We start from the raw sequence: 55535 nt of genomic DNA on the forward strand, positions 1-55535 counted from the left end.
ATCGGCTCCGCGTGTTCCGGGCCGTCCACCCGGTGCTGCAACAACGTCACTTCTCCTCCAGCGCCCGCTTGACCAGGGCGGCGGCGGCGCCGGGCGGTCCGGCGACGGTCAGGGCGGCGCGCATGCGCCCGGGATCGACCCGCAGGCCGGCGACCAGTTCCGCGGCGTCGCGGGCGGCGCCGGCGACCAGGCGCAGCGCCTCGCGCAGCGGCTGCCATTCGGCGTGCCAGGCGCCGGGCGGGCGCTCGTCCTCGGCGGCGAGCGAGGCGTACAGGACGGCGGCCAGGGCGGGCACCTGGCGGGCCGCCGCGGCGATCATCGTGGCCCGCACGGGGTTGTGCTTGTGCGACATCGACGACGAGCCGCCGCCGACGCCCTCGGACACCTCGCCGATCTCGGTCCGCGACATCACCAGCACGTCGGCGGCCGGCTTGCCCAGCGCGCCCGCGGTGAACGCCAGCGCCCCGGCCAGGTCGGCGACGGGGGTGCGCAGCACGTGCCAGGGCAGCGTGGGCGCGGCCAGCCCCAGCTCGGCGGCGAACCGGCCGGCCACCTCCAGCGCCCCTGCACCTCCGTCGTCCGGGTCAGGGGCGGTGAACCGGTCGAGGGTGCCGGCGGGGCCGCCGAGCTGGGCGGGCAGGGCCTCGCGGGCGGCTCGGAGGCGGTCGCGGGCGTCGAGCGCCAGCTTCCGCCAGCCCGCCGCCTTGAGCCCGAACGTGGTGGGCACGGCCTGCTGGGTGAGCGTGCGGGCGGCCATGACGGTGTCGCGATGGTCCCACGCCAGCGTGGCCAGCCCGGCGGCCACCCGGTCGAGGTCGTCCAGGACCGGCCCGAGCGCCCGGCGGGCGACCAGCATGAGCGCGGTGTCGAGGATGTCCTGGCTGGTCGCGCCCGCGTGCACGTGCTCCGCGTACGGCCCGGCGGCCGCGCGCAGGTCGTCCACCAGCGGGATGACCGGATTGCCGCCCGAACGGGCCCGCGCGGCCAGGCCGGCCGGGTCGAACAGCTCGGCGCGGGCCGCGGCGGTCACGGCGTCGGCCGCCTCCCGCGGCGCGCGCCCGAGCGCGGCCAGCACCCGGGTGAGCGCGGCCTCCGCGTCGAGCATGGCCTGCAGGACCGCCACGTCGCCGGTCGCCTCGGCCCCGCCGCGCATGGGCGCGAGCAGCCCGAAGTCGCCCAGGGCGCCCACGGAGGACGCGCCCGGGTTCCCGCCGCCGGGGTCAGCCGAAGTCAAGGAAGACCGTCTCCTTCTCGCCCTGAAGATGGATGTCGAAGCGGTGGACGCCCTCCCGCTCCTCGACCGCGACCAGCGTGCGCGCCCGGTCGGGCGGGAGCGAGTCGAGGAAGGCGTCGGGCCGCAGGTAGATGCGGGTGAACAGGTGGTGGAGCAGGCCGCGGGCGAACACGCACACGCTGATGTACCCGTTGCCCGGCTCGACCGTGCGCAGCGTCCAGTGGCCGTCGGCGTCGGTGGGGACGCGGCCGAACCCGGTGAAGTCGACGCCGTGCCGGCCGATGACCGCGCCGTTGACCGGGTCGCGGCGCAGCGAGCCGGGCGCGCCCGACAGGTCGCCCGTGGGGTCGGCCTGCCAGAACTCCAGCAGCGCGTCGGGGATCGGGTCGCCGGCGCCGTCGTAGACGCGGCCGTGCACGGTGATGCCGCCGGTGGCCAGGTCGCCGCCGCCGGGGAAGGGCAGCGCGTAGCCGTAGAACGGGCCGACCGTCTGCGAGGGGGTGGGGTTCATCGGCCTTCCTCCATCCAGGTCGCGGCGGGCCCGTCGAGCACGATGTCCCACCGGTAGCCCAGCGACCACTCGGGCTTGGACAGGTCGTGCGCGTAGGTGGAGACCAGCCGCTGCCGGGCGCCGTCGTCGGTGACCGACTGCAGGATCGGGTCGTAGGGGAACAGCGGGTCGCCGGGGAAGTACATCTGAGTCACCAGCCGCTGGGCGAAGGCCGTGCCGAACAGCGAGAAGTGGATGTGCGCGGGCCGCCAGGCGTTGACGTGGTTGCGCCAGGGGTAGGGGCCGGGCTTGATCGTGGTGAAGTGGTAGCGGCCGTCGTCGTCGGTCAGGCAGCGGCCGACGCCGGAGAAGTTGGGGTCGAGCGGCGCGGGGTGGTCGTCGCGCTGGTGCAGGTAACGCCCGGCGGAGTTGGCCTGCCAGATCTCCACGAGCTGGCCGCGCACGGGCCGGCCCTGGCGGTCGAGCACCCGGCCGGTCACGGTGATCCGCTCGCCCAGCGGCTCGCCGAGGTGCTGCCGGGTCAGGTCGGAGTCGAGGGCGGTCACGTCCGTGACGCCGAACACCGGGCCGGACAGCTCGCTCGCCTCCGGGTCCTTCAGCGCGACCAGCGGCTGCTTGGGGTGGCGCAGCAGGGTGCTGCGGTAGGGGGCGTAGTCGCGCGCGGGGTGGTCGGCGGGCCGCTCGCCGCGGGACTCGCTCAGCGCGGCGATCTCGCGGTCGATGTCGGCCTGCGTGAGGGGTTCGGACATGGACGCTACCTTTCGAGTACGACGGCCAGCCCCTGGCCGACGCCGATGCAGAGGGAGGCGAGCCCGACGCCCGAGCCGGCCGCGGCCAGCCGGTGGGCCACGGCGCCGGTGACGCGGGCCCCGGAGGCGCCGAGCGGGTGGCCGATCGCGATCGCGCCGCCGTCGGGGTTGACCAGGGCGGGGTCGAGCTCGGGCAGCTCGGCCAGGCAGCCCAGCACCTGCGCGGCGAACGCCTCGTTCAGCTCGACGGTCGACAGGTCGCCGAAGCCCTTGCCGGCCTTGGCCAGCGCCTTGCGCACGGCCTCGACCGGGCCGAGCCCGAAGTAGCGCGGCTCCAGCGCGCTGACGGCGCTCGCGGTGAGGCGGGCCAGCGGCTCGCGGCCGCGCAGCCCCTCCTCGTCGGTCAGCAGCAGCGCCGCCGCGCCGTCGTTCAGCGGGGAGGAGTTGCCGGCCGTAACCGTGCCGCCGTCCCTTCTGAACACCGGCTTGAGCCGGGCCAGCGCCTCGGCCGAGGTGTCGTCGCGGATGCCCTCGTCCCTGGTCAGGCCGGCGATCGGGACGATCTCGCGGTCGAGGGCCGCCTTGGCCGCCTTCCGGTGGCTGCCCAGCGCGTACGCGTCCTGCTCCTCGCGGGTGATGCCGTGCTTGTCGGCGATCAGCTCGGCGCCCTCGCCGAGCGCGACCGTGTGCTCGGCGGGCATCCTCGGGTTGACCAGCCGCCAGCCGAGCGTCGTGGAGACCAGCTCCCCGCCGCCCGCCGGGAAGGCGCGGTCGGGCTTGGGCAGCACCCAGGGCGCGCGGGTCATCGACTCCACGCCGCCCGCGATCACCGCCGAGGCGTCGCCGACCGCGATGGCCCGGTACGCCTGGATGATCGCCTCCATGCCGGAGCCGCACAGCCGGTTGACGGTGGCGCCGGGCGTGGTGACCGGCAGCCCGGCCAGCAGCGCGGCCATGCGGGCGACGTTGCGGTTCTCCTCGCCCGCGCCGTTGGCGTTGCCCAGGAGCACCTCGTCGGCGCTCTCCTGGCCGGTCCGCTCGACCAGCGCCGCGACGACGTGCGCGGCCAGGTCGTCGGGGCGCACCTTGGCCAGCGCGCCGCCGTGGCGGCCGAACGGCGTGCGGACGGCGTCGACGATGTAGACGTCCTTCATGCGGTGACCTCCGCGTCGGTACGGTTGCGCAGCTCGTCCAGGCCCACGCCCGGCGCGCTCTCGACCAGGGCCAGCCCCTGCTCGGTGACGTCGAGGACGCCGAGGTCGGTGATGATCCGGTGCACGCATCGCCGGCCCGTCAGCGGCAGCGAGCACTCCTCGACGATCTTGGGTGAGCCGTCCTTGGCGTTGTGTTCCATGATCACGATGACCTTGCGCGCCCCGTGCACCAGGTCCATGGCCCCGCCCATGCCCTTGACCAGCTTGCCGGGGACCATCCAGTTGGCCAGGTCGCCGCGGGCCGAGACCTGCATCGCGCCGAGCACGGCCACGTCGATGTGACCCCCTCGGATCATGCCGAACGACAGCGAGGAGTCGAAGAACGACGCGCCGGGGAGCACGGTGACCGTCTCCTTGCCCGCGTTGATCAGGTCGGGGTCGACGTCGGCGGGCGCGGGGTACGGGCCGACGCCGAGGATGCCGTTCTCGGAGTGGAGGACCACGTCGACGCCCGGCGGCAGGAACGACGGGATGCGGGTGGGCAGGCCGATGCCGAGGTTGACGTAGTCGCCGTCGCGCAGCTCGGCCGCCGCCCGCGCGACCATCTGGTCACGGGTCCAGCTCATTCGGTGACCGTCCTCTTCTCGATGCCCTTGTCGGCGGCCTGCTCGGGGGTGAGCGGGAGCACGCGTTGCACGAACACGCCGGGCAGGTGGACCTCGTCGGGGTCGATGTGCTCGGCCAGCTCCTCGACCTCGGCGACGGTGACGCGCCCGGCCATGGCGGCCAGCGGGTTGAAGTTCCTGGCGGCGCGGTGGAAGACCAGGTTGCCGGACCGGTCGCCCCTGGCCGCCCGGACCAGCGCGAAGTCGGTGCGGATGCCGTGCTCCAGGACGTACTCCCGGCCGTCGAACTCGCGCACCTCCTTCGGCGGCGAGGCGACGGCGACGGTGCCGTCGGGGTGGTGGCGCAGCGGCAGGCCGCCGTCGGCGACGGGGGTGCCGACCCCGGCCGGGGTGTAGAAGGCGGGGATGCCGCTGCCGCCGGCCCGCAGCCGCTCGGCCAGGCTGCCCTGCGGGGTCAGCTCGACCTCCAGGTCACCGCCGAGGTACTGCCGGGCGAACTCCTTGTTGTCGCCGATGTAGGAGGCGGTCACGCGGGCGATGCGCCCGGCGGCCAGCAGGATGCCGAGGCCGCCGCCGTCGACGCCGCAGTTGTTGGACACGACGCCGATGCCGGTCACGCCGGTGTCGTAGAGGGCCTGGATCAGCACGTTGGGGATGCCGCTGAGCCCGAAGCCGCCGACCGCGAACGACGCGCCGTCCCGCACGCCGGCCAGCGCCTCCGCGGCCGTCGCGACCACCTTGTCTCTCCGCACGACGCTCCGTTCAGCCGAGGATGTCCGCCGAGTGCCCGCCCGAAGGTGTTCGCTCTGCGAACTTTAGTTCACTATTATGGGTTCGAGTATCTGTAACCGGGGCGTTCCTGTCAAAGCCCCCACCTGGACGAGGAGTCGCCGATGGAACCGGCCGGGACCCTGGAGCGCGGCCTGGCCGTGCTGCGCGTGCTGGCCGCCGACCCCGGGCGGCCCATGCGCGCGACCGACCTCGTCCGCGCCACCGGGCTGGCCAGGTCCACGGTCGACCGCGTGCTGGCCACGCTCGTGCACCTCGGCCACCTGCGGGCCGAGGGCCGCGACGTGCTGCTCGCGCCGCCGCTGATGGCGCTGGGCGCGGCCTACCTGGCCTGCGACGGCCTCCAGGAGAGCCTGTCACCCCTGGCCGAGCGGCTGGCCGCCGAGCTGGAGGAGTCGGTCTCGCTGGCCGTGCCCGACGGCGACGGCGTGCGCTTCGTCGGCCAGTTCACCCGGCGGCGGACGATGTCGGTGGCCTTCCGGGTGGGCGACCTGCTGCCCGCCGGGCGGTGCGCGGCCGGGCTGGCCCTGCTCGACCCCGCCGCGCCGTGGGCCGAGGACGACCAGCTCATCGAGCCGGGGCTGATCGCGGTCGCGCTGCCCGTCCGCGACCCCGGCGGCACGGCGGTCTGCGCGGTCAGCGTGGTCAGCCACACCAGCAGGCACACGGTGGCGGGGCTGCGCGAGCACGCCCTCCCCCGGTTGCGCGCGACGGTGGCGGACATGGAGGCCGTCCTGGCGGCCCAGGCCGCCCGCCCCCGGGAGCCGCGCCGCGCGCCCGCCGGGCTGGACGGTTCGCGGGCCGTCAAGGAGGAGCTGGGCATGGGCTATCTGCAGTCGCTCGCCCGCGGCCTGGCCGTGCTGGTCTCGCTCGGGTCGGCGCGCGGCGGCTGCACGCTGGCCGAGTCCGCCAGGGTGACCGGCCTGCCCCGGGCCACCGTCCGGCGCGCGGTGCAGAGCCTGCAGGGCCTCGGCTACGCCGCCGCCGTGGGCGACCGCCACGTGCTGCTGCCCAAGGTGCTCGAACTGGGCTACGCCCACCTGTCGGGGCGTACGTTCGGCGAGGTGGTCCAGCCGCACCTGGCCGACCTGGTGGCGCGCGTCCGCGAGTCGGCGTCGGTCGCGGTGCTGTCCGGCGACGACGTGCTCTACGTGGCCCGGGTGCCCACGGTCAGCATCATGAGCGTGGACATCACGGTCGGCACCCGCTTCCCGGCGTACGCCACGTCCATGGGCCGGGTGCTGCTGGCCGGGCAGCCCGCCGCGCGGGTGGCCGCCATCGAGCCGAAGCCGCTGTCCCGGCACACGATCACCTCGCCGGACGGGCTGGCCGCGGCCGTGCGGCAGGCCGCCGCCGACGGCTACGCGCTGGTGGACCAGGAGCTGGAGGAGGGCGTGCGGTCGATCGCCGTCCCCGTGCGCGGGCCGGACGGACGCGTGGTGGCGGCGGTCAACGTGGCCACGCACGCCGGCCGGGCCAGCCGCGACCACCTGCTGCGCGACGTGCTGCCCGAGCTCAGGCGGACGGCCGCGCGCATGGAGGCCGACCTCGCGCACACCGGCCGGCTCCCCTGACGGGCCTCCCGGCTGCCGGCCGGCTCCCTGGCGGGCCTTCCGGCTACCGGGTGGCCTCGGCGCGGGCCTCGCTCGGGGTCAGGCCGTACCGGGCGCGGAAGAGGCGGGCGAAGTGGGCCTGGCTGGAGAAGCCCCAGCGGTGGGCCACGTCGGCGATCGTGGTCTCCAGCGCGCGCGGCCCGGTCAGCTCGGCGTGCGCCCGGACCAGCCGCCGCTCCACGATGTGCCGGGCGGGCGTGCGGCCGGTGGACTCGAAGATGCGCGCCAGGTGCCGCACGGAGATGCCCATGACCCCGGCCACCTGCGCCGCCCCCAGGCAGGGGTCGTGCAGGTGCCGGTCGATGTAGTCCTCGGCCACGATGAGCTGCGACCGGTAGGCGTCCGGCCCGGGACGCCCGCCCGTGCGCTCCTCGGCGAGCTGCCTGAGCAGGTCGAGCACGGCCCGCTCGGCCTCGGCCGGGTCGGGCGCGGAGCGCAGGGCGGCCAGGCCGCCGATCATCGAGCGCAGCGCGGCCACGAGCACGCCCTCCCGCGCCGTCGCCCTGCCGAACACCATCGGCCCCGGCAGCCCGCCCGCCACGCACGCCTGCGCGAACAGCTCGCGCGGGACGTCCACCAGGATCTGCCGCATCGAGGAGGAGAACCCGAACAGGTACGGCCGGCGCGTGTCGTAGACGACCAGCTCGCCCGCCGTGGCGGCCAGGCAGCCGTTCTCGTGCAGGAACACCGCCTCGCCCTTGAGCAGCAGGGTCGCGAACACCGAGTCCTTCGGCGTGGACCTGACGGTCTGCGGGCTGCGCTCGATCGCGTGGGCGTTCCCGGCGATCTCGGCCAGCCGCAGCCCGGCCAGCTCGATGTTGGTCTGCCTGGCCAGCAGGCCGTGCTCGGAGTACGACGTGCACGACAGGCCCACCAGCGCCCTGCGGTTGTAGTCCTCCCAGAAATGGATGCGCTCGGCGGGTTCGACGTGCTCGGTCGTGGCCTGGGAGATCACGGAGACGGCGGACAAGGCGACCCTCCTCGCGTTCGTGCCGGTCAGGGGACACACAGCTTAGGTGAGATGTCACACAGCCAGATAGCCTCCGTCCACGGGGACGACCGCCCCGGTGACGTACGACGCGGCCGGCGAGCACAGGAACGCCACCACCGAGGCGACCTCGCGCGGCCTGCCCAGCCGCCCGCCGGGGATGCGGGCCAGCACCTGGGCCAGGGCCGGCGGGTCGTCGAGCACGCCCCGGGCCAGCGGGGTGACCACGAAGCCGGGGGCGACGGCGTTGACCCTGATGCCGTCGGCGGCGTACTCGGCCGCCAGCGACTTCGTGAGCTGGGAGACGCCGCCCTTGCTGGCGCTGTAGGCGGGCCGGTCCCGGCTGCCGGAGAAGGCGAACATGGAGGAGACGTTCACGATCGCGCCGCCGTGCTCGGCCAGCGCCGGGCGGGCGGCCTGGCAGGCGACCATGGTGGCGGTCAGGTTGACCTCGATGACGCGCTGCCAGCGGGCCAGGTCGTACTCCTCGCGGTCGTGGCTGACGCCCGCGCAGTTGACCAGCGCGTCGAGCGGGCCGCCGGCCGACAGCAGGCGGGCCAGGCCGCCCCGGTCGAGCACGTCGTGCTCCACCACCCGGACCAGCGGGTGCGCGGGCAGTTCGGCCGGGTCGGCGGGCGGCAGGCCCAGCGCGGTCACGGCGGCGCCCAGCTCGGCGAGGAGCACGGCGGTCGCCGCGCCGATGCCGGACGTGCCGCCGGTCACGAACGCGTGCCGCCCGGCGAACAGCCCTGGGGCGAGTCCGTCGGTCACCGGAGCCGCCCCCCGTCCTGAGCGGGTCGTACCAGCACCTTGACCTGGTCCTCGCCGCGCAGCAGCGCCTCGAACCCGTCGCGGACCACGTGCTCCAGCGGGATGGTCGCGGTGACGATCGCGGCCAGGTCCACGCCCTCCTGGGCGACCATGCGGATCAGCTCCGGGTAGGCGTCGCGGTAGCCGACGCTGGTCACGATCGTCTGCTCGTTGTTGACCAGGGCGAAGGCGTCGAGGGAGACCGTGCCGGTCAGCCCGAGGAACACCACCCGGCCGCCGCGTCTGGTGGCGGCCAGGCAGGCGCGCAGCGTGCCCTCCGAGCCGACGGCCTCGAAGACGACGTCCGCGCCCTCCCCGCCGACCGCCGCGGCCAGCCCGTCGCCCGTCGCCGTCTCGACGCCGAGGCGGCGGGCCAGCTCCAGGCGGGCGGGCGAGCGATCGGCGGCCACCACGCGACCCGCGCCGGCCCGCGCCGCGAAGCGGGCCACGAGCAGCCCGATCGGGCCGAGCCCGAGGACCGCGACGGTGTCCCCGGCGCGGATCCCGGCCCGCCGCACCGCGTGCAGGGCCACGGCCGCGGGCTCGAACACCGCCGCCTGCTCCAGCGGCACCGACTCGGGCAGCCGGTGCAGCATGTATGCGGGGACCGTCGCCCGTTCGGCGAGCCCGCCGTGCCCCATCAGCCCGGCGAACCCGAAATGGCGGCAGATGTTGTACTCCCCCGCCAGGCAGCGCGGGCAGTTCCCGCACCGGTAGTGCGGCTCCACCGCGACCCGGTCGCCCACGGCCAGGCCGGTCACGCCCGCGCCGAGGCCGGTGACCGTGCCGCAGAACTCGTGGCCGAGGACGATCGGCGCGCGCACGCCGGACTCCGGATGCGGCTCGCCCATGGGGATCGCGTGCGGGCCGTCGGCGTACTCGTGCAGGTCGCTGCCGCAGATCCCGCAGTACGCCACCGCGATCGCCGCCTCACCGGGGCCGGGCTCGCGCACGGGGACGTCCTCGACCCGCACGTCCTTCGCCCCGTGCCAGACCGCGGCCCTCACGCGGCCGCCCTGCGCAGCACGGCGGGGGCCGTCTCCTTCAGGGCGAAGGCGAGCCCCAACACGACCAGCGCGCCGCCGGCCGCGATGAACATCGCGGCCTGCAACCCCCACTGGTCGGACGCCCAACCGGCGACCATCGGGCCCAGGAAGCCGCCCGCCAGCTCGCCCACGCCCATGATCACGCCGAGCGCGGTGGCCAGCGCGCCGCGCGGCACGGTCTCGGCCGGGATGGTGGCCATGAACAGCGTGAAGCAGCCGAGCCCGGTGTAGGTGACGATCATGATCGCGCCGAGCAGCACGGGGCTCTCGACGTAGACCACGGCCAGCGGGCAGAACACCGCGAGCGCGGTGAAGCCGATCAGCGCGGGCTTGCGTCCCAGCCGGTCGGAGATGGCCGGGGTGGCGAAGCCCCAGAGCACCCAGGCCACGCCCAGGCACGTCATGACGCCGCTCATCGTGCCCGGCCCGAAGCCCTTCACCTGGGTCAGGTACGTCGGCGTGAAGGTGATGATGGTGACGAACCAGGTCAGGTAACAGCAGGCGATGAGCATGCAGACGACGATGTTGCGCAGCTTCAGCACCTCGCCCAGCGGCACCCGCGGCTCCTTGGCGGGCGCCGCGGCCGCCGCCCGCGGCGACCGCTCGCGGACGAACTTGGCGATCAGCAGCGCCATCACCAGGCCCGGCACGATCGTGACGTAGAAGGCGACCCGCCAGTCGTAGGTCTCGGCGATCCACACCACGACCAGCGGCGCGAGGATGCCGCCGAGCAGCCCGGCCGACGAGCCCTGCAACAGGCCCATGTTGAAGCCCCTGCGGCGTTCCCGGCTGGCCTCGACCATGAGCGACTGCGCCATCGGCAGCACGGCGCCCTCGGCCGTGCCCATCAGCGCGCGGGCGGCCAGCAGCCCGGCGAACCCGCCCATCAGCCCGGACGAGGCCGAGAACAGCGAGAACAGCACCACGGCCACGACCAGGATGGGCTTGCGCCTGCCGAGCGCGTCGGACAGGCGGCCGGCGAACATCCCGGCCAGCGCCCAGGTGAGCGCGAGCACGCCGGACAGCGTGCCCAGCTCGGCGTTGGACAGGCCGAAGTCCTGGTCCATGTACGGCGCCAGGAACGACAGCGCCTGCCGGTCGAAGAAGACGAAGCCGAAGGACAGGAAGAGGATGAGAAGGCGGTTCTCGTACCGGTCGGCGGCCCTGGTGTCCGGCGCGGCCGCGAGGTCGGTCATGACGCTCTCATTTCGGGGGATGCGACGGGGCGGCGATCAGCGGAACAGGGAGTTGACGTAGTCGGCGCCGATGCCGACCTTCTCGTAGTGCTCGCGGCACATCTTGATGTAGTCGTGCACGTCGAAGAAGCCGTCGGGGTCGCCGTTCTCGTCCAGCCAGACGAGCGGGCCCTTGACGATGAAGAACGTCTTCATCGGCTCGCCGCTGTCGTAGGCGACCAGCGTGTGGCCCTCGCCCGGGGCCTCGTAGACGAAGTCGCCCGCGGTGGCCGTCCAGGGGCGTTCCAGGTAGCCCCACTTACCGGAGATCGTGTACGCGAACACCTCGTGCGGGTGGTAGTGCCGGTTGACCAGCCCGGCCTCCTTGGCCCGCAGGATGTCGGCCCAGCTGTTGTCCTTGACGTTGATCCACAGCGGCCGGGAGCCGACGGTCTCGGTGAACGGCACGTAGTACCGGTCGTCGTCGGTGGCCACCTTGGACAGGTACACCTCGGGCAGCGCGTCCGGCCGGAAGGAGTTCTCGATCGGCCGCAGGTCCTTCCAGAACTCGCCGGTGGGGTTGTCGGGCATCTGAACGGCCCCTTTCGTGTCGTGTTCCCGGCAGTGAATCCCGGCCGGGCCGACACCGTCTTTCCCCAGGTGGACGTGGCGGCTTGCAGATTCAGGACATGCGGCCGCGCCCGCGGTCAGGCGCCGAGGTCGCGCACCACGTTGTCCAGCCGCACGGCGAGGTCGTCGAGGGCCTGCCCGTCCGTCGCGGCGCCGTCGGGGAGCTGGGCCATGACGTCCTCGCGGCTGGCTATCACCAGCCCCCGATGGGCGTCGTCGATCTCCGCGGCCCGCAGCACGACGCAGTCGCCCCGGACGAACACGAGCGTCGCGTCGGCGTGCTCCGACTCCAGCAGCCTGCGGACACAGTCACGGTCGATGAGAGACATCTCGGCTCCTCTTCCCCTCAGCGGGCGTGTACCCCCACAGAAGGACCGAAACCCCAGGTGGTCGCCCCGGCGTCGCGCTAGCCGAAGGTGGGCGGGCCGCCGTCGTCGCGGGCGCGCCGCCGCGCGAACATCACCAGGTACGCGGCGGCGGCCACCGCCAGGATCGCCGGCGGCAGCGCCAGCGGCAGGTGTCCGGCCAGCACCGCGAGCACCGCCAGCACGACCCCGGCGAGCAGCAGCAGCGCGGCGGCCAGCAGGCGCAGGCCGAGCGCGTTCGACGGCGGCGGCTTGCGCGGCCAGTGCCCCTCGCCGCCGCCGTGCACGCCGGGCACGCCGGTGTCGCTCACCACGCCTGAGGGGCTGATCTCGTCCGGGGGCGGCGGCTCGCGCAGCACCGGAGCGAAGAACTCGTCCTCGGGATCGTCGTCTCGCCGGTTCATGAGGGTGACCCCTACCCAGGATTCCGGCCGCTCCCACGAGTGAACGGCGGGGCGGCGGGAAGAGCTGTTGCTGGCGGTAGCGAGCCGCTCACCTGCGTGAACGAGGACTGAGGACATGACGACGACGCCGCATCCAGCATCGGGGGACGAGCAGCGCGAGCACACCCTGCGCGATGCCGTGAGGACGGACATCGAGAGCGTCGAGGAGCCCGCCCGGCTGCTCCGCGTGAGCGCGATGGCCCGCAGCCTGCTGGAGGAGGCCAAGGGGGTGCACCTGGAGGAGCGCGCCAGGGAGCGCATGCACCGCATCTACGAGCAGGCCATCCGGGAGGTCGCCGGGGCGGTCGCGCCCGAGCTGCGCGACGAGCTGGAGCGCCTGCGGCCAACCCCGAACGGCGGGACGCCGACGGAGATGGAGATCCGGGTCATGCAGGGGCAGCTCGTGGGCTGGCTGGAGGGCGTCTTCCAGGGCATCCAGGCCGGGCTCCAGCTCCAGCAGGCCGCCGCCCGCCAGCAGCAGCTCGGCCTGCACGCCGGCCGCGCCCTGCCCCGCCCCGACGGCGTCCGCGCCCAGAACGACGGCAACTACATGTAGACACCGGAGCCGGGAGCGGTCAGCGGGAGGGGCTCCATTCGGGCCGCCAGCCGGGGCGCAGGCGGTAGCCGTAGGCCAGGTGGCGCAGCGTCTGGCAGGGAGAGCCGGCGGCCTCGCCGCACACCGGGCAGAGGGCGTCCCCGGTGTCCCCGGCCGACAGCGGCGGGGTGTGCTCGTTCAGCAACGCCAGTTCGGCGCCGCAGCGGGCGATCGCGTCGGCCGGGTCGTGCAGGGCGATGTGGATCGCCTCGACCGGGTGGAGCAGGTCGTCGTCGTGGAAGCCGACGCGGGTGACCGTCCGCCCGCCGCCGAACTCCAGCCGCCGCGCGCCGCCCGCGCCCTGGCGTACCGGGGCGGTGGCCGGGCCGGCGGCCGTGAGGTAGCGCCAGGGCCCGGCGCCGGCCGCCTCCGCGGTGGCCTTGTCGGCCTCGATCTGCGTGCGCAGCCACTGGACCAGCGTGGCGCCGTCGGTGTGGGGGGCGCCCTCGGCGCCTTCCAGCTCGCGCAGGAACGGGGTCACCGCCGCGTTCAGCTCGCCGACGAACGCCTCCAGCGACGCCTGGGCGTCGTCCAGGTTGGGCAGGCCCTCGGCGCGCGGCCGGGTGGGCGTCGGCAGCCGGTCTCCGGACAGGGGGATGCGCAGCTCCAGCGTGCTCAGGGCGGTCGGCGTGCCCTCCGCGCCGGCCGCGTACGGCTGCTCGCCCTGGTGCCGCCAGCTCGACCAGCCGTCCGGCAGCGGGACGGGCGGCGGCGCGGCGAGCTCGACCACGGCCAGCGGGTCGCGGCCGTCCTCGGCCCGGTGGCAGGCCGCGTCCAGGACCCGGGGATGGGTGCGCACGTACGGCGAGTCGGCGACCGGGCGGGTGGCGACCTCCCAGGCGGCCAGCGCGAAGTGCAGCGGGTCCAGCGTGACGCCGCTCGCGCCCGGCTCCCCGCCCGTGGCCGCGAACGCGTGCCGCCATCTGCGTAGCTGTTCGCCGTAGTGCTCCTGCGTCCCGCCGTGCCCGGCGTCGATCCAGAACGCCTGCGTCGCGGTGCGAGCCGTGCTCTTCATGGCAGAACTCCCCTTAAATCCCCTATCGTGCTTTCTGCCCGGTATCGCGGGCGACCAACGCCTCCGGACCGCCCTCCGTTAGCGCTGTGACCTGCGGGGTAGGCCACGGCCAGCGGGAAGTGCGAGCGAGGGGGATTGTGGTCATGCGCACGACTGCTTTTCGGGGCATCAGCTCCTTCAACGGGGAATCGCGGCAACCGGCTCCGCGGCGCATCCAGATCGTGCACACCGAGTCGCGAGGACGGTCGCACCCGTTCGTCGCGGCCGTGCTCGGCGCCTGCGCCGGGGCCGCGGTGACGTACCTGCTGGATCCGGACCGGGGCCGGACGCGCCGCGCCCGCGTGCGGGACAAGGGCTCGCACGCCACCCACGAGGTGCGCGACGGCCTGGGCGTGCTCGGCCGCGACCTGTCCAACAGGGGCCGCGGGTCGGCCGCGGCGGCCAGGTACCGCCTGACCGGCGGCACCGCCGACGACCGCGTCCTGCACGAACGCGTACGCGCCGAACTGGGCCGTCACATCAGCCACCCGCACGCCGTCGAGGTCGAGGTGCGCGAGCGCGTCGTGACGCTCTCCGGCGACGTGCTCGCGGGCGAGGACGAGCGCGCCCGCCAGAAGGTGCGCCGCATCCCGGGCGTCAAGCGGGTGGAGACCACCTGGCACGTGCACAGGGACGGCACCGACGCGCCCCGGCTGCAGGGTCAGGGCCGCCGCCGCAAGGCGGTGCCGGAGCTGCTGCAGCAGCGCTGGTCGCCCTCGGCCAGGCTGGTCGCGGGCGGGGCGGCGGCCTCGATCTGGGCGGTCACCGGCAAGCTGCCGAAGCCGCTGTCCTGGCTGACCCGCTGCGCCGCCTCCGCGCTGGCCGTGCGGGCGGCGACGAACCTGCCGCTGCGCCGCCTCACCGGCGTCAACGCCGGTCGCGAGGCGATCGACGTCAACGCGGCCGTCTCGATCGCGGCGCCGGTGGCGGCCGTGTGGCCGCTGGTGAGCGACTACTCGCTGTTCCCGCGCTTCATGCCGGACGTCGAGGAGGTCCGGCTGTCGGCCGACGAGCTGCGCTCCCACTGGGTGATCAGGGGCCCGGCCGGGACGCGCATCCGCTTCACGGCCACCGAGACCAAGCGCGAGGAGGGCGCGGAGATCGCCTGGAAGTCCGGCGACGGCGAGCTCATCGCCCACACCGGCGTGCTGCGCGTGGACGCCCAGGCCGACGGCCGGACGCGCGTCCAGGTGCACCTGTGCTACAACCCCATCGCGGGGGCGGCCGGGCACGCCATCGCCGGGCTGCTCGGCGCGCATCCCGCGCGCAAGCTGCGGCAGGATCTGATGCGGCTGAAGGAGCACGTCGAGAGCCAGGTGCAGCCGGCCGCGCCGTCCCTGCTCTGACCGCTCTCCGACCGCTCTCCGGCCGCTCTCCGGCCGCCGGACGGCCACGCGCGACGGGGGGTCGCGCGTGGCCCGTACGCTGGCGTGATATCGATCCCGATATCACCCGATGGCCGATATCGGTCTTGGACGCCGCCTTTTGTCCTGTGCTGTCATGTCCGGGCTTGTCCTGTTCCCGCCCGGAGGTGCTCCCGCATGCCCAATCGCCTGTCGAACGTCGGTCGGCTCACGGTCGCGGCGATGTCGGCCGGGTTGCTGACGGCCGCGATCACGCTGCCCGCCGTCGGCGGCACCGGCACGCTGGTCGTCTCCGCCACCGAGCAGCTGAACCTCAAGCCGGTGGCGCTGGCCGAGCCGCCCCTGGCGCAGACCTCCACCGTGTACGACGCCCGCGGCAACGTGATCGCCCGCTTCTACGACCAGAACCGCGAGATCGTCCGCCTGGACCAGATCTCCGAGGTGATGCGGACGGCGGTCGTCGCCATCGAGGACGACCGGTTCTACCAGCACGGCGCGATCGACCTGGAGGGCACGCTGCGCGCCCTGGTCAAGAACCTCAGCTCCGACCGGCTCAGCCAGGGCGGTTCCAGCATCACCCAGCAGTACGTCAAGCAGGTGCTGCTCAACGCGGCCGGCACCGAGCAGGACAAGAACAAGGCCCTGGAGGCCAGCTACGCCCGCAAGCTCAAGGAGCTGCGCTACGCGATGGGCGTCGAGCAGAAGTACGGCAAGGACGAGATCCTGCGCCGCTACCTCAACATCGCCTACTTCGGCGCGGGGGCCAACGGCGTGCAGGCCGCGGCCAGGCGGTTCTTCGGCGTCCCGGCGTCCCGGCTGGACCTGGCCCAGGCCGCCACGCTGGCGGGCGCCGTGCAGGACCCGAACACGACCGACCCGAGCCGCGGCGGGAAGGCCCGCGCACTGCTGCTGGCCCGGCGGAACGTGGTGCTCGACCGGATGGCCGAGCTGGGCAGGATCACGCCGGAGCAGGCGGCCGCGGCCAAGGCGAGGAAGCTGGGGTTCAAGGACGTCCGGCTGCCCAACGGCTGCGGCGACAGCGACCATCCCTACTTCTGCGAGTACGTCCGGCACGAGCTGCTGGCCAACCCGGCCTTCGGCGGCACGCGGCGGGCCAGGGAACGCGCCTTCGCGCAGGGCGGCCTGAAGATCTACACCACGCTCGACCCGAAAGCCCAGGCCGCCGCCGACCGGGCGATCAGGAAGCACGTCGCCGCCACTGACAACGCCCTGGCCGCCGAGGCGCTGGTCGAGCCCGGCACCGGCGCGATCAGGGCCATGGCCGCCAGCCGCGGCTACGGCTCCTCGGCCAGGAAGAAGCAGATCTCCTTCAACGCGGTGGCCGACGCGCGGCACGGCGGGCTGATCGGCTTCCAGGCGGGCTCGACGTTCAAGACGTTCACCCTGGTCGAGGCGCTCAAGCAGGGCATGAAGGTGGACGACGGCATCACCGTGGGCAACGGCTACAAAGCCCCCTCCACCGCCGCCTTCAAGAACTGCGCCGGCGCCGGCGTCGGCGACCCGTCCTGGACGGTCACCAACGACGAGGGCTCCCCCGGTTTCAAGACGCTGCGGACCGGCACGTGGGGCTCGGTGAACACCTTCTTCATGGCGCTGGAGCAGCGGGTGGGGCTGTGCCGGACGGTGGAGACGGCCAAGTCGCTCGGCATCGCCCGCGCCGACGGCCGCAAGCTCCAGGAGTACGAGACGTTCACGCTCGGCATCAACGAGACCGACCCGGTGACGGTGGCCACCGCGTACGCCGCCATCGCCGCCCGGGGCAGGTACTGCGCGCCGATGGCCATCACCAAGATCACCGATGCCGCCACCGGCCGGCCGACCTCGTACCGGCCGTCGTGCCGGCAGGCGCTCGATCCGGGCGTCGCCGACGCGACCGCGCACATCCTGTCGGGCGTGTTCACCAAGGGCACGATGAGCCGCGTCGGCGGCATCGGCCGCCCGGCGGCGGGCAAGACCGGCACCACCGACGGGTACGCCACGGCGTGGTTCGCCGGGTTCACCCCGGACCTGGCGGGCGCGGTCAGCATCGGCGACCCGCGCGGCTCGCAGCGGCACAAGCTGGTGAACACCACGATCGGCGGCCGGCACTTCGCCATCGTGGCCGGGGCCTCGCTGCCGGGGCCGATCTGGAACGACACGATGAGGGCGGCGCTGAAGGGCGTGCCGGCCACGCGGTTCACGCTGATCGACACCGGGCGCTTCGGCGGCTGCGGCGACGCCTGCGCGCCCGCCCGTCCCGACCGGGACGCGTACCGTCCCGACGCGGGCGAGCCCGGCCTCGGGGAGCCGGCCCTCGACGACCAGGGCGCCGGGAGAACGCCCGTGGCTCCCGGTCCATAACCCCGACGGGTGACTCAAGAGCTATACGACAGGCGGCGCGGCGCGACCGTACCCTCGATGAGTCCGCACATCTCCGCCTCACGAGGGACGGTTCCGCCATGCCCAAGGCACGGACGTTCGGCCGGACACATCTGGCGCTCTGCCTCGCGCTGGCCGCCGGGGTCGCCGCCATCGGCGTGAGCGCGGTGGCCGACGCCACCGCCGCGCGCCCGGGCGACCCGCGGCCCGTGGTCATCCGCGACACGAGCGGCGTCGCGGTCGGGCGGCTCAGCATCCTGCGCGAGGGGTTCGGGACGGCGCGCGTCTCGGTCTCGGTCAAGGGCCTGACGCCCGGCTTCCACGGCTTCCACATCCACACGACGGGCCTGTGCGACCCCAAGGCCGTCGATCCGGCGACCGGCCAGGTCTCCCCCTTCTTCACCGCCGGCGGCCACCTCGACCTGGCCGGCGCCGTCCACGCCGGGCACTCGGGCGACCTGCCGCCGCTGCTGGTCGGCAAGGACGGGTCGGGCGCCGCGTCGGTCGTCACCGACCGGTTCGGCCTGCGCGAGCTGACCGACGCCGACGGCAGCGCGGTCATCGTGCACGCGCTCCCCGACAACCTGGCCAACATCCCCGCCCGCTACGCCCCTAACGGCCCCGACGAGGCCACCCACAGGACCGGTGACGCGGGCGGCCGCACCGCCTGCGGCGTGATCAGGTGACGCGACGCGCGTGAGGCCAGCCGTGGCCAGGTGGCGACGCGACGCGCCTGTGCCCCGCCGTGGCCGGGCGGCGGTGTGCGGCTAGTCTCGTGCCGTAACGCCGCCGACCTCGGGGAGTTCCCGTCATGATCTTCATCACCGCGAAGTTCCGCGTCCTGCCGGAGCACGCCGGCCGCTGGCCGGAGATCTCGGCCGAGTTCACCGAGGCCACCCGCGCCGAGCCGGGCTGCCTGTGGTTCGACTGGTCGCGCAGCCTCGACGACCCGGCCGAGTACGTCCTCGTCGAGGCCTTCCGCGACGACGCCGCCGGGGCGGCGCACGTGGGGTCGGCGCACTTCAAGCAGGCCCAGCAGGTGCTGCCCGGCTACCTGGCCGAGACGCCGCGCATCGTCAACGCGAACGTCCCGCAGGACGACTGGTCGCTGCTCGGCGAGATGGCCGTCCCCGAGCGCGGCTGACCGCTCACGGCCGCAGCACCAGCGCCGGATCCAGCGCCAGGGTGGCGGCCGCGAGCGCGAGGAACACGATCGCCAGGTAGAACTGCGGCGAGCGGTCGGCCACGCGCAGGTGGGTGTAGAGGGCGCAGACGAAGTAGAGGACGAGCCCGGCCGCGGCCGCCGTCCCGGCCAGGGGCACGCCCAGCAGGCCGAGCGCCAGCCCGGCCGCGCCGGCCGCCTTCAGCGTGCCGATCGGCCAGACCAGCCACGACCGCGGCACCCCGGTCCGGTCGAGCGCGGGGCCGAGCGACCGCATCACCGGGGCGAGCCGGGTCATGGCGGCGAACCCGGAGAAGGCGTTGCAGGCGATCGTCACCAGCGCGGTGACGACGTAGGCGGTGGAGTGCGGCACGGGATCCTCCGGTCGGTGTCGGCTGGTCAGCCCTGCGGGCCGAGCCCGGACGCGTGGCCCGCGGCCGGGTCGTCCAGGGGCTGATGGACGGGCGAGCGGTCGTCGGCCGGGTGGGTCTGGCGGGCGAAGGCCGGGGCGTGGGCGGCGGCCCAGTCGCCGAAGGTGCGGGGCGGGCGGCCGAGCACCGCGGCCGCGTCCCCGGTGACCGGGTGCTGGGGGCGCGTGGCGTACCTGGCGTAGCGCGCCAGCAGGGCCTGGACGAACGGCTCCGGCAGGCCGCCCGCGACCAGGCGCCGCTCGGCGGCCTCCGGCGGGATCTCCTCGAAGCGCAGCGGCCGGCCGATCGCCTCGCCGAGCACGGCCACCATCGCGGCGTGGGTCAGCGACTCGGGCCCGGTCAGTTCGAGCCGGCGTCCGGCGTACCCGCCGAGCAGCGTCCTGGCGGCGATCTCGACCAGGTCCCGCTCGTCGATCGGCACCTCCTGGAAGCCCGCGTGCACGTACCGGACGACGTCCCCGGCCCGGATCTGCGGGGCCCACGCCTGGAGGGCGTTGCCGGCGAAGGAGGCGGCGCGCAGGCTGGTCCACTCCAGGCCGCTGTGCACGGCGGCGGCCTCGGCCTCCTTGTTCCGGTCGCCGCGGAAGCGGGAGGGCTGCTCGTCGAGGGGCTCGTCGACGTTCATCGCCGACAGGGCCACCACCCGCCGCGCCCCGCGCTCGGCGGCACGGGCGAGCAGGCCGGGCGCCCCGTCGCCGATGGCGCGCGGGTGCAGGAAGACGGCGGTGACGCCGTCCAGGTGGCCGGCGAGGGTCTCGGGGCGGGCCGGGTCGCCCTCGACGGCCTCGGCTCCGGCGGGCAGGCGCACCCCGGCCGCCGAACGGGTGACGGCGCGCACCTTGGCCCCTCGGGCGGTGAGCAGTTCGACCAGCGGGCGTCCGAACGTCCCGGTGGCGCCGGTGACGAGAATCATGTCGTTCATGCCCTCTGAGAGGAACCCGGGACGGGAAGTGTGACATCGGCTTGAGCCGGCGGAAGTCCCGCCCGCTCGGCCACCGAGCTCCGGGACCCGCCGACAAGGGGTGCTTTATCCGGATCGGAGCGCTGGGCGGCTACTCTGCGGCCCATGCACACCCAGTCACTCGCACCCGGTCCGGCCCTCGGCCCCAGGCTCATCAGAGCCGAGATCCTCGTCGTGCTGTCGGTCTCGCTCGGCGCCAGCGCGGTGTTGTCGCTGGTCCGGCTGATCGGCTCGCTGACCGCGCCCAAGGAGCTGAAGGGGCAGCAGGCCGTGCTGGTCGGCTCGCTGGCCCCCGGGCGGCCGTGGCTGGACCTGACGTTGCAGCTCGTGGACATCGCGATCTCGGTGGCGCCGGTCGCGCTGGTGGCGTACCTGCTGGTGCGGTCGGGCGAGTCGTTGCGGACGATCGGGGTGGACCTGCGCGAGCCGGGCCGCGACACGTTGCGCGGCGCGCTGCTCGCCGCCGCGATCGGCGGCACGGGGCTGGCCTTCTACCTGGTGGTCTACGCGCTGGGCGTCAACCTGACGGTGGTGCCGGGGCAGTTGCCCGAGGTGTGGTGGCGGGTGCCGGTGCTGCTGCTGGCCGCCGCGCAGAACGGCGTGCTGGAGGAGGTGCTGGTCAGCGGCTACCTGCTGCACCGGCTGGACCAGGCGGGCTGGGGGCCGTGGCGGGCGGTGGCCGTGTCGTCGGTGTTGCGGGGGTCGTACCACCTGTATCAGGGGTTCGGGGGGTTCGTCGGGAACGTGGTCATGGGGCTGGTGTTCGGACGGCTGTACCAGCGGTGGGGGCGCGCGATGCCGCTGGTGATCGCGCACACGCTGATCGACGTGGTGGCCTTCGTCGGGTACGCCGCCCTGCACGGCCGGGTGAGCTGGCTCCCCTGACGCAAGCGACTTGCACGACTGTCGCAAGAAACCGATAAACGCTTGCAGCTCGACAACAAAGCTCCGAAACTCCTTCGCAGGAGCCTTGTGTCGCGGGGTCGTGGGGTCCTACTGTCACCTCACCCCCCGAGAGAATCGAGCTTCGGATGTCAGGCACGAGCACATCCCGGAGGGTCGTGGCGGTGCTCGCCGCGGCCCTCGGCCTCCCCCTCGCCTCGCTCGCCGTCCCCGCGCAGGCCGTAGCGGCACATGCGCCCGCGGTCACCAGGGCCGCCCTCGACCCGGCCCTGGTCGCCGGCCGGGGCGCGCGCGTCGGCTTCGCCGAGCAGGAGGCCGAGAACGCCCCGACGGACGGCACGGTCATCGGCCCCGACCGCACCGCGTACACGCTGCCCGCCGAGGCGTCCGGGCGGCGGGCGGTCCGGCTGACGCCCGGCCGGCACGTCGAGTTCACCCTGCCGGCCGCGGCCAACGCGATCACGGTCCGCTACAGCATCCCCGACGCGCCCGCGGGCGGCGGCATCACCGCGCCGCTCGACGTCGCGGTCAACGGCCGCCACCGGGCCACCATGACGCTGACCTCGCAGTACTCCTGGCTGTACAACCAGTACCCCTTCACCAACGACCCCGGGGCCGACCTGCTGCACCCGGACTGGTGGATCACCGAGTGCTCCTGCGTGCCCAGCGCCACCACCCCGGCCCCGGCGATCGTCAAGCCGTTCCGGCCCAGCCACTTCTACGACGAGCAGCGCCTGCTGCTCGGGCGCACGTACCGGGCGGGCGACCGGATCCGGCTGACGGCGAGCGCCGCAGCCGCCTGGACGGTCATCGACCTGCTCGACTCCGAACTCGTCGCCCCGCCGCGGATCGAGCCGGTCGCGGCCGACGTGCTGGCCTTCGGCGCCGACCCGTCCGGGCGCCGCGAGTCGTCGGCCGCCTTCGACCGGGCCGTCGCCTTCGCCCGGCGCGCCCACCTGAAGGTGTACGTCCCGCCCGGCACGTACCAGGTCAACCGGCACATCGTCGTGGACGACGTGACGATCACCGGCGCCGGAAGCTGGTACACGATCATCAAGGGCCGCGAGGTCACCCTGGACGCCCCGGCGCCCGACGGGTCCGTCCACACCGGCGTCGGCTTCTACGGCAGGGACGCCGCGGACGGCGGCAGCCGCAACGTGCACCTGTCCGGGTTCGCCATCGAGGGCGACGTCCGCGAGCGCGTGGACACCGACCAGGTCAACGGCGTCGGCGGCGCGATGAGCGACTCCACGATCGAGGGCCTGCACATCCACCACACCAAGGTCGGCCTCTGGTTCGACGGCCCGATGAGCGGCACCCGCGTCACCGGCAACGTGATCGCCGACCAGATCGCCGACGGGCTCAACCTGCACACCGGCGTCACCGGCACGGTCGTGTCGGACAACTTCGTCCGCAACTCCGGCGACGACGGCCTGGCCATGTGGTCGGAGCGCACAGCGGACGCGCGCAACACCTTCGACCACAACACGGTCCAGACGCCGGTGCTGGCCAACGGCATCGCGATCTACGGCGGCACCGACAACACGGTCTCGGCCAACCTGATCGCCGACCCCGTCCGCGAGGGCAGCGCCCTGCAGGTCGGCTCCCGCTTCGGCGCCGAGCCGTTCGCCGGCCGCCTGGACATCACCGGCAACACCACCGTGCGGGCCGGCACGTACGAGCTGAACTGGAAGATCGGCCTCGGCGCCATCTGGTTCTACGCCCTGGAGCGGAACATCGACGCCGACATCCGGGTGACCGGCGACCACTACCTGGACAACACCTACAACGCCGTCATGCTGGTCGCCGACTGGCCCGTCAAGGACCTCTACTCCATCACGAACCTGCGCTTCAAGGACGTCCGGGTGGACGGCACCGGCACCTCGGTGCTCAGCGCCCGCGCCGCCGGCTCGGCCGCCTTCGAGAACGTGGACGCCCGCAACGTGGGCGCGGTCCCCGTGAACAACTGCGGCACCTTCCACTTCACCCCGTCCGGCTCGGAGTTCGCGCTGACGGACGGCGGCGGCAACGACGGCTGGCTCGCCCCCTGGCTCCTGCCCAACACCCTCACCTGCGACGACCGCCCTCCGGCGATCCCCCCGCCGGCCCCCGCCCCTTGGTGAGGTCGAAAACACCGGCGAAGGGATTTTGACAGCGTGATTCCTGCGACCATGATGGAGGAGCACATTCGTCCCAGGAGCTGATCGACGTGCACGGAGACGGCGGAGCGCCCACCGGTCCGGGCGGCAACGAATGGCCCGCCGACCTCGACGTCGGGCTCCTGCTGGAGTCCGGCTGGCGCCCCACCGCCTTCCGGCAGTTCATCCTCAAGCTGCACAGCCGCTGCAACCTCGCCTGCGACTACTGCTACATGTACGAGATGGCCGACCAGAGCTGGCGCCGCCAGCCGCGGAGCATGGCGAAGCCGACCATCGACCGCGTGGCCGCCCGCATCGCCGAACACGCCGATGCTCACCAGCTGAAGAGCGTGGACATCACCCTGCACGGCGGCGAGCCCCTGCTGGCCGGCATGCCACACGTCCGATACGCGGTGAACGCCCTGAGATCGGCGCTCGGCGAGCGGACAGACGCGGTCGTCCAGGTGCAGACCAACGGCGTCCTGCTCAGCGAGGCGTTCCTGGACCTGCTCGCCGAGCTCGACGTGTACGTCGGCGTCAGCCTCGACGGTGACGCCGACGGGCACGACCGCCACCGCCGGCGCTCCGACGGGGAGGGCAGCTACGACAAGGTGCGCGCCGGGCTGGCCCGGCTCACCTCGCCCGCCTATCGCCACCTGTTCAGCGGCCTGCTGTGCACGCTCGACCTCGCCAACGACCCCGTCATCACCTACAAGGCCCTGCTGGAGTTCCAGCCGCCGACGGTGGACTTCCTGCTGCCGCACGGCAACTGGGAGACTCCACCGCCCGGCTGGTCGGCGACCGCACAGCCCTACGGCGACTGGCTCGTCGCCGTCTTCGAGCACTGGCGTTCGGCCCGGCCCAGGGCGACCCGGATCCGGCTGTTCAGCGAGATCATCCGGCAGTTGTGCGGCAGCCCGTCCAGGAGCGAGTCGATCGGGCTGGCGCCCGTGGCCGTGGTCGTGGTGGAGACGGACGGCAGCATCGAGCAGGTCGACACGCTCAAGTCCGCCTACGAGGGGGCGACGCGCACCGCGCTGCACGTGCTGCGCGACTCCTTCGACACGGCGCTGCTCGAACCGGCCATCGTCGCCCGGCAGATCGGCCGTGACGCGATGTCGGAGACCTGCGCGTCCTGCGACATCGTGGGGATCTGCGGCGGCGGCCTCTACCCGCATCGCTATCGCGAGGGCAGCGGCTTCCGCAACCCGTCCGTCTACAGCCGCGATCTGTACCGGCTGATCACGCACATCCGGGGCGCGCTCCACGAGGAGCTGGCCGCGCTGTCCGGGACGGCCCCGGCGGCGCCGCGCCCGTCCTCCGGCGGGCAGTGACCGCGGCGCCTGCCGTCACACGGGCGGGGGGTCGAAGTCCAGGTCGAGATGGCGGCCTTCGTCCGCCGCCCGCGCGTCCGGATGCTCCATGCCGCGCGTCTCGCGGTAGTGGCGCATCGTCTCCTCGCGCAGGGCGGCCGCCTCCTCCTTGTAGTCGGCCCTGGCCAGGTCGGCGGCGAGGTTGGCGGCACAGGCCAGGGTGGTGGGATGTTGCTCGCCCACCAGGGGACGGAGCTGCCGAAGCGTGTCCCTGCCCAGCCCGCAGGCCGCCTCCAGCTCGCCGAGGGCGGCCAGGTCGCTGGCGAGGTTGACGGACGCGGTCAGCGCGTAGTGGTGCCCACCGCCCACCGTGGCCTTCAGCCCGGCGATGACGCGTTCGTTCAGCTCGCGGGCGCCCTCCAGGTCGCCGCGCACCCGCAGCAGGACCGCCACGTTGCTGGCGCTGCCGAAATAGTACGGATGGTTGGGCCCGTACACCCTCGGATAGCGCACCATGGCGTCCTGGGCCAGTTTGAACGCCCTGTCGATCAGGTCGTTGACCCGGAACGCGTTGGCCAGGCACAGAGCGGCGCCCAGCGTGCTCGGATGGTCGATGCCGTAGTTGCGCACGTAGCGCGCGTGCACGGTGGCGGCCAGTTCGAGGGCCTCGGCCGCCTCGCCCACCCGGAGCCGGGCGATGGCGAGGTCCTTCTGCGTGAGCAGGATGCGCGGATGGTCGGCGTCGAGCTGCTCCTGACCGTAGGCCAGCGCCTCCTCGCCGATGTCGCAGGCCTCCGCGTAGTCTCCGCAGAGCCGGGTCATGCGGCTCAGGCTGGCCCACAGGTTCAGGACCGTGCCCCGGGCCACGGCCGACTCGGCCAGTTGCGCCGCCCTCAGCGCCTCTTCGAGCAGTGTCCGCGCGCCGCGGTAGTCGCTGTTGAGCCCCAGGTCGAGCGCCAGGTTGTTGACCGCCATGAGCGTACGGGCGTGGTCGGGACCGAGGACGGCCTGGTGCACGCTCACCGATTCGGTGTCGTGCTCGCGCGCCTCGACGAACAGGCCGCGACCGCGCAGGTCGGCGCCGATGCCGTTGCGCAGCACCAGGGTGTCACGATGCTCGTCGCCGACCGTCTCCCGCATGGCGGCGAGCGTGGCCATGTCCAGGTCGTACGCTTCGTCGTAGCGGCCCAGGAACCGGAGCAGGTCGCCCTTGACGCGCTGTGCCCGCAACACGCTGATGTCCTGCCGGCCGGAGTCGGCCTTCCACCGCTCCAGGAAGCTGTCGACGTGCGTGCGCGCGACGTTGTGGTTGCCGGAGGCCATCAGGTATTCGAGGATCCGCAGCGCGAACTCCCGCACGTCCTCACGCTCGCTGTCGGCCAGCCTGGTCGGCGCGACATGGGCCAGCAGGGCGTCGAACCGGGGCCAGTTCGCGGGGTCGCCGGTGTCGCCGGGCGCCGCTCCGGCGAGCAGGGAGTGCACCTCCGCCCGGATCAGGTCCTGGGTGTCGGCCGGCAGGCCCTCCCGCAGCAGCGCCTGGATGAGCCGGTGCACCTGGATCGTGCGCTCGCCGGTGACCGTGCCCTGGCCGGGCTCGGCCTCGATGCGGACCAGCGCGTACTTCCCCAGTCTCTTGATCGCCTTGCTCAGCCGGAGCGGGTCGGCGAGCAACTCGGCCATGACCGGCCGCACCGGACCCCTGACCGGGCGGAACACCCCGCGCGGAATGGGCTCGGGCCCGAAGAAGGCGCAGCAGCGCAGCAGCTCCATGGCTTCGGGCAGGTGCTCCTGGAGCGTGCTGACCGACAGCTCCCAGGCCGCGGACATCGACAACGGGTACTCGGCGGGCTTGCCCTCGCTCAGCAGGCTCGCGGTGCGCTCCTTGAGCAGGCGCAGGTACTCCTCCGGCGACATGCCGGTCTCGCTCTGCAGCGCGGCCGACTGCTCCAGCGCCAGCGGAAGGTCCCCGAGAGCCTCGGCGAGCCGGCCGGCGTCGGCGTCGCTGATCGAGCGGCGCATGCGCCTGCCGAGGAACTGCATGCTCTCCTCGCGGCTGAACACGTCGACGGCGACCGTGCCGACCACGCCCTCCCACCGGTGGTTGCGCGAGGTGATGAGCACGTGCCCGGGGCCGGGGGGAATGTTCGGCTGGAGGTCTTCGGGCTCGTCGGCGTTGTCGAAGATCAGCAGCCACCGCTCGTACGGCTCCCCGCTGCGCAATCTCTCGATCACGGCGTCGGCGGCGTCCTCCGTGCTGGTCATGGTGGATCCGGGCACGCCCAGCCGCGGCGCGAGCTGCGCCAGGTTCGATCGCACGAGGCCCGGCTGGTCCGCGGGGATCCACCAGACGAGGTCGTACTGGTCGCGGAAGCGGTAGGCGTACTCGATGGCCATCTGGGTCTTGCCGACGCCGCCCAGGCCGTGCAGGGCGCGCGGGCCTTGCGGCAGGTTGGGGGCGTGTGCCACCACCGCGGTGACCTGGCCGACGATCCCGCTGCGCAGCCTGTCGAGCAGCTCTTCCCGCCCGGTGAAGTTCTGGTTCCGCGGCGGGACCTTCCAGACCGCGGGATACGGGCCCGTGGTCCCCCACGCCACCGACTCCGGTGAATCCGTCACGCGTTATCGCCTCCCGTCCGCGAGTCCCAGTGAGGGATTACCGCACTGGTGGCAGGGGCAAGATGGAGATGGCCGACATTATGCTGATTAGCGTACAGGTTTCATGCACGCCGGTCATTACGGTCAGCACTGTTAGCTGTTTTCCGGACAGCTATAATAGGGCGACGACAATGCCGGCACGCAGACAGTACCTTCCAGATCAACGTTCTCGCGAAACTTCGGAGCCGGCGTTCCGCGCCGCTCACGCCTCGCGAGGCGGCGAGTGTCGACCAGCAGAGGAGATGGCCATGGCACCGCAGCGGAGCGACCTGATCGACGCGCTCTCCATCGTGTCCGACCTTGACAGGCTCGGCGACTCCCCCATCGGCCTGACCGTCCGGGAGCTGCTGGAGGAGCCCCGCCAGGCGGAGGACTGCAGGAAGTTCGACAACAGCACCCCGCCGCCGCCCCTGGTCGGCGACCGCTAGGGACCGGGTCCGGAATCGGCGGGGAACCACCACCTCGCCGATGCGGACCAAATACGTCATTCCACAACTTAATCGACATTAATTCTCATGCCGCTTTAATCCGGATAAACGGATCAAATATTGATTCGTCCGACGTCTAACCATATGGTCACATCAGTAACACAACCGTAGACGGCTCATCCTCCGTTGTGGTGTAGGTCTTGTGTGACCGTAGGGTGGTTCAACTATTCGGATGCCGTGAAAGTGCTGGGCGGCGAGGGGAAACTGGTCAAGGCGCTCGACCGCCTGGTCGGAGGGCTGTTGCTCAGCGCGACCGGCCCGACGGGCGAGCTGGTGGTCAGCCTGTTCGACGTCGAGGGAGAGCTCGCCCGCGTGAGCGGACAGCTCGGCACGGCGCTCCACGACCGCTTCTCCGGCCTCGGCAGATACCAGCGCACCCAACGGATCGCCGCCGCCCACGCCGTCATCGTCGTCACCGCGTTCTTCGAGGCCGTCCGGCAGGGGGAGGAGCACCTCGGCGCCGGGAAGCTGCGCATGCTCAGGTCGGAGCAGGTGCTCATAGCGGGCGCCTCGGACGTGACCGGGAACCGGCTGGGCGACCTGGTCGAGCACCTCCTGCACGTCCAACTTCCCTGCCCAGGACCGACGCAGCCGTACGAGCAGGTCGAGAAGGCTCTGGACGACTACTACCGGCTGCTGTCCGCCCGGCTGCTGACGTTCCTGCGCGGGCTGCGCATGTGGGAGTCCATGACCGAGGCCCAGCGCGAGCAGGCCGAACGCTGGCTGACCGACGGCGTGCCGCAGGCGGCGCGCCGGCAGTACGCCGAGCTGTTCCACCGCCTGTGCACCGAGGTGCCCGAGATCGCGTACTGGGCGGCCCGCGTCGACCATCAGGCCACCCGTACCGTCATCGGATCGCTCGACACCGGTCTGCGCGATCTGCGCCGGCTGCTCGAATCGGTCGTGTCGGGAGCCGTGCCCGGCGGCATCCGCGACGCGCTCTCACAGCACTACCGGACGGCGTTGAACCAGCCCGTCATCTCCAGCGCCGACCTGCCCGACGACATGACCATGCCCACGCTCGACCAGGCGTACATCAGCCCGTGCTTCCGCCGGGCGGTCGTGACCGGCTCGTCCCGGCCGGCCGAGTGGAGCTGGTGGCGGGACCGTCCTCTGGAGAGCGACCTGCGCACGTTGCTCTTCGGCTATCTCACGCATCCGAGCGCCACCCAGCTCCCGCTGCTGGTGCTGGGGCAGCCCGGTGCGGGGAAGTCCGTCCTGACCAAGATCCTGGCGGCCAGGCTGCCGCCGGAGCAGTTCGCCGTCGTCCGCGTCCCGCTCCGGGAGGCGCCCGCCGAGCAGGACCTGCAGACGCAGATCGAGCACGCCATCCGGCAGGCCACGGGTGAGAGCGTGCGATGGCCCGCACTGTACGCCGGGGCCGCGAACATCGTCGGCGTGGTCATCCTGGACGGCTTCGACGAGCTGCTCCAGGCGACGGGCGTGAGCAACACGAACTACCTGGAGAAGGTGGCCGCGTTCCAGGAGCGCGAGGCTGCCCAGGGAAGGCCCACCGCGGTCATCGTCACGAGCCGCACCGTGGTGGCCGACCGGGCCCGCCTGCCGCGGGAGACCGTGGTGATCCACCTGGAACCGTTCAACGAGACCCAGGTCAAGCGGTGGCTGGACATGTGGAACCGGTTGAACGCCCGGTATTTCAGCGACCACTCCCTCTTCCCGCTGGAGCTGTCCACCGTCGCCGGGCTCGGCGAACTCGCCTTCCAACCGCTCCTGCTGCTGATGCTCGCGCTCTACGACATGGACGGCAACCCCCTGCGTCACGAGCTGGGCAGGCTGGACCGGGCACAGCTCTACGAACGGCTCCTCGTCAGGTTCGCCCGCAGGGAGGTCCGCAAGTCCGGCGACGCGCTGTCGGAGCAGGCGCTGGAGCGTTCCGTGGACCGGGAGCTGCTGCGGCTGTCGGTCGTGGCGTTCGCCATGTTCAACCGCAACAGCCAGTGGGCGACCGAGGAGGACCTCAAGGGAGACCTGCTCCACCTGCTGGCCGAGGAGAGCAGCCAGGCCGGCGAGTTCCGGACGCCGTTGAACCCCGCCCAGCTCGTCGTGGGGCGCTTCTTCTTCGTGCACGAATCGCAGGCGACGCAGGACGACCAGCAGCGGAAGACCTACGAGTTCCTGCACTCCACCTTCGGCGAGTATCTCGTCGCCCGGCTCACCACCCATGAGGTCGAGGACCTGGTGGCCGCGGCGGAACTGGACACCGGGCACGCCCGGCGCAACCGCCCGAACGACGACTTCCTGCACGCGCTGCTGTGCCACAACCCGCTGTCATCCAGGGAATCGGTGCTGGAGTTCCTCCAGGACCTGATCCGCGGGCTGAGCCGCGATTCGCGGGACATGCTCAAGCGCACCCTGCTGGCCCTGTTCCACGACGCGCTGTACTTCCGCAGCTCCCTGACCTTCGGCTCGTACCTGCCCGGCCGCGTCCGCGAGCTGCGCACCGCCCCCATGCAGTTCGCCACCTACAGCCTCAACCTGCTCGTCCTGCTGACCCTCGCCTGTGACGAGGTCACCGGCGAGGAGCTGTTCCCCGCGCCGCCGGTCACGGCGGGCACCCCGGTCTCGGTGGTGAGCAGGTGGCGGAGCATCGCCCGTCTGTGGCGGTCCCAGATCGCCTACAACGCCTGGACGAACCTGGTCCGCCACGTGGAGGTCCAGCGGTCGTGGCAGGACGGCGAACGCACCCTGCTCCTCAGGTGGGTGGGCAGCAGGGGATCCACCCCGCCGCTGGTCGACCTCTACTGGACCTTCGAGAGGGGGCCGGATCACGAGACCCGCGGACAGTCCTCCTGGATGCACGAGGAGTTCATGGCGGCCGCCCGCCACTTCCACTTCATCTGCGGTTACGAGGAAGAGCTGCTCGTCCACGCCCTGGCGCCGCTCACGGCCGAGCTGAGCCGCTCGCTGATGACCGTCGCCGGCTACTGGCCCGACCGCGCGATGTCGCCCGCTCATGCCCTGCTCCGCCTGTGGCTGCTGTCCAGCCGCGGCGGCGACCCGGCCGAGCTGGCCGGCGCCTACGCCGACTGCATCCTGCTGAGCCAGGCGTTCGCCCCCTATGCCGACAAGGACGCGACCGCCTTCCTCGACATCGTCCTGGGGCACCTCAAGCTGGACGCGCCCCGGCTGCGCGGCGTGCTCGCCCTGCGAGATCTGCGGCTCGGGCGGGACAAGCCCGAGATGGTGGCCAAGGTCCGCTCGGTGCTGACGGAGCTCGGCCTGACGCGGTGAGGCGGGCGCGTCAGGGGGCCGGAGGTGGGCAGGGGGAGGGCATGACCGACACCTACGACCGGGTCGCCGTTGTGACGGGCGCCGATTCCGGTATCGGCAGGGCCACCGCCGTGCTGCTGGCCGAGCACGGGTTCGACGTGGGGATCACCTACCACGAGGACGAGGACGGCGCACGGGAGACCGCCGCGCTGGTACGGAACTCGGGCAAGGCGGCGGCCGTGCGCCGCCACGACCTGACCGACCCGGTCCGCGCCGCGCACGTCGTCGACGAGCTGGCCGGGGATCTGGGCGGGCTCGGCGTGCTGGTCAACAACGCCGGCACCGGATCGTCGGAGCCGCTGCTCGACATGGACTACGAGCGCTGGCGTTCGGTGCTGTCGGTGGACCTGGACGGGCCGTTCCTGTGCGCGCAGCGGGCGGCCCGGCGGATGGTCGCCGAGGGGCGCGGCGGCCGGATCGTGAACGTCACCAGCGTGCACGAGGAGTACCCGAGGGTGGGGGCGGGGCCGTACTGCGCGGCCAAGGGCGGGTTGAAGCTGCTCAGCCGGGTGCTGGCGCTGGAGCTGGCCGCGCACGGCATCACGGTCAACACGGTCGCGCCCGGCGAGATCGCCACCCCGATGACCGGGCAGGAGGACCGGCCGCCGCGGGCCGGGAGCCGTCCGGGGTACCCGATCCCGCGGCCGGGCGACGCCCGGGAGGTCGCCGCGGTCATCGCCTTCCTGGCCTCGCCGGCCGCCTCGTACATGACCGGGTCGTCGGTGTTCGTGGACGGCGGCCTGGTCACTATGGGACCGCAGGCGGCGGGGGCGCTCCAGTCCGGCGACTGGCGTTGACCCCGCACCCCCGCCCGCCCGCTACCCACGCGGCACCCCCGCCCCCAGGCGAATGGCACCGCGGTCCTTCAGCCGGCCCGCCGTGCTTCAGACGGCCCGCCGTCGTTCAGGCGGTGGCCGGATGGCCGACCGCGAGGGCCGCGGCCACCTGCGGCGCGACCCGCTCCGCCCAGCGGCCCAGGGGCTCCTCCAGCACGGGCAGCTGCGACTCCAGCACCGCGAGCCCCGGTGTCGGCACGGTCGCGCCGAGCTCCACCAGCAGCGGACGCAGGTGCACCTCGACCGCCAGCGCGTGCTTCGGATCGCCCATGACCAGCAGCGGCAACGCCACCACCCCGGCCAGCGCCTCCGGCCGCAACCGGTCGAGGAACGCCTTCAGCAGCCCGGTGTACGTGCCCTTGTAGGTGGGGCTGGCCACCACCAGCACCCGCGCCTCGGCGACCAGCTCCAGCGCCACCTCCACGCCGGGCGCGGGCCCGGGGGCGAGCAGGTGCGGCCCGAGCGCCGACAGGTCGATCACGTCGTGCGCGCCCGGGAGGCCGAGCCGCCGCGCGACGGCCTCGGCGGCCTCCACGGCCACGGTCCGCGTCCTGGAGCCCTCGCGGGGGTTGCCGACCAGCGCGACGACGCTCATCCGGCCACCGCCGCCGCCAGCCCGGCGGCGTACCGGGAGACGGGCCGGGTCAGGCCGTAGTTGTCGCGGAGGGTACGGCCCTCGTACTCGTACCGGAACAGGCCCCTGACCTGCAACTCCGGCACGACGTGGTCCACGAAGTCGGACAGTCCCGACGGGAGCAGCGGCGGCATGATGTTGAAGCCGTCGGCGGCCCCGGTGAAGAACCACTCCTGGAGCTGGTCGGCGATCTGCTCGGGCGTCCCGGCGACCACGCGGTGGCCGCGGCCGCCGGCCAGCCGGTTGAGCAGCTGCCTGACCGTCAGGCGTTCCCGCCTGGCCAGGTCGATGACGAGCTTGCGACGGCTCTGCGCGCCCTCGGTCTCGACGGCCACGTCCGGGAGCGGCCGGTCGAGGTCGTCCTCGGTCAGCTCGATGCCGGTCAGGTGGGAGAGCTGGGCCAGGCCGTAGGCGGGGATGATCAGGTCTTCGAGCTCCTTCTCCAGGTGCAGCGCCTCCCGTTCGGTCGAGCCGATGATCGGCGAGATGCCGGGCAGCACGAGCACGTCGCCGGGCTGCCTGCCGTGGGCGGCCACCCGTCGTTTGAGGTCGCTGTAGAACTCCTGGCCCTCCTCCAGGGTCTGCTGGGCGGTGAAGACGGCCTCGGCGTGCCGGGCGGCGAACTCCTTGCCGTCCTCCGACGACCCGGCCTGCACCAGCAGCGGACGGCCCTGCGGGGAACGGGAGGTGTTCAACGGCCCCCGGACGGCGAAGTGGCGGCCGATGTGCTCGACGGGATGGATCTTGCCGGTGTCGGCGTAGCGGCCGCCGGTGCGGTCGCCCAGGATGGCGTCGTCCTCCCAGCTGTCCCAGAGCTTGCCGACGACCTCCAGGAACTCGTCCGCCCTGGCGTAGCGGGCGGCGTGCGTGGGGCGTTCGACGCCGAAGTTGAGCGCCTCGGCCTCGCTGGCGGAGGTGACGATGTTCCAGCCGGCCCGGCCGCCGCTGATGTGGTCGAGGGAGGCGAACTTGCGCGCCACGTGGAAGGGCTCGTTGTACGTCGTGGAGACGGTCGCGATCAGGCCGATGTGGTCGGTCACCGAGGCCAGCGCGGCCAGCAGCGTGAGCGGTTCCAGCCCGCCGAGCGCGTTGTGCCGGACGTCGCCCTGCAGCGCCACGCCGTCGGCGAGGAAGAGCGAGTCGAGCTTGCCGCGCTCGGCGATCCTGGCCAGCTCCTGGTAGTGGCGGACGTCGGTCAGGCGGCTCGGCTCGGTGCGGGGGTGCCGCCAGGCGGCCTCGTGATGGCCGACGCCCATGAGGAAGGCGTTCAGGTGGAGCTTTCTCGTCACGTGGTCCTCCAGGTGGAGAAGCGGCGCTCGACGCCGATCAGGAGCAGGTTGAACAGCAGGCCGACCACGGAGATCGTGATGATGCCGGCGTACATGTCGGGGATGCGGAAGCTGGACTGGGCGTCGAGGATGAGGTAGCCGAGCCCGGCCTTGGCGCCGACCATCTCGGCGAACAGCAGCACGAGGATCGAGTACGCGCCCGCCAGGCGCACCCCCGTGAAGATGGTGGGCACGGCGGCCGGCAGGATCACCTTCTGGAACAGCCGAACCGGGCCGAGGCCCATCGACCGGGCCGACTTGATCAGCAGAGGTTCGACGGTCTTCACGCCGCTGACGGTGTTGAGCAGGATGGGCCAGGAGCAGGCGTACAGGACGAACGCCACCTTCGTCGTCTCGCCGATGCCGAGGATGAGCGTGAAGACCGGCAGCAGCGCGACCGCCGAGGTGTTGCGGAACACCTCCAGCAGCGGGGTGAGGAAGTCGGCGACGGGCTTGTACCAGCCGATCAGCAGCCCGAGCGGGATGGCCAGCACGATCGCCAGCCCGAACCCGGACAGCGAGCGCGCCAGCGACGCCCCCAGGTGCTCCGGGAGCCGGCCCGTGAGCAGCAGGTCCGCGCCGGCGGCCAGGCTCTCCGACAGCGGGGGCACGAACACGGGGTCCACCACGCCGAGGCGGGGCAGCACCTCCCAGGCGGCCAGGAGCAGCAGGATCGCGGCCGAGTTCCGCACCGCCCGCCGCGCCGGCCGGCCCGCCCGCCGCCACGCCGCCGCCTTCCGGCTCGTTCCGCCCGACGCCGCCTTCCGGTCCTCCCCCTCGGTGGGCCGGACAGCGGTGGGCAGGACAGCGGTGGGCAGGACAGCGGTGGGCAGGACAGCGGCGGGCTCGTCCCGGGTGGCGGGGTCGGGGTCGTCGTCGGGGAGGTCGTACCAGTGGACGTCGCCCTCGGGACGCGTCCGTTCGTCGGCGCGGGCGTCAGTCATGCCGGATCGCCGCCTTCCGCTCCTGCACCTGCGCCGCGGCGACCTCGTCGCGCAGCAGCCCCCACACGTGGTGCCGGTACTCGCCGAAGCGCGGGTCGGCCCGCAGGTCGCCCTCGCGCGAGTCGAAGTCCACCTCGATGATCTCCTTGATCCGGCCCGGCCTGGAGGTCATCACGGCGACGCGTTGCCCCAGGTAGACGGCCTCGTCGATGCCGTGCGTGATGAACACGACGGTCTTGCGGGTGTGCTGCCAGATGCGCAGCAGCTCCTCCTGGAGCGACTCGCGGGTCTGCGCGTCGAGCGCGGCGAACGGCTCGTCCATCAGCAGGACGTCGGGGTCGAAGGCCAGGCTGCGGGCGATGGCGACGCGCTGGCGCATGCCGCCCGACAGTTCGTGCGGGTAGCGGTCCTCGAAGCCGGACAGTCCGACCAGTTCCAGGTGCCGCCGCGCCCGTTCCGTACGCTCGGCCCTGGGCACGCCCTTGGCCTCCAGCCCGAAGGCCACGTTGGCCAGCGCGGTCCGCCAGGGGAACAGCGCGTACTGCTGGAAGACGATCCCCCGGTCGAGGCCGGGCCCGGCGACGGGCGCGCCGTTGACCACGATCTGGCCCGACGTCGGCTCGGTGAGGCCCGCGACCAGGTCGAGGAGGGTGGACTTGCCGCAGCCGCTCGGCCCGACGAGCGTGAGGAACTCCCCTTCGCGGACGTCCAGCTCGATCCCGGACAGGGCGGTGAACGGCTCGCCCGCGTCCCTGACCGTGAACTCCTTGGAGACGTTCCGGATGCCGATCTTGGTCTGGACGCCGGTCTCGCTGATCGTGGCGGTCATGAGCCGCTCCCGTTCGCGTAGGGGTTGAACTCGTTGGTGTAGAGGTCGGTGGCCTTGACCTGGCCAGGACGGATCTCGCCCTCGCGCTGGAGCCAGTCGATCCACCGCTGGAACTCCCGGCTGTCGATGACGCCGCCCCTGCCCGCGATGCCGGTGCTCTTCCAGAGCTTCACGACGTCGGTGCTCTCGTTGCGCCCGCGCTTGGCGATGATCTGCTGGAACTTGGCGACGACCTCCTCGCGCGGGTGGGTCTGCGCCCAGGCGATGGCCTTGGCGAAGCCGGCCACGAAGGTCTTGACGGTGCCGGGGTTCCTGGCGATGAAGTCCTCGCGCAGCACGACGGACCCGGCCGTGAACGGCCCGAACAGCTCGACGTCGGTGAACAGCGGACGCAGCCCGCCGCGTTCGAGCGCCTTGTCCTTGAGCACGCCGCCGAGCGTGCCGACGTCGAGCTGCCCCTGCCGCAGCGCCTGCTCGGTGTTGACCGGCGGGATGACCACGAGCTGGACCTGCTCGATCTCGGCCGGGGTCAGCCCCTGACGCTTGAGGTACTCCTTGATGACGGCCTCGTGGTGGGCGCCGAGGGTGTTGACGCCGATCTTCTTGCCGATGAGGTCGCGGGCGGTTCTGATGGGGCTGTCGTCCTTGACGTAGTAGCCGTTGAACGACTTCTCGTCCGAGCCGTAGTAGCCGATCACCGCCTTGATCGGGGCCTTGGCCGCCTTGAGCTTGATGACGGCGCCGTCGAAGGCGCCGCCGAAGTCGGTCTGGCCGGTGGCCGCGGACTGGATGTCCTGCGGCCCCGAGGTGGTGTTGCCCACCCACTTGAGCTTGACGTCGCCGAGGTAGCCGAGCTCCGCGGCCAGTTCGGGGAAGGTGACGGTGCCCGTGCTGCCCTGGTAGCGGAGCTCCTTCACCTCCGGTTCGCCGGGTTTCGCCGAGCCCTCGGCCGCGCCGCAGCCGACGGTCACGGTGGCGAGCAGCACGGTGAGGAGTGCACGTCTGATGTTGATCACGATGAGTTCCTCTGGGGAGAACTGCGCAGGGGGTAGGGAGGTCTGCCGGAGGTGCGTGATCAGCGACACTGCGCGCTGGCGACGTGGCCGTGGTCCACGTGCGGGCGCCGGGTCAGGTAGAGGCCCTGGCTCATGCGTACGAAGCTACGGAACCCCGGACGCTAAGTCAACATTTCCTACTGGCTATACATGAAAAGCCGAGACCATGCCGGATGGGAATGCCTTTCCACAGAGGGCACGACGGGCGTGACGGGCCTGGTCAGCGAGGCACTGCCCGGCCTTGCGGCACGCCGGATCACCCGTTCGGCGCGGCGGTGGGCCGGAAGGGCATTGGCGGGCCGGCGAAAGTCCGTCAATGTGAGACCTGCCTGTCGAGCACTTCGCCTCGCACCAGGAACGCCACGGGCAGGCCGGAGCCGATGAAGGAGCAGCCATGGCACCGCGGATCGTCACCCACCACCAGGACCTCGTCGACCTGTCCGTGCTCGCACCCGCGCGGCCGGCGGAACTCGGCAACTCCGTCATCGCCATGGAGCTGCTCGAACTGCTCGAATCGGCGCCGGAGGACGAGGTGTTCGCCGCGTTCGACGACAGCACGCCCGCGCCGCGCCGCGCCGGCAGCCGATGATCACGGCACCGGTCCGCCCGTAAGGGCGCGGCGGTGGCCGGTCGTCCTGACCGGCCGCACGCCACGCGAACGCCGTCCCCGGCCCTTCCCCTGACCGGCCGCACGCCACGCGAACGGCTCCCCTCCGGCCCCTCCCCTGACCGGCCACGGACCGGGCGACTTCCCCGCTGTCCGGGGTCAGGCGAAGCGTTCGATCGTGACCGGGATCAGGCCTTGGCCGCGGATCGCCTGCCGGTGGTGGTGGAGCAGGGCGCCGATGGCGGCCAGCGGGCCGGCGCTCAGGCGTACGGTGACGTCCAGGCACCAGGCGATGCCGGGGCCGATGCGCCGCAGCTCCCAGGTGAAGGTGTGTCCGGCGGCGGTCGCCGTGGCGGTGCCGGCGATCCTGGCCCGCGGGTTCTCCCGCGGCGGCTCCAGGCGCAGGACCGTGCTCACGTTCGCCAGGCCGCGCTCGCCGAGCTCGCCCGCGAACAGGATGCGGTAGCGCCGGGTCTGCGCCGAAGGGGAGCCGCCCAGGTCGAGCGGGGCCGCGGCGGGGAGCGCCTGGCGGTACTGGAAGAAGGCCCGCAGCTCGGCCTCCTCCGGCAGCGCGCCGCCGCCGAGCATCGAGTAGGTCTCGCGGGCGTCGCGCCGGGTCACGGGCAGCACCCGGTCGCGCAGCGCTGGGTCGGCGCGGATGGCCCGGCTGGATCCGGGCGACTCGCGCCACTCGCCGCACTCGGCGGTCCATTCCGCGCAGTCGATGCCCGCGGCGGTGTAGTCGTCGCAGAGCACGAACTCCTCGACCAGGATGCCCAGGGGAAGTGTTCCGCGGCCACGGTCGGCGGCGTAGATCAGGTAGTAGTCCAGGGGTACGTCGGCGTCCATTGGCGACATGATCGTGGTGCGGGCCCCCGCGGGCAAGGCGACATTCTGATGTTCGCGCAGGTCCTGCCGTCAGATGACGGTCTAGCCGGTCACGGGTTTGCCCGTGGCGCTGCCGGCGAGCCATTCCGTCCACGACTTGGCCCACGGGGTCGGGCCGTTGCCGAATCGCAGCTTGCGCGAGGTGCCCGTGACCTGGATGACGTCGCCGCGCTGGGTGAAGTCGTAGAACCAGCGGGCGTCGGCGGGGCCGGCGTTGACGCAGCCGTGGCTGACGTTGGAGTTGCCCTGCGCGCCCGTCGACCAGGGCGCGGCGTGGAAGAAGGTGCCGCTGTAGGTCATCCGGACGTTCCACTTGGTCTTGATCCGGTACTCGCCCGGCTCCCCGATGGTGGCCGAGTCCATGACGGTCTCCGCGGCCTTCTCCTGGGCGATCATGGTGCCGGAGTAGCTGTCGTCGCCGGGTTTGCCCAGGCTGACGGGGATCGTCCGGACGACCTTGCCGTCCGCGGTGACGACGGCCCGGTGGCGGTCGGCGTCCACCTTGGTGACGTGCCGGGGGCCGACGGTGAAGGACAGGCTGCGGTCCCGGGTCCCCCACAGGTCCTCACCCGCGCGCAGCCCGGCCAGGTGGGCGACGACCTTGACCTTCTCCCCCACCGGCCAGTACTCACGCGGCCGGAACTGCACCTCGCGGTCGCTCACCCAGCTCCACGCGCCTTCGACCGGCTCGGACATCTCCACCACCAGCGAGCGCTCGACCGCCGCGCGGGCCTGCCTGGAGGTGACCGGGTGGGACAGCAGCAGCTGGACCGGCATCCCGACGCCGACCTTCTCGCCGTCCAGCGGCGACATGCCGCTCTGCAGGGCCCGCCTGGGCTTGAGCGTGGTGAAGGACGACCGGCCGGTGACGGCCTTGCCGTCGGCGCCGGTGGCCTGCGCGCTCACCGTGTACGACGTCGCCGGGCGCAGCGGCCACCGCGGCCGCCAGGTGCCGTCGGCCGCCGTCGAGCCGGTCACCTGGCGTCCCTTGGCGTCGGCGACGGTCACCTTGGTGACCTTGCCGCCGGTGACCCGCACGCTGATCCCGGTGTCGGGGGCGACCTTCTTGGCGCCGTCCGCCGGGGTGATCGCGAGCTTGGCCGCCGGGCCCTCGGCCTGCGGCGGGCCGCCCCCCGGCTGGGCGCCGCCGGAGGCGCATCCGGCGAGCAGGAGCCCCGCGAGGGCGAGCGTCGTACTGGTCCGGCCGTTCCGCATCCTCGATGCCTCCCGTGCCTGACAAGGCGTCAACTTCTTCATTGAACGGTCTGTGCTGTCACGTGCGGACACTTCTGCCCAATGAGCATGGGAGAAACCTTCATCCGCCGATGACCACTCTCGCGAACCTTGCGGGCGGATCTGGTGTCCAACTCTCTGGAACGGTCCTTCTGGGCCGGTCTCAGGGGATGACGCACCGGGGGCGGTGCATGAGGGGGAACGTCATGAACGGCGGCATGAAGCGGTACCTGTCCGGTATCGGGATGACCGCGGCGACACTGGCCGTCACGACCGCGCTCACGGGGGCCACCCCCGCCCACCCCACGCCCTCCCCCACCCACCCGGCGCCGTCGGCCTCCCCCGAGCCGAAGCCCGACCACAAGCCGGACCACAAGCAGGACCACAAGCCCGGCCACAAGCCGGACCGGACCGGGCCGTCCGCCGAGCCCACCGAGACCGCCGAGCCCACGGGGCCCGCCAAACCCGCCGAGCCCGCCGAGGCGGGCAAGCCCGACTGCCGCAAGGTCAAGTGCGTGGCGCTCACCTTCGACGACGGCCCGGGGCCCTACACCGGGACGCTGCTGCGTCACCTGGCGAAGTACCAGGCCCACGCCACGTTCTTCGTCGTCGGACAGAACGTCGGCCTCCACCCCGACGTGGTGCGCCGCACGGTCGAGGCGGGGCACGAGCTGGGCAACCACACCTGGTCGCACCCTGACCTGACCCGGCTGTCGCCGGCCGCGATCAGGTCCCAGCTCGCCCGGACCGACCAGGCCGTGAAGTCGGCCGCGGGCGTCGTGCCCGGCCTGGTGCGTCCCCCGTACGGCGCGACGGACGGCGACGTGCGGCGGCAGGCGCACCGGCCGCTGGTCCTGTGGAGCGTGGACACCCTCGACTGGCGCTACCGCGACAGCGCCAGGGTGGCCCGCGTCTCGCTCAAGCGGGTCCGCCCCGGCAGCGTCATCCTGTTCCACGACATCCACCCGACCACGGTCAAGGCCCTCCCGCGGGTGCTGAAGGGCCTGTCCGCCCGCGGCTACCGGTTCGTCACGGTCAGCGAGCTGTTCGGCGGACGGCCGCCGAAGGTCGTCCACAACGCCCGCCGGCTCTCCGGCGGCCCCAGGTAGCCGGGCGCGCCCCGGCCCTCGGCCCTCGACCCTCGCCGCGGCCTTCCGGCCGGTGGGCTCTACTCCTCGACGGTCTCCTCGTAGCCGATCGCGGCGTCCGCCGCGTCGCCGCCCGACTCGCGGGCCCGGTAGCTGTCGCCGCCGTAGAACCTGAAGGCGCCGTTGTCGGCCCGCTGGCCGACGGGCGGCACGCGGCCGTCGATGGCGATGTAGTACCAGCCGTAGCCGCCCTGCCGGTCCTCGCAGAAGTTGTTGACCACGCGCCGCCGGGACGGCTTCGCGACGCACACCTCGACCCACTCCGAGGGCGTCTCGATGGCGGTCTCCGCGCCGGGGCCGCCCTGCGGCGACGCCTTGGTGAGCTCGTCGTCGCCGGGGTCCTCGTACGTGCCGCCGTCGGCCCGCTCGCCCACCGCGGGGACGGTGGCGTCACCGGCGTAGAAGTACCAGGCGTAGCCCCGGCGCTCGTCCTCGCACGGGCGGTAGTCGGCCCTGGCCTGCGTGCCGGTGTCCACGCAGACGGCGATGCGGACGGACTCGTCCTGCGCCGCGGCGTCGGACTCGCCGTCGGGCTCGTCGTCGATGACCTCTTCGGTCTCCTCCGGCGCGGCCGGCGGACCGGTGTCGGCGACGGTGCAGCCGGCGGCCAGGACGGCGACGAGCGCGAGGCAGGCGAGTCGTAACAAGGATCCTCCACGGACTCGGAGTGACGACCGGCCAACGAGCGGGCCACCGGGCCCGGTTCCCCGTACGCGGCGGCAGGCCATTGACGACTAATCGTTTGGGACCGTACATTTTCGGAGCACCCGTCCGCGACAGAAGGGCCGACGATGCCGGTCAACGGCGACATGCCGACGCTCGACCAGACGTTCGCCACCGAACAAGCGGCGGCCGCTGGGGAGCGGGGCGCGTCGTGACCCACGAGGAGTGGCTGAGCCGGGCCGCGGCGGTCGCGCCGCCGTCCGCGCACCACATCGACGGCGCCGACGAGCCCGGCGGCGCGTCCTTCACGGTGCGCTCGCCGCGCGACGGCCGGATGCTGGCCGAGGTGGCCGACGGCGGCGAGGCGGAGGTCGGGCTCGCGGTGTCGGCGGCGCGGCTGGCGTTCGACTCCGGGCCGTGGCCGCGGATGGCGCCCGCCGAGCGCGGGCGGGCGCTGGTGCGGCTGGCGTCCCTGATCGAGGAGCGGCGCGAGCACCTGGCGCTGCTCGTCAGCCTGGAGATGGGCAAGCCGATCACCGACGCGCACGACATCGAGCTGCGCGCCGCGATCACCACCTTCCGCTGGTACGGCGAGCTGGCCGGCAAGCTGGCCGACGAGGCCCCGCACGTGCCCGCCGACGCCCTCGCCCTGGTCACCCGCGAGCCCGCCGGGGTCGTCGGCGCGGTCGTGCCGTGGAACTTCCCGCTCACGCTGGCCTCGTGGAAGGTGGCCCCCGCCCTGGCCGCGGGGTGCACGGTCGTGCTGAAGCCGTCGGAGCTGTCGCCGCTGTCGGCCCTGGAGCTGGGACGGCTGGCCACCGAGGCGGGGCTGCCGCCGGGCGTGCTCAACGTGGTCGCCGGCGACGGCCCCACCGCCGGGCGGGCGCTCGGCCTGCACCCCGGCGTGGACGTGCTGGCCTTCACCGGCTCCACCGCCGTCGGGCGGCACTTCCTGCGTTACTCGGCCGACTCCAACCTCAAGCGCGTGTGGCTGGAGCTGGGCGGCAAGTCGCCCAACATCATCCTTCCCGACGCCCCCGACCTGGAGGCCGCCGCGGCCACCGCCGCCTGGGGCATCTTCTTCAACCAGGGCGAGATGTGCACCGCGCCGTCCCGCCTGCTGGTCCACCGGTCGGTGGCCGACCGGGTGACGGAGGCCGTGGTCGCCCGCGCCCGCGCGCTGCGCGTCGGCGACCCGCTCGACCCGGCCACGGAGATGGGCGCCCTGGTCGGCGAGGCCCACCTGGAACGGGTGCGCGGCCACGTCGAGGCCGGTCTCGCCGAGGGCGCGCGGCTGCGTACGGGCGGCGGCCGGATCCTGGCCGGCACCGGCGGCGCCTACCTCGAACCCACCGTCTTCGACCGGGTGCACCCCGGCTCCCGGCTGGCCAGGGAGGAGATCTTCGGCCCGGTGCTGTCCGTGCTGGCCTTCGACGACGTCGAGGAGGCCGTCCGCCTTGCCAACGACACCGAGTACGGCCTCGCGGCCGGCCTGTGGACCTCCGACCTGGGCACCGCGCACCGCGTCGCCCGCGCGCTGAGGGCGGGCACCGTCTGGGTCAACTGCTACGAGGAGGGCGACCTGACCGTGCCCTTCGGCGGCATGCGGCAGTCGGGCAACGGCCGCGACAAGTCGGCGCACGCGCTGGAGAAGTACACCGAGCTCAAGACCACCTGGATCCAGCTGTGAGACCGCTGATCGCGATCCCCGCCCGCTTCTCCGCCACCGCCTCGGCCCTGCGCTATGCCGCCGAGGTGAGCGCCCGCGCCCTGGTGGAGGCCGTGTGGCGGGCGGGCGGCGAACCGGCGACCATCCACCCGGCGGCCAGCGACGGCACGGACGGCGTGGCGGCCCGGATGGCCAGGTTCGACGGCCTGCTCCTGCCCGGCGGCGGCGACGTCGCCCCCCACCGCTACGGCGCCCCCGACACCCACCAGGACGTCTACGACGTGGACGACGACCAGGACGCCTTCGACCTGGCCCTGGCCCGCCACGCCCTGGCCGCCGGGCTGCCCACGCTGGCGATCTGCCGCGGCCTCCAGGTCGTCAACGTGGCCCTCGGCGGCACGCTGGAGCAGGACATGGGCGGCCCCGAGGGCGGCCACCGGCACGTCGTGCACCCGGTGTCGCTGCGCCCCGGCACCCTGCTGGAACACGCGGCCGGGACGGCGAAGGTGGAGGCGTCCTGCTTCCACCACCAGCGGGTCGAGCGGCTCGGCGACGGCCTGTCCCCCGCCGCGCACGCCGCCGACGGCACGGTGGAGGCCCTTGAGCTCGACGGCGCGCCCGGCTGGTTCGCCGCCGTGCAGTGGCATCCGGAGGACACCGCCCATCGCGATCCGGCGCAGCAGGCCCTGTTCGACGCGCTCGTCCGCGAGTCGCGGCATCATGGCTGTCATGATCCGCGCCGCCGTCCCTGACGACCTGCCCGCACTCCACGACCTCGCCGTCGCCTTCTACGCCGAGGACGGCTTCACCACCCCGGCGCAGACGCTGAAGGCCAACCTCGCCAAGCTGATCGCCGCGCCAGGCGTCCGGGTCGCGGTGAGCGAGGGTGAAGGCGAGGGCGAGGGGCGGCTGGTCGCGTTCGGCATCACCACGACCACGTTCGGGCTGGAGCAGGGGCTGTACGCCGAGCTGGAGGACCTGTTCGTCGTGCCGGAGGCGCGGCGGCGGGGCGAGGCGGAGCGGCTGATCGAGGACAGCCGCCGGTGGGCCGCCGCCCAGGGCTGCACGACCCTGGAGATCGTGATCGCCCCGAACGGCGCCGACGTGCGCCACCTGTTCGCCTACTACGGCAAGCGCGGCTTCCGCGACGAGGGCCGCCGCATCCTCAGCCACCCCCTGTGAGCCTCCGGGGGACGACGGGCCGCCGCCCCGGACGCTCACAGGCGCCCCGCGGCTCACCAGCGGCGGGCCGCCGCCCCCGACGCTACGGGCGGTGTGGTGGGCGGATGCCGCGAAACTCCCAGTCGCCGCCGAGGGCGGTCGAGCGCACCTCCTCCGACTCCGTCGGCTGCGCGCCGACGTCGGAGCGGATCGGCACCGGCCCGGTGACGACGTGGTTGGTCAGCCGGCCGAGCCCTTCGGCCTCGACCTCGACGACGTCCCCCGGCCGGACGGGCCGCGAGCCCGCCGGGGTGCCCGACAGCAGCACGTCGCCGGGGAAGAGGGTGATCGTCCGGGCGATGTCGGCGACCAGGTAGTGCATGTCCCAGGTCATCTCGTCGGTGTTGCCGTCCTGGACGACCTCGCCGTTGACGTACGTGCGCAGGCGTTTGCCGCGGAAGTCCCAGCCGGTCACCAGGCCGGGGCCGAGCGGGCAGAGCGTGTCGGAGCCCTTGACGCGCAGCATCGAGCCGGCGTCGGTGTCGCGGAAGTCGTGCAGCCCGAAGTCGTTGGCCACGGTGTAGCCCGCGATGTGCGCGCCGGCCTCGGAGGGGGCGATGTTGCGGCAGGTCCGGCCGATGACGATGGCGATCTCGCCCTCGTAGTTGAGCCACTTGCAGCCCTCGGGCCGCACGACCGCGCCCCGGTGGGAGTTGAGCGAGGAGGTGGGCTTGTGGAAGTAGGTCGGCGCGTCCGGCAGCCGGGTCCGGAACTCCTCGACCCGGCTGCGGTGGTTCAGGTGCACCGCGATGATCTTCGTGGGGACGACCGGCGGCAGGTGCGCGGCCTCGTCGGCGCGGATCCGGCGGCCGTCCGCGGCGACGAGCTCGTCCCCGTCGCGGACGGTCTCGGTGACGGCGCCGTCCAGCAGGACGCGGCGGTACTCAGGCATGGGCGTTCTCCTGTCGGGGTGCGGTCCAGCCGCCGGACGGGCGGTCGAACCAGAGCAGGGCCTGGCCGGTGCCGACGGAGTTCTCGTACTCGCCGTACTGGCGGGCGGGGGCCGTGCAGCGCTCCTCGCCGAGGGCGCCGGCCAGCATGACGTAGTGGTGGAAGCGGGCCTCGGGCTTGTACGTCCGGAACTCCGGCATCGTGCGCAGGACCTCGTCGTGCCGGCCCTGCCGGAACCATTCGATGCGCCGCAGGTCGGCGGCGCGGGCCTCGGGGGTGAAGACGTGCCGCGGGTCGCTGGACTCGTGGTCGCGCAGCTCGCGCAGCGGCCAGAACGTGTGCGACAGCGCGCCGGAGGCGATCACCAGCACCCGGCGGTCGGTGGCCGCGACGCCGTCGGCCAGCGCGCGGCCGAGCCGCAGGTGGTCCTCCATGTCGCCGGTCTGGCAGACGCCGATGCTCACCCAGCGTTTGCCGGGCAGGCCCTCGCCGAGGTACTTCCACAGGTTGGTGGTGGCGTAGTAGATCGGCAGGTACTCGTCGTCGATGGGGGTGATCCAGGTGCCGTGCCGGCCCGCGAAGGAGGCCACGTTGCGGGCCAGCTCGGGGTCGCCGGGGAAGTCGTACGGCATCCGGCACATGCCGCGCGGCAGCTCCTCGGAGGTGTACAGCCCGGCCCGGCGCGCCTGGGCGGTGACCACGAACTCGACCGTGGTGGCCCAGTGAGAGTCCAGCACCACGACGGTGTCGTAGTCGTCGCGCTCGAAGACGTCCCGGCGCAGCTCGCGCAGGCCGGTGACGAGGGTGATCTCCTTGCCCTCGTTCAGCTCCAGCCGGGTGGGCTCGGGCAGCACGATGGTGGGGACGTGCGCCAGCAAGCCGGCACCGACGATCTCACCCATGGTCGTTCCAGCCCTTCGGCGCGGTGACGGTGTTCTTCAGGTCGCAGTAGAAGTCGAAGCTCCAGGTGCCGCCCTCGCGGCCGACGCCGGACTCGCGGGAGCCGCCGAAGGGCGCGCGCAGGTCGCGCACGAAGAAGCAGTTGACCCACACCGTGCCCGCCACCAGCCGTTCGGTGACCCGGCAGGCGCGCTCGCGGTCGCCGGTCGCGACGGTGGCGGCCAGGCCGAAGCGGGTGTCGTTGGCCAGCCGGACAGCCTCCTCCTCGGTCTCGAACGTCTGCAGCGTGAGCACCGGGCCGAAGACCTCCTCCTGGACGATCTCGCTGTCCTGGGCCACGTCGGTGAGCAGGGTGGGCCGGTAGTACAGGCCGTCGCCGCGCTCGCCGCCGATGACGGCGCGCGCCCCGGCCGCGAGGGCCCGCCGGACGAACCCGTCGATCTTCTCCACCTGGCGCGGGTGGATGTTGGGGCCGACGTCGGTGGCCTCGTCGCGCGGGTCGCCCTGGACCAGGGCCGTGGCGCGCTCGGTGAAACGGCGGACGAACTCCTCGGCGATCGACGCCTCGACCAGCAGCCGGGTGGCGGCCAGGCAGACCTGCCCGGCGTTGTCGTACTGCTCGACGGCCAGGTCAACGGCGAGGTCGAGGTCGGCGTCGGCGAAGACCAGCAGCGGCGACTTGCCGCCCAGCTCCAGGCTGAGCGGGGTGAGGTTGGCGGCGGCCGAGCGGGCGATGCGCCGCGCGGTCGGCACCGAGCCGGTGAAGCTGACGCGGCGCACGCCGTGGTGCTCGACCAGGGCCTGCCCGGCCTCCTCGCCGAACCCCTGGACGACGTTGAAGACGCCGTCCGGCAGCCCGGCCGCGGCGGCGACGTCGGCCAGCAGGGAGGCGGTGAGCGGCGACCACTCGGCGGGCTTGAGCACCACCGTGTTCCCGGCGGCGAGCGCGGGGGCGATCTTCCAGGTGGCCAGCATGAGCGGCGCGTTCCACGGCGTGATCAGGGCGCAGGGTCCGGCCGGGTCCCAGGAGACGTGGTTGGCGTGGCCGCGGGTGTCGAAGTCGTCGTGGCCGAGGCCCTCCAGCCAGTCGGCGAAGAAGCGGAAGTTGTGCGCCACGCGCGGCATGACGCCGCGGCGGTGCGAGCGCAGCAGGGCGCCGTTGTCGCGGGTCTCGACGGCGGCCAGCTCCTCCAGCCGCTTCTCGACGCCGTCGGCGATGGCCCGCAGCACGGCGGCCCGGTCTGCGCGCGGGGTGGCGGCCCAGCCGGGGAAGGCGTCCTGGGCGGCGGTGACGGCGGCGTGCACCTCGTCGGGGCCGCCGCGGGCGATCTCGCCGAGCGCGGCGCCGTCGATGGGCGAGAGGTCGGTGAACGTGCGCGCGGAGGCGACGCGCCGGCCGCCGATCCAGTGGCGGGTGTCGACGGTGACCCCGGCGACGGTGATCTGTTCGGACATGTCGGGTGCTTCCAATCTCAAGGGGCTAGTGCGCGCCGGAGGTGCCGGATTCCAGCAGCGTGCCGCCGTCCCACACCACGCCGACCTGGCGGAAGTAGGCGCCGATGGGCTCGCGGACGGCCAGCCGGGACAGCTCCTCGGTGGGGGCGTCGAACAGCTCCAGCTCGGCGTCGCCCGCCCACGCCTGTCCGGCCTCGAAGGCGGCGGCGCCGGACTCGACCAGCTCGTCGAGCGCCAGCCCGCCGCCCTTGCCGATGGCGGGCAGCCAGCGGTGGTGGGCCATGGGGTGGCCGTTGACGAACCCGTTGTGCGGCGACGGCTCGCGCAGGGTCACCACGGCCTGGGCCAGGCGGCGGTCGGCGGCGGCCAGCGTCGCGCCGAACCGGGCGCCCGCCTCGATGCGGGGCGCGGGGCCGTACGGGTGCGGCCTGGTCTGGTGGATCGACCCCAGCTTCTTCGGATAGCCCTGGTGCAGCCCCCTGGCGACGGCGAAGTCCTTGTCCACCCAGATGTAGACGCACCTGGAGTAGGTCCGCCCCCGGTAGGAGCACCGGACGACGGCGAACGCCTCCTTGTACTGCGAGCGCACCGGGTCCAGCAGCTCCTCGCGGGAGGCGGCGCAGGACTGCCAGTCGGCCCAGATGAGCGCGACCGCGCCCGGGTCCTCGGCGGCGAGTTCCAGCGGCTCGGGCAGCAGCTCACGCACCCGGTCGGGGTCGGTGCGGTACTCGATCGTGAGCAGGTCGCCGGAGTAGTGCCAGGGCGGCTCCGGGACGAGGGACGAGCGGCCCGTGGCCGTCTTGGGGTGGAAGTAGCCGCGGACGCCGGCCAAGATGGTCCTCCTGGAACTCGTTTGGTTCCAAATAAAATATGAACATCCAGGCCGATCGGTCAACAGCTCTTGCGGCAGCCAATACGCGCCCGTTACGTTTGGCGTCAAACGACCCTAGGAGAGACCGGTGCAGCAGCACATCGACCGCCTGACCGAGCGGGGCGTCGACGTGGTCCGCGTGACCTACCCCGACCTGACCGGGACCGACCGCGCCCGCGACGTCCTGCTGGAGGCGCTGCCCGACGCCCTCGGTCACGGCCTCGCCTTCTGCCGCGCCGTCTACCACTCCACCCCGCGCGGCGGCACCGCCGACATCAGCGGCGGCCTGGACGCGGGGCTGCCCGACATCGCCGTCGTTCCCGACCTGGCCACGCTCGCGCCGCTGCCGTGGGAGCCCGGCGTGGCCTGGTGCCACGGCGACGTCGTCGACCCGGCCACCGGCGCCGCGGCCCCCGAGTCGCCCCGCGACCTGCTGCGCGCTGTGCTGGCCCGGTGCGCCGAGCAGGGCCTGCGCCCGGTCGTCGGGCCCGAGCTGGAGTACTTCCTGTGCGACCCGGCCCCCGCGGGCGGCTGGCAGCGCTACGCCGAGGCCACCGGCAACGTCTACACCGCCGGCCGCCGCGGCGACCCCGACGGCCACCTCACCCGCACGCTGCGGCACCTGCGCGACCTCGGCCTCGGCGTGACGGCGGGCAACCACGAGTTCAGCAGCGGCCAGTTCGAGATCAACCTGCGGCACTCCGAGGCGCTCGACGCGGCCGACCGGGCCTTCTGGTTCAAGGCCGCGGTCAAGGAGCTGGCGCGGGTGGAGGGCAGGCTGGCGACGTTCATGGCCAAGCCGTTCAACGACGAGGGCGGGTCGGGGTTCCACCTGCACCTGTCCTGCCTGGGCGAGGACGGCGGCAACGCCTTCGACGACCCGGCCGCGCCGTACGGGCTGTCGGCGACCGCGCGGCACGCGATCGCGGGCGTGCTGGCCCACGCCCCCGCGCTGGCGGCGCTGGCCAACCCGACGGTCAACTCCTACAAGCGGTTCGGCCCCGACACGCTGGCCCCCTGGCTCGTCGACTGGGGGCTCGACAACCGCAGCGCGATGCTCCGCGTCCCGCCGGAGCGCGGCGCGGGCGCCCGCTTCGAGCTGCGGCTCGGCGACGCCAGCGCCAACCCGTACCTGCTGGTCGCCGGGACCGCGGCCGCCGCGCTGCTGGGGGTGCGGGCGGCCCAGGAGCCGCCCGCGCCGCTCGTCGGGTACGGCTACGACGCCTCCAAGGCCCCGGTGCTGCCGATGACCCTGCCCGACGCCCTGGACGCCCTGGAGGCCGACGGCGAGCTCACCGAGCTGCTCGGCAAGGACTTCACCGCCGCCTTCCTGGCCTACAAGCGCGACGAGGTCGCCCGCTTCCAGCGGCACGTCACCGACTGGGAGTTCGGCGAGTACGCCTACCACCTGTGACCCGTCATTCGATCGCGCGCTGCGCCAGGTCCTCGGCCAGCGCGATGATCTCCGGGTTGTAGGGCGCCTTCTCCCCCGGGACGTACCGCACCCGGTCCAGGCCGCGCCGGTAGCGGAACACGCCCCGGCGCTCGTGCAGCTCCCAGTCCACCGGGCCGCCGTAGTCGAAGCCGACGCTGATGCCGGTGAAGGGCGCCATGCCGACCAGCTGCGGGACCCGCTCGACGGTCAGCACCGGCTTGTCGTCCACCAGCACCTCGACGTCCCAGCGCACCTCCGGCAGCGCCGTGAAGCGGGCCGTGACGGTCACCGGCCCCGCCGCCGGGATCGGGCCGGTCGCCCGCACCGGCAGGCCGTAGGCGTTGTACGTCAGCCGCAGCTCGCCGTCCTCGACGTACAGGACGTAGCCGCCGCCCTGGTCGCCGTGGGCCACGATCACGCCCTCGTCGCCCGGCCGCCGCTCCAGCCACGCCTCGATCGTGAACGACCGCATGGAGGTGAGCCTGCTCGACCGGAACCGTTCCAGCACCGGGGTGCCCGGGTGGATCGTGACCGGCTCCGACAGCGCCAGCTCGGCCGGCGGCCGGGTGTTGAGCATGTCCGGCGTGTCGGCCAGCGGGAAGACCGTGTTGAGCCAGGCCGCCGCCCGCCACTTCGCGGCCAGGTCGGACACCCGTTCCGGCTGCTCGGCGGCCAGGTCGGTGGTCTCGGCCGGGTCGCGGGCGATGTCGTACAGCTCCCAGCCGTCGTCGGTGAACGGCGTGCCGGGCAGGTGCGGGGCGATGAGCTTGTAGTGGTCCTCGAAGTAGCCGCGCTGCCCACCGCTCTCGACGTACTGCGAGCGGTGCCGGCTCGGCCGGTCGCGCTCGCGCAGGAAGTGGTCGAACGGCACGCCGTCCACGTCCTCGGGAGGCTCCAGGCCGGCCAGCGTGAGGAGGGTGGGCGCGACGTCGGTGACGTAGGCGTACTGGTCGCGCACGCCCGGGTCGCCGGCCTGCCTGGGCAGCCCGGCCGGCCACGACAACACGAACGGCACGTGGATGCCGCCCGCGTAGGCGTGGCCCTTGTAAAGGCGGAACGGGGTGTTGGAGACGTTCCCCCAGCCGCGCGGATAGTGACCGTGGACCTGGGGGCCGCCGACGAGGTCGAGGTCGCGCGGCACGTCGTGGCACCAGTCGTCGGGCAGGCCGGCCAGGTGCACGAAGCGGCTGAGGTAGCTGCGGGTGCCCTCGGGGCCGCCCTCGGCGGTCGCGCCGTTGTCGCTGGTGACGACGATGACGGTGTTGTCGTACTCGCCGATGCGCTTGAGGTGCTCGACCAGCCGGCCGAGGCTCTGGTCCACGGCGTCCACGGCGGCGGCGTAGACCTCCATGTGGCGGGCGTACAGCTCGGTGCGCTCCTCCCACGGCGCCAGGTCCGGGTCGGACGGCCGGGTGCCCTCGGGGAAGAGGCCGTCGCGGAGCTGGCGGGCGAAGCGTTCCTCGCGGATCCTGGCCCAGCCCGCGTCGTAGCGGCCGCGGTACTTGGCGACGTCGGCCGGCTTGGCCTGCACCGGGCCGTGCACGGCCTGGTGGGCGAAGTAGAGGAAGAACGGCTTGTCGGCGTCGTTGGCGCGCAGGCCGTTGATCATGCCGATGGCGCGGTCGGTGAGGGCGTCGGTCAGGTAGAAGTCGTCCGGGAAGCCCTCGTCGGGGATCGGGCCGTTGTCGCTGATCAGGCGGTGCGGGTGGAACAGGGACGTGAAGCCGTCCATGGAGCCGTAGTAGCGGTCGAAGCCGCGCTGGAGCGGCCAGGAGCTCTTGTCGGCGCCGTCGTGCAGCTTGGACTCGATGGTCAGGTGCCACTTGCCGACCATGAACGTCGCGTACCCGCCGGCCCGGAACGACTCGGCCAGCGTGGGCACCTCCTGCGGGATCTCCATCCGGTAGCCGGGATAGCCCGGGTCCACGTGGGCCACCATCGCGAACCCCGCCCGGTGCGGGTTGAGCCCGGTCATCAGGGCGGCCCTGGAGGGCGAGCAGAGCGGAGTGCTGTGGTAGTTGCTGAACCGGTAGCCCGACTCGGCCAGCGCCTGCACGTGCGGCGTGTCGATCTCCGAGCCGAACGGCGACAGGTCGCTGAACCCCAGGTCGTCCACCAGCACGACCACCACGTTGGGCGCCCCGGGCCGCGCCCGCCGCGGCCGCGGCCACCAGGGCGTGGACTGCGAGGCCAGCTCGCGGGCCGTGCCGCCGAAGCCCTCGTACCCCCTGCTCGGCGGCGTGCTCACGGCCCCTCCGGATCGACGGCGTCCCGGTCGGCCCACAGCGGCGCCACCAGCGCCCGCAGCTCCTCGGCGCCGACCCGCTCGACCAGCTCCACGGCCGCCAGGTTGTCGCGCAGCTGGTCCAGGCTGGTCGCGCCGAACAGGGTGGTGGTGTTGGCCGGGTGGGTGAGCGTGAAGGCCACGCACACCTGCGCCGGGGTGGCGTCCAGGTCGGCGGCGATCGCGGCCAGCTCGGCCGCGGAGGCCGCGATGCGCTCCCTGATGCCGCCGGGGTCGCGGCCGACCTGCCGGTCCACGCCCTTGCCCAGCAGCACGCCGCCCTCCAGCACGTCGGAGGACTGCAGCGTGACGCCCTGGGCGAAGATGCGGGCGAACGGCGCGCCGTCGGGGATCGAGCGGCGCGAGACGCTGTACTTCAGCTGCGCGATGGCCGGGCCCTCGACGCCCTCGCCGGCGGCGGCGTCGATGAGCGTCTGCACGTTCGACGCCGACCAGTTGTTGACGCCCCAGCTCCGGATCAGCCCCTCCTTCGCCAGGCCGGCCAGGTCGAGGACGAGCCGGTGCAGGTCCACGCCGTCGTGCCGCAGGTCGCCGAGCACCACGAGGTCGGCGTGGTCGGCGCCGGCCCGGAACAGGGCGTTGAGCAGCTGGTCGCGCAGGCTGTGCTCCGGGTAGCCCTCCAGCCACAGCTTGGAGGAGAGCAGGTAGTCCTCGCGGCGCAGGCCGGCCGCGCGCACGAGGGCCGAGAAGATCACGTCGGTGAACACGGGCGGCATGCCGGGGAAGCCGTAGACGCCGACGTCGAACAGGTCGATGCCGCGGTCCACGGCCTCGCGGATCATGGCGACCGCGTCGTGGAAGTCCATGCGGTCGTAGGTGTGCCAGGAGCCGAGCGCGAGCACGCCCGTCTCCGGTCCGGTGCGGCCGATGCGGCGGCGCGGGATGGTCTGCACGGCAGGTCTCCTAGGGCAGGCGGGGGTCGACGACGGCCTTGATCTCACCGAGCCTGGACATCGACTCGACGCAGGCGGTGGCCTGGGCCAGGCCGACGGGCTCGCTGAACAGCTCGTCCCACGGCATGCGGGCGGCGAAGGTCTGGAAGAACTCGATCGAGCGGTGGTAGTCGGCGATGTCGCCGTTGAGCGAGCCGACGACGGTCAGCTCCTTGCCCATGACCGCGCCGAGCGGCACGGGCGCGAGTTCGAAGCCGGTGGAGCCGACGATCACCACGGTGCCGCGCTGGGCGGCCACCGCGACCGCCTCCTCGGCCACGGTGGGCGCGCCGGCCAGGTCGAACACGTAGTCCGCGCCGCGCTCCCCGGCCAGCTCCCTGATCCGGGCGACGCGCTCGTCCTTGCCGAGATCGGTCGAGACGGTCGCGTCGGCGCCGAAGCGCCGGGCGGCGGCCAGCCGGTCGTCCGGACCGCCCACGGTGATGACGGTGCCCGCGCCGGCGATCCTGGCGACGGCCGTGGCGAAGATGCCGAGCGCGCCCGCGCCCTGCACCACCACGGTCGAGCCGGTCCTGATGCCGCCGGCCCGGTCCACGGCGCGCAGCACGGTCTTGGCCGCGCAGCCCGACATCGAGGCCCAGGTGTCCTTGACGTCGGCGGGCAGCAGCAGCTTGGCCGCGCCCGGGGTCACGTAGCAGTACTCGACCAGGCCGCCCGTGGCGTACGGGGGGCGGTCGGCGCGCTGCGTGAAGCCGTAGCCGCGGTTGGCGCAGGCGACCGGCTGGCGCAGCACGGCGCAGCCGTAGCAGTGGCCGCAGGTGGACTCCGACCAGCCGATGCGGTCGCCCGGGGCGATCGGGCGGCCGAGGGCGTCGGTGGTGCCCGGCCCGGCCTCGACGACCTCGCCGACCATCTCGTGGCCGAGGATCATCGGCAGCATCCCGGGGAACGTCATCTGGCCGGCCCACAGGTGCACGTCGGTGCCGCACAGGGTGGTGCACGTGATGCGCACCAGGGCGGCGCCGGGCTCGACGGCGTCGGGCAGCGGGACGTCCTGAAGGCTGAGGGGCTTGCCGTGCTCGGTGAGGACGGCGGCGGCGGTTCTCGTAGGCATGGTCACCTTCGTGGCTTTCGACCGTTAAGTGTGGTTAATCTACACTCGTTGACAAACAATTACAGCCCCTCAGGAGGAACCCGGTGTCAGCGGACGAGTACGCGGACCTCGTGGCGGTCGGCGGCAACGTGCTCACCTTCGACGCCCGCGACGGGCGGGCGAGCGGCCTGGCGGCGCGCGCCGGCCGCCTGGTGGCGGTCGGCACGGACGAGGAGGCCCTGGCGCACGCCGGGCCCGGCACCCGCGTGCTCTCCCTGGCCGGCCGGACGGTCCTGCCCGGCATCAACGACTCGCACCTGCACGCCGCCTGGCTGGGAGCGGTCTGGCCGGACACGCTGATCAGCGAGAACGGCCTGTCCGCCCACCAGGGCCGGCTGCTGGCCGACGAGGAGTCCAGGCGGGCCGCCATCCTGCGCGCCGGGCGGATCTGCGCCTCGCTCGGCATCACCAGCTACACCGAGCCCGGCCTCGGCCCCGGCGAGGACGACGGCGAGACCGGCTGCTTCTCGCAGGCCGTCCTGGACACCTACGCGACGCTGGCGAAGGAGGGCGCGCTGCGGGCACGGGTGACCGCGTTGCGGCTGTTCGGCACCCTCGACGGCCCCAGCACCCTGGAGGACGTCGCCGCCGGCCTGGACGCGCCCCTCCCCCGCGCCGACCCCGCCTGGCTCAACGTGACCGGGCTCAAGATCTTCGCCGACGGCATCCCGCCCATGGGCTCGGCCTGGACCTGCCACCGCTACACCTCGGGCGGCCACGGATCGCTGCTGGTGGCGGGGGCGGACGACGCCGCGCGGGAGCACAACCTGCGCGCCATGATCCGGCTGGCGCACCGCGCGGGCCTCCAGGTCGGCGTGCACGCCACCGGCGACCGGTCCATCGACGCGTTCGTGGACACGGTGGCCGAACTGGTGGCCGAGCCGGCGGGCGAGCGCGGGGCCGCGAGGCGGCATTACGTCATCCACGGCGACCTGGTGAACCCCGACCAGATCGCCCGCATGGCCGGGCTCGGCATGGGCCTCACCACGCAGCCGGTGATCGCGGCGGCCACCGCCGACTGGGTGGCCGGCGCGCTCGGCCCGGAGGTCGCCGGGACGGCCTGGCCGCTGCAGGAGCTGCTGGCCGGCGGGGTGACGTTCACTTTGAGCAGCGACGGGCCGGTGACCACGCCCGACTGGCGGGCGCAGGTGGCGGCGGCGTGCGGGCTGCTGGGCGAGCGGGCGCCGCGCCCCCGGCTGATGACCCGCCTGCTGCGCTGCTACACCACGGCGCCCGCCGTCCAGGACGGCGCGGAGACGTGGAAGGGGTCGCTGGAGTGGGGCAAGGCCGCCGACTTCTGCGTGCTGGACCGCGACCCCCTGGAGGTCGCGCCGGCGGACCTGCCGCAGGTCGCGGTCGACGCCACCGTGACCGCGGGCCGGATCGTCCACCTGCGTGACGGGGTGTCCCTGGACTGACCGGCCGGGGCCGGGTGGCGGCCCGGCCCCGCGGGTGGAGGGGTCAGGCCAGGAGCTGGCCGCCGTCCACCTGGAGGCTGACGCCGGTGATGTGGCGGGCGCCGTCGGAGGCCAGGAAGAGCACGGCGGGGACGATGTCGGCCACCTGGGCGATCGAGCCCAGCGGGATCCGGGCCTCCCACGCCTTCCTGGCCGCGTCGTCGGTGGCGAACATGGCCGTCATCGGGGTGAGCACCGGCCCGGGGGCGACGCCGTTCACGCGGATGCCGTGGGGGGCCAGCTCGATGCCGGC

General features: G+C 73.2%; 53 protein-coding genes (2 of these 53 cut by a window edge). 19 read left to right on the top strand and 34 right to left on the bottom strand.

What is annotated here, in order from left to right:
- The 7 genes in view from pcaC to ACIBK9_RS20860 are tightly spaced (at most 5 nt apart) and all read right to left on the bottom strand, a layout consistent with a single transcriptional unit that may run on beyond the window.
- Positions 1 to 44, bottom strand: the beginning of a protein-coding gene (gene pcaC / locus ACIBK9_RS20830; RefSeq protein ID WP_397161062.1) for a 4-carboxymuconolactone decarboxylase. Its footprint begins 1054 nt before the window's first position; only the first 44 of its 1098 coding nucleotides appear in the window; its start codon is at positions 42 to 44; its stop codon lies beyond the left edge, outside the window.
- Positions 45 to 46: 2 nt separating this feature from the next.
- Complete coding sequence (pcaB, locus tag ACIBK9_RS20835) at positions 47 to 1234, bottom strand: 3-carboxy-cis,cis-muconate cycloisomerase (RefSeq protein WP_397160336.1); 1188 nt, start codon at positions 1232 to 1234, stop codon at positions 47 to 49.
- The gene (gene pcaG / locus ACIBK9_RS20840; protein ID WP_358292527.1) at positions 1221 to 1745 is read right to left on the bottom strand and encodes a protocatechuate 3,4-dioxygenase subunit alpha; all 525 of its coding nucleotides are present in this window, start codon (positions 1743 to 1745) and stop codon (positions 1221 to 1223) included. Before pcaG ends, pcaB begins: the two co-directional genes overlap by 14 nt.
- On the bottom strand, positions 1742 to 2494 hold the full coding sequence (pcaH, locus tag ACIBK9_RS20845) for a protocatechuate 3,4-dioxygenase subunit beta (RefSeq protein WP_397160339.1): 753 nt from the start codon (positions 2492 to 2494) through the stop codon (positions 1742 to 1744). The genes pcaG and pcaH overlap by 4 nt, the downstream gene beginning before the upstream one ends.
- 5 nt (positions 2495 to 2499) lie before the next feature.
- Entirely contained in the window at positions 2500 to 3648 is a 1149-nt protein-coding gene (locus ACIBK9_RS20850) for a thiolase family protein (RefSeq protein ID WP_397160341.1), read from the bottom strand.
- Entirely contained in the window at positions 3645 to 4274 is a 630-nt protein-coding gene (locus ACIBK9_RS20855) for a CoA transferase subunit B (RefSeq protein ID WP_352328076.1), read from the bottom strand. Before ACIBK9_RS20855 ends, ACIBK9_RS20850 begins: the two co-directional genes overlap by 4 nt.
- A complete protein-coding gene (locus ACIBK9_RS20860) occupies positions 4271 to 5026 on the bottom strand; it encodes a CoA transferase subunit A (protein ID WP_387672999.1) in 756 nt (251 codons plus the stop codon). The genes ACIBK9_RS20855 and ACIBK9_RS20860 overlap by 4 nt, the downstream gene beginning before the upstream one ends.
- Before the next feature lie 141 nt (positions 5027 to 5167).
- On the opposite strand from ACIBK9_RS20860, the gene ACIBK9_RS20865 reads away from it, so the two are divergent.
- Positions 5168 to 6637: an IclR family transcriptional regulator C-terminal domain-containing protein gene (locus ACIBK9_RS20865; RefSeq protein ID WP_397160343.1), complete on the top strand. Its 1470-nt coding sequence runs from the start codon at positions 5168 to 5170 to the stop codon at positions 6635 to 6637.
- Positions 6638 to 6680: 43 nt separating this feature from the next.
- Here the strand turns inward: ACIBK9_RS20865 and ACIBK9_RS20870 are convergent, their stop codons facing one another.
- The 7 genes from ACIBK9_RS20870 to ACIBK9_RS20900 form a co-directional block, all read right to left on the bottom strand.
- Complete coding sequence (locus ACIBK9_RS20870; protein ID WP_387672993.1) at positions 6681 to 7646, bottom strand: helix-turn-helix domain-containing protein; 966 nt, start codon at positions 7644 to 7646, stop codon at positions 6681 to 6683.
- Between the two features lie 54 nt (positions 7647 to 7700).
- Positions 7701 to 8435 carry an SDR family NAD(P)-dependent oxidoreductase gene (locus ACIBK9_RS20875; protein WP_397160346.1) on the bottom strand — a complete coding sequence of 245 codons (735 nt, stop codon included), beginning with the start codon at positions 8433 to 8435 and terminating at the stop codon, positions 7701 to 7703.
- Complete coding sequence (locus ACIBK9_RS20880) at positions 8432 to 9481, bottom strand: 2,3-butanediol dehydrogenase (RefSeq protein ID WP_397160348.1); 1050 nt, start codon at positions 9479 to 9481, stop codon at positions 8432 to 8434. Before ACIBK9_RS20880 ends, ACIBK9_RS20875 begins: the two co-directional genes overlap by 4 nt.
- Positions 9478 to 10716: an MFS transporter gene (locus tag ACIBK9_RS20885; RefSeq protein WP_397160350.1), complete on the bottom strand. Its 1239-nt coding sequence runs from the start codon at positions 10714 to 10716 to the stop codon at positions 9478 to 9480. Before ACIBK9_RS20885 ends, ACIBK9_RS20880 begins: the two co-directional genes overlap by 4 nt.
- A 36-nt stretch (positions 10717 to 10752) precedes the next feature.
- Entirely contained in the window at positions 10753 to 11286 is a 534-nt protein-coding gene (locus tag ACIBK9_RS20890; RefSeq protein WP_352324601.1) for a 2,4'-dihydroxyacetophenone dioxygenase family protein, read from the bottom strand.
- A gap of 116 nt (positions 11287 to 11402) precedes the next feature.
- Complete coding sequence (locus ACIBK9_RS20895) at positions 11403 to 11654, bottom strand: hypothetical protein (protein ID WP_352352674.1); 252 nt, start codon at positions 11652 to 11654, stop codon at positions 11403 to 11405.
- A gap of 77 nt (positions 11655 to 11731) precedes the next feature.
- Positions 11732 to 12094 (bottom strand): hypothetical protein, encoded by a 363-nt coding sequence (locus ACIBK9_RS20900; RefSeq protein WP_397160353.1) that lies wholly within the window; start codon positions 12092 to 12094, stop codon positions 11732 to 11734.
- A gap of 115 nt (positions 12095 to 12209) precedes the next feature.
- On the opposite strand from ACIBK9_RS20900, the gene ACIBK9_RS20905 reads away from it, so the two are divergent.
- The gene (locus ACIBK9_RS20905; protein WP_397160355.1) at positions 12210 to 12689 is read left to right on the top strand and encodes a proteasome activator; all 480 of its coding nucleotides are present in this window, start codon (positions 12210 to 12212) and stop codon (positions 12687 to 12689) included.
- A gap of 19 nt (positions 12690 to 12708) precedes the next feature.
- Here ACIBK9_RS20905 and ACIBK9_RS20910 read toward each other — a convergent pair whose 3' ends face one another.
- Complete coding sequence (locus tag ACIBK9_RS20910) at positions 12709 to 13743, bottom strand: DUF6221 family protein (RefSeq protein ID WP_397160357.1); 1035 nt, start codon at positions 13741 to 13743, stop codon at positions 12709 to 12711.
- A 143-nt stretch (positions 13744 to 13886) separates the two neighbouring features.
- Between ACIBK9_RS20910 and ACIBK9_RS20915 the strand changes: the two genes are divergently transcribed.
- The 4 genes from ACIBK9_RS20915 (at position 13887) to ACIBK9_RS20930 (ending at position 18669) form a co-directional block, all read left to right on the top strand.
- The gene (locus ACIBK9_RS20915) at positions 13887 to 15128 is read left to right on the top strand and encodes an SRPBCC family protein (protein WP_397160359.1); all 1242 of its coding nucleotides are present in this window, start codon (positions 13887 to 13889) and stop codon (positions 15126 to 15128) included.
- Between the two features lie 195 nt (positions 15129 to 15323).
- The gene (locus ACIBK9_RS20920) at positions 15324 to 17507 is read left to right on the top strand and encodes a transglycosylase domain-containing protein (protein ID WP_397160361.1); all 2184 of its coding nucleotides are present in this window, start codon (positions 15324 to 15326) and stop codon (positions 17505 to 17507) included.
- Between the two features lie 98 nt (positions 17508 to 17605).
- Complete coding sequence (locus ACIBK9_RS20925) at positions 17606 to 18211, top strand: superoxide dismutase family protein (protein WP_397160363.1); 606 nt, start codon at positions 17606 to 17608, stop codon at positions 18209 to 18211.
- A 125-nt stretch (positions 18212 to 18336) separates the two neighbouring features.
- Entirely contained in the window at positions 18337 to 18669 is a 333-nt protein-coding gene (locus ACIBK9_RS20930) for a putative quinol monooxygenase (protein WP_358292493.1), read from the top strand.
- A gap of 4 nt (positions 18670 to 18673) precedes the next feature.
- On the opposite strand, the gene ACIBK9_RS20935 is transcribed toward ACIBK9_RS20930, so the two are convergent.
- Complete coding sequence (locus tag ACIBK9_RS20935; RefSeq protein WP_397160365.1) at positions 18674 to 19060, bottom strand: DoxX family protein; 387 nt, start codon at positions 19058 to 19060, stop codon at positions 18674 to 18676.
- A 26-nt stretch (positions 19061 to 19086) separates the two neighbouring features.
- On the bottom strand, positions 19087 to 20040 hold the full coding sequence (locus ACIBK9_RS20940) for an NAD(P)H-binding protein (protein WP_397160367.1): 954 nt from the start codon (positions 20038 to 20040) through the stop codon (positions 19087 to 19089).
- Between the two features lie 144 nt (positions 20041 to 20184).
- On the opposite strand from ACIBK9_RS20940, the gene ACIBK9_RS20945 reads away from it, so the two are divergent.
- The 3 genes from ACIBK9_RS20945 to ACIBK9_RS20955 all read left to right on the top strand — a co-directional run bounded on the left by ACIBK9_RS20945 (position 20185) and on the right by ACIBK9_RS20955 (position 24454).
- Entirely contained in the window at positions 20185 to 20964 is a 780-nt protein-coding gene (locus tag ACIBK9_RS20945) for a CPBP family intramembrane glutamic endopeptidase (RefSeq protein WP_358292488.1), read from the top strand.
- Between the two features lie 176 nt (positions 20965 to 21140).
- Positions 21141 to 23105: a glycosyl hydrolase family 28-related protein gene (locus tag ACIBK9_RS20950; protein WP_397160370.1), complete on the top strand. Its 1965-nt coding sequence runs from the start codon at positions 21141 to 21143 to the stop codon at positions 23103 to 23105.
- A gap of 86 nt (positions 23106 to 23191) precedes the next feature.
- Positions 23192 to 24454, top strand: coding sequence for an FxsB family cyclophane-forming radical SAM/SPASM peptide maturase (locus tag ACIBK9_RS20955; protein WP_397160372.1), 1263 nt, complete (start codon positions 23192 to 23194; stop codon positions 24452 to 24454).
- A 15-nt stretch (positions 24455 to 24469) separates the two neighbouring features.
- Here ACIBK9_RS20955 and fxsT read toward each other — a convergent pair whose 3' ends face one another.
- Positions 24470 to 27049: an FxSxx-COOH system tetratricopeptide repeat protein gene (fxsT, locus tag ACIBK9_RS20960; RefSeq protein WP_397160374.1), complete on the bottom strand. Its 2580-nt coding sequence runs from the start codon at positions 27047 to 27049 to the stop codon at positions 24470 to 24472.
- Between the two features lie 287 nt (positions 27050 to 27336).
- On the opposite strand from fxsT, the gene ACIBK9_RS20965 reads away from it, so the two are divergent.
- The 3 genes from ACIBK9_RS20965 to ACIBK9_RS20975 all read left to right on the top strand — a co-directional run bounded on the left by ACIBK9_RS20965 (position 27337) and on the right by ACIBK9_RS20975 (position 31664).
- Positions 27337 to 27516, top strand: a complete 180-nt coding sequence (locus ACIBK9_RS20965; RefSeq protein ID WP_397160376.1) for a hypothetical protein — start codon at positions 27337 to 27339, stop codon at positions 27514 to 27516.
- Positions 27517 to 27720: 204 nt separating this feature from the next.
- Complete coding sequence (locus ACIBK9_RS20970; protein WP_397160378.1) at positions 27721 to 30828, top strand: NACHT domain-containing protein; 3108 nt, start codon at positions 27721 to 27723, stop codon at positions 30826 to 30828.
- A 41-nt stretch (positions 30829 to 30869) separates the two neighbouring features.
- Positions 30870 to 31664: an SDR family oxidoreductase gene (locus ACIBK9_RS20975; protein ID WP_397160380.1), complete on the top strand. Its 795-nt coding sequence runs from the start codon at positions 30870 to 30872 to the stop codon at positions 31662 to 31664.
- Positions 31665 to 31770: 106 nt separating this feature from the next.
- On the opposite strand, the gene ACIBK9_RS20980 is transcribed toward ACIBK9_RS20975, so the two are convergent.
- The 5 genes from ACIBK9_RS20980 to ACIBK9_RS21000 are packed head-to-tail and all read right to left on the bottom strand — an operon-like array spanning position 31771 to position 36454.
- Positions 31771 to 32298, bottom strand: a complete 528-nt coding sequence (locus ACIBK9_RS20980; RefSeq protein WP_397160382.1) for an NADPH-dependent FMN reductase — start codon at positions 32296 to 32298, stop codon at positions 31771 to 31773.
- On the bottom strand, positions 32295 to 33626 hold the full coding sequence (locus ACIBK9_RS20985) for an LLM class flavin-dependent oxidoreductase (RefSeq protein ID WP_397160384.1): 1332 nt from the start codon (positions 33624 to 33626) through the stop codon (positions 32295 to 32297). The genes ACIBK9_RS20980 and ACIBK9_RS20985 overlap by 4 nt, the downstream gene beginning before the upstream one ends.
- Positions 33623 to 34609, bottom strand: a complete 987-nt coding sequence (locus tag ACIBK9_RS20990) for an ABC transporter permease (RefSeq protein WP_397160386.1) — start codon at positions 34607 to 34609, stop codon at positions 33623 to 33625. The genes ACIBK9_RS20985 and ACIBK9_RS20990 overlap by 4 nt, the downstream gene beginning before the upstream one ends.
- Positions 34602 to 35438, bottom strand: coding sequence for an ABC transporter ATP-binding protein (locus ACIBK9_RS20995; RefSeq protein WP_397160388.1), 837 nt, complete (start codon positions 35436 to 35438; stop codon positions 34602 to 34604). The genes ACIBK9_RS20990 and ACIBK9_RS20995 overlap by 8 nt, the downstream gene beginning before the upstream one ends.
- Complete coding sequence (locus tag ACIBK9_RS21000; RefSeq protein ID WP_397160390.1) at positions 35435 to 36454, bottom strand: ABC transporter substrate-binding protein; 1020 nt, start codon at positions 36452 to 36454, stop codon at positions 35435 to 35437. The genes ACIBK9_RS20995 and ACIBK9_RS21000 overlap by 4 nt, the downstream gene beginning before the upstream one ends.
- A 433-nt stretch (positions 36455 to 36887) precedes the next feature.
- On the opposite strand from ACIBK9_RS21000, the gene ACIBK9_RS21005 reads away from it, so the two are divergent.
- Positions 36888 to 37082: a hypothetical protein gene (locus ACIBK9_RS21005; RefSeq protein WP_397160392.1), complete on the top strand. Its 195-nt coding sequence runs from the start codon at positions 36888 to 36890 to the stop codon at positions 37080 to 37082.
- A 177-nt stretch (positions 37083 to 37259) separates the two neighbouring features.
- Here the strand turns inward: ACIBK9_RS21005 and ACIBK9_RS21010 are convergent, their stop codons facing one another.
- Both ACIBK9_RS21010 and ACIBK9_RS21015 read right to left on the bottom strand, forming a co-directional pair.
- Positions 37260 to 37949 (bottom strand): hypothetical protein, encoded by a 690-nt coding sequence (locus ACIBK9_RS21010; RefSeq protein WP_358292460.1) that lies wholly within the window; start codon positions 37947 to 37949, stop codon positions 37260 to 37262.
- Between the two features lie 81 nt (positions 37950 to 38030).
- Complete coding sequence (locus tag ACIBK9_RS21015) at positions 38031 to 39203, bottom strand: Ig-like domain-containing protein (RefSeq protein WP_397160394.1); 1173 nt, start codon at positions 39201 to 39203, stop codon at positions 38031 to 38033.
- A 224-nt stretch (positions 39204 to 39427) separates the two neighbouring features.
- On the opposite strand from ACIBK9_RS21015, the gene ACIBK9_RS21020 reads away from it, so the two are divergent.
- The gene (locus tag ACIBK9_RS21020) at positions 39428 to 40330 is read left to right on the top strand and encodes a polysaccharide deacetylase family protein (protein ID WP_397160396.1); all 903 of its coding nucleotides are present in this window, start codon (positions 39428 to 39430) and stop codon (positions 40328 to 40330) included.
- A 59-nt stretch (positions 40331 to 40389) separates the two neighbouring features.
- Here the strand turns inward: ACIBK9_RS21020 and ACIBK9_RS21025 are convergent, their stop codons facing one another.
- Positions 40390 to 41016 (bottom strand): hypothetical protein, encoded by a 627-nt coding sequence (locus ACIBK9_RS21025; protein ID WP_397160398.1) that lies wholly within the window; start codon positions 41014 to 41016, stop codon positions 40390 to 40392.
- A gap of 227 nt (positions 41017 to 41243) precedes the next feature.
- Here ACIBK9_RS21025 and ACIBK9_RS21030 point away from each other — a divergent pair, with 227 nt between their 5' ends.
- From ACIBK9_RS21030 to ACIBK9_RS21040, 3 genes are read left to right on the top strand one after another with little or no spacing between them, the layout of a single operon-like run.
- Positions 41244 to 42722 carry an aldehyde dehydrogenase gene (locus ACIBK9_RS21030; RefSeq protein WP_397160400.1) on the top strand — a complete coding sequence of 493 codons (1479 nt, stop codon included), beginning with the start codon at positions 41244 to 41246 and terminating at the stop codon, positions 42720 to 42722.
- The gene (locus ACIBK9_RS21035) at positions 42719 to 43453 is read left to right on the top strand and encodes a gamma-glutamyl-gamma-aminobutyrate hydrolase family protein (RefSeq protein WP_397160402.1); all 735 of its coding nucleotides are present in this window, start codon (positions 42719 to 42721) and stop codon (positions 43451 to 43453) included. Before ACIBK9_RS21030 ends, ACIBK9_RS21035 begins: the two co-directional genes overlap by 4 nt.
- Positions 43431 to 43883 (top strand): GNAT family N-acetyltransferase, encoded by a 453-nt coding sequence (locus ACIBK9_RS21040; protein WP_397160404.1) that lies wholly within the window; start codon positions 43431 to 43433, stop codon positions 43881 to 43883. The genes ACIBK9_RS21035 and ACIBK9_RS21040 overlap by 23 nt, the downstream gene beginning before the upstream one ends.
- A gap of 82 nt (positions 43884 to 43965) precedes the next feature.
- Here the strand turns inward: ACIBK9_RS21040 and ACIBK9_RS21045 are convergent, their stop codons facing one another.
- The 4 genes from ACIBK9_RS21045 to ACIBK9_RS21060 are packed head-to-tail and all read right to left on the bottom strand — an operon-like array spanning position 43966 to position 48000.
- Positions 43966 to 44814 carry a fumarylacetoacetate hydrolase family protein gene (locus ACIBK9_RS21045; RefSeq protein WP_397160405.1) on the bottom strand — a complete coding sequence of 283 codons (849 nt, stop codon included), beginning with the start codon at positions 44812 to 44814 and terminating at the stop codon, positions 43966 to 43968.
- On the bottom strand, positions 44807 to 45715 hold the full coding sequence (locus ACIBK9_RS21050; protein WP_387672917.1) for a 3,4-dihydroxyphenylacetate 2,3-dioxygenase: 909 nt from the start codon (positions 45713 to 45715) through the stop codon (positions 44807 to 44809). The genes ACIBK9_RS21045 and ACIBK9_RS21050 overlap by 8 nt, the downstream gene beginning before the upstream one ends.
- Positions 45708 to 47168, bottom strand: a complete 1461-nt coding sequence (locus ACIBK9_RS21055; RefSeq protein ID WP_397160406.1) for an aldehyde dehydrogenase — start codon at positions 47166 to 47168, stop codon at positions 45708 to 45710. Before ACIBK9_RS21055 ends, ACIBK9_RS21050 begins: the two co-directional genes overlap by 8 nt.
- Before the next feature lie 25 nt (positions 47169 to 47193).
- Positions 47194 to 48000 carry an acetoacetate decarboxylase family protein gene (locus tag ACIBK9_RS21060; protein WP_397160408.1) on the bottom strand — a complete coding sequence of 269 codons (807 nt, stop codon included), beginning with the start codon at positions 47998 to 48000 and terminating at the stop codon, positions 47194 to 47196.
- Positions 48001 to 48127: 127 nt separating this feature from the next.
- On the opposite strand from ACIBK9_RS21060, the gene ACIBK9_RS21065 reads away from it, so the two are divergent.
- Positions 48128 to 49453, top strand: coding sequence for a glutamine synthetase family protein (locus ACIBK9_RS21065; RefSeq protein WP_397160410.1), 1326 nt, complete (start codon positions 48128 to 48130; stop codon positions 49451 to 49453).
- Positions 49454 to 49457: 4 nt separating this feature from the next.
- On the opposite strand, the gene ACIBK9_RS21070 is transcribed toward ACIBK9_RS21065, so the two are convergent.
- The 3 genes from ACIBK9_RS21070 to ACIBK9_RS21080 are packed head-to-tail and all read right to left on the bottom strand — an operon-like array spanning position 49458 to position 53786.
- Positions 49458 to 51722: an arylsulfatase gene (locus ACIBK9_RS21070; protein WP_397160412.1), complete on the bottom strand. Its 2265-nt coding sequence runs from the start codon at positions 51720 to 51722 to the stop codon at positions 49458 to 49460.
- A complete protein-coding gene (locus tag ACIBK9_RS21075; RefSeq protein WP_397160414.1) occupies positions 51719 to 52672 on the bottom strand; it encodes an aldo/keto reductase in 954 nt (317 codons plus the stop codon). Before ACIBK9_RS21075 ends, ACIBK9_RS21070 begins: the two co-directional genes overlap by 4 nt.
- 10 nt (positions 52673 to 52682) lie before the next feature.
- Positions 52683 to 53786: a zinc-binding dehydrogenase gene (locus tag ACIBK9_RS21080; protein ID WP_397160416.1), complete on the bottom strand. Its 1104-nt coding sequence runs from the start codon at positions 53784 to 53786 to the stop codon at positions 52683 to 52685.
- Between the two features lie 83 nt (positions 53787 to 53869).
- Between ACIBK9_RS21080 and ACIBK9_RS21085 the strand changes: the two genes are divergently transcribed.
- Positions 53870 to 55243, top strand: coding sequence for an amidohydrolase (locus tag ACIBK9_RS21085; RefSeq protein ID WP_397160418.1), 1374 nt, complete (start codon positions 53870 to 53872; stop codon positions 55241 to 55243).
- 43 nt (positions 55244 to 55286) lie between these two features.
- Here ACIBK9_RS21085 and ACIBK9_RS21090 read toward each other — a convergent pair whose 3' ends face one another.
- Positions 55287 to 55535, bottom strand: the 3' end of a protein-coding gene (locus tag ACIBK9_RS21090) for an SDR family NAD(P)-dependent oxidoreductase (RefSeq protein WP_397160420.1). Its footprint extends 498 nt past the window's final position; 249 of the gene's 747 nt are visible here — the last part of the coding sequence; its start codon lies beyond the right edge, outside the window — the gene reads right to left on this strand; its stop codon occupies positions 55287 to 55289.

The sequence above is a fragment of the Nonomuraea sp. NPDC050227 genome (assembly GCF_044459705.1).
Taxonomy (GTDB): Bacteria; Actinomycetota; Actinomycetes; order Streptosporangiales; family Streptosporangiaceae; genus Nonomuraea.

What these genes read in the sequence shown, in the direction of transcription:
- pcaH (WP_397160339.1), bottom strand. Translation starts at nt 2,494, where the DNA reads ATGTCCGAACCCCTCACGCAGGCCGACATCGACCGCGAGATCGCCGCG.
- ACIBK9_RS20975 (WP_397160380.1), top strand. Translation starts at nt 30,870, where the DNA reads ATGACCGACACCTACGACCGGGTCGCCGTTGTGACGGGCGCCGATTCC.
- ACIBK9_RS21080 (WP_397160416.1), bottom strand. Translation starts at nt 53,786, where the DNA reads ATGCCTACGAGAACCGCCGCCGCCGTCCTCACCGAGCACGGCAAGCCC.
- ACIBK9_RS21020 (WP_397160396.1), top strand. Translation starts at nt 39,428, where the DNA reads ATGAACGGCGGCATGAAGCGGTACCTGTCCGGTATCGGGATGACCGCG.
- ACIBK9_RS20905 (WP_397160355.1), top strand. Translation starts at nt 12,210, where the DNA reads ATGACGACGACGCCGCATCCAGCATCGGGGGACGAGCAGCGCGAGCAC.
- ACIBK9_RS20855 (WP_352328076.1), bottom strand. Translation starts at nt 4,274, where the DNA reads ATGAGCTGGACCCGTGACCAGATGGTCGCGCGGGCGGCGGCCGAGCTG.
- ACIBK9_RS20940 (WP_397160367.1), bottom strand. Translation starts at nt 20,040, where the DNA reads ATGAACGACATGATTCTCGTCACCGGCGCCACCGGGACGTTCGGACGC.
- ACIBK9_RS20920 (WP_397160361.1), top strand. Translation starts at nt 15,324, where the DNA reads ATGCCCAATCGCCTGTCGAACGTCGGTCGGCTCACGGTCGCGGCGATG.
- ACIBK9_RS21055 (WP_397160406.1), bottom strand. Translation starts at nt 47,168, where the DNA reads ATGTCCGAACAGATCACCGTCGCCGGGGTCACCGTCGACACCCGCCAC.
- ACIBK9_RS20965 (WP_397160376.1), top strand. Translation starts at nt 27,337, where the DNA reads ATGGCACCGCAGCGGAGCGACCTGATCGACGCGCTCTCCATCGTGTCC.
- ACIBK9_RS21040 (WP_397160404.1), top strand. Translation starts at nt 43,431, where the DNA reads ATGATCCGCGCCGCCGTCCCTGACGACCTGCCCGCACTCCACGACCTC.
- ACIBK9_RS20945 (WP_358292488.1), top strand. Translation starts at nt 20,185, where the DNA reads ATGCACACCCAGTCACTCGCACCCGGTCCGGCCCTCGGCCCCAGGCTC.
- ACIBK9_RS20850 (WP_397160341.1), bottom strand. Translation starts at nt 3,648, where the DNA reads ATGAAGGACGTCTACATCGTCGACGCCGTCCGCACGCCGTTCGGCCGC.
- ACIBK9_RS20885 (WP_397160350.1), bottom strand. Translation starts at nt 10,716, where the DNA reads ATGACCGACCTCGCGGCCGCGCCGGACACCAGGGCCGCCGACCGGTAC.
- ACIBK9_RS20910 (WP_397160357.1), bottom strand. Translation starts at nt 13,743, where the DNA reads ATGAAGAGCACGGCTCGCACCGCGACGCAGGCGTTCTGGATCGACGCC.
- ACIBK9_RS21015 (WP_397160394.1), bottom strand. Translation starts at nt 39,203, where the DNA reads ATGCGGAACGGCCGGACCAGTACGACGCTCGCCCTCGCGGGGCTCCTG.
- pcaG (WP_358292527.1), bottom strand. Translation starts at nt 1,745, where the DNA reads ATGAACCCCACCCCCTCGCAGACGGTCGGCCCGTTCTACGGCTACGCG.
- ACIBK9_RS20915 (WP_397160359.1), top strand. Translation starts at nt 13,887, where the DNA reads ATGCGCACGACTGCTTTTCGGGGCATCAGCTCCTTCAACGGGGAATCG.
- ACIBK9_RS20930 (WP_358292493.1), top strand. Translation starts at nt 18,337, where the DNA reads ATGATCTTCATCACCGCGAAGTTCCGCGTCCTGCCGGAGCACGCCGGC.
- ACIBK9_RS20895 (WP_352352674.1), bottom strand. Translation starts at nt 11,654, where the DNA reads ATGTCTCTCATCGACCGTGACTGTGTCCGCAGGCTGCTGGAGTCGGAG.
- ACIBK9_RS20995 (WP_397160388.1), bottom strand. Translation starts at nt 35,438, where the DNA reads ATGACCGCCACGATCAGCGAGACCGGCGTCCAGACCAAGATCGGCATC.
- ACIBK9_RS20980 (WP_397160382.1), bottom strand. Translation starts at nt 32,298, where the DNA reads ATGAGCGTCGTCGCGCTGGTCGGCAACCCCCGCGAGGGCTCCAGGACG.
- ACIBK9_RS20925 (WP_397160363.1), top strand. Translation starts at nt 17,606, where the DNA reads ATGCCCAAGGCACGGACGTTCGGCCGGACACATCTGGCGCTCTGCCTC.
- ACIBK9_RS21045 (WP_397160405.1), bottom strand. Translation starts at nt 44,814, where the DNA reads ATGCCTGAGTACCGCCGCGTCCTGCTGGACGGCGCCGTCACCGAGACC.
- ACIBK9_RS21005 (WP_397160392.1), top strand. Translation starts at nt 36,888, where the DNA reads ATGGCACCGCGGATCGTCACCCACCACCAGGACCTCGTCGACCTGTCC.
- ACIBK9_RS21050 (WP_387672917.1), bottom strand. Translation starts at nt 45,715, where the DNA reads ATGGGTGAGATCGTCGGTGCCGGCTTGCTGGCGCACGTCCCCACCATC.
- ACIBK9_RS20900 (WP_397160353.1), bottom strand. Translation starts at nt 12,094, where the DNA reads ATGAACCGGCGAGACGACGATCCCGAGGACGAGTTCTTCGCTCCGGTG.
- ACIBK9_RS20865 (WP_397160343.1), top strand. Translation starts at nt 5,168, where the DNA reads ATGGAACCGGCCGGGACCCTGGAGCGCGGCCTGGCCGTGCTGCGCGTG.
- ACIBK9_RS20990 (WP_397160386.1), bottom strand. Translation starts at nt 34,609, where the DNA reads ATGACTGACGCCCGCGCCGACGAACGGACGCGTCCCGAGGGCGACGTC.
- ACIBK9_RS21010 (WP_358292460.1), bottom strand. Translation starts at nt 37,949, where the DNA reads ATGGACGCCGACGTACCCCTGGACTACTACCTGATCTACGCCGCCGAC.
- ACIBK9_RS20890 (WP_352324601.1), bottom strand. Translation starts at nt 11,286, where the DNA reads ATGCCCGACAACCCCACCGGCGAGTTCTGGAAGGACCTGCGGCCGATC.